Raw genomic sequence first — 57,671 nt, 5'->3', positions numbered from 1 at the left:
GCACCGCAAAGAAACCTTCGTCACCCCCGACTATCCCCGCTACGAAGAATTTGCCCAACTCACCCAGCAAGAAGAAAATTGGGGCTTACTCGAAAACACCTCAACCATCGGTAGGCACAAAGGCTGGCAAGAATGCCTTGCCGAAAACTACGCCGACATCCGGGGACACTGCGTTTACTGGCGCGAAGATGCTGAGCCTTCTAAAGTAGCAGCTTTGCGAAGCGCCCGCCCCACCCTGGAAGCCGGCAACTGTCTTCTGTTTATGAAAGAGACAGATGAAGTGGGTGCGTGCGGCAAAGCAATCAGCGAATCCACATTAAATTTGCCTTAATGAAAGCGGGGAAGAGGAAGAAGCGGCGAAACACAGACAGCTTTTTTTGGCGGCTAGATTGGAAATTTAGATGCTAATTCGCTTCACATCCGTCACAGCCATCTTAATTTAGCCTGAAACCTGCAAATTTTTCTGCCAAACTGGCCACACACTCACGGGCTGCTGAGCCAGAATAAGAATCGAATCACCCCCATTTGCCGGCAAACCCCTTTTCGTTAAAACAGTCTGCCCAATTGCCGGCACTTATTCTAGAGTACGTCTGGACAAATTTTAAAGCCGGCCTAAAGCTAAAATATGCAATTTAAAGTTTTTATAAATTCGGGCTTACTTTGCATTGAAAATCTTAGAGGCGATTGACAAATTACCTTTTTGCTTGATAAAACATGAATAGGTTAACGCAAAAATAGCTGAGAAATAAGTTTACAAACTTCTGTAGACATGAATACAAATTTTTGTGTAAAATAAAGAAGATTTTTAGTTGAAGCTAGTAAAAAAGCATAGCCCATCACTAAACCTGAATCGAAGTAAAAATCCTGTGATGCCACAAAATTTACAGATAGACTTTCCCAGAAACCCAAGGTAACACATCCAGGTAAACCGACTAGATTTCAGAGAAGTGATTGAGCTGAGCCATGTCCTTTTTCTGGCCGGCAAACCGCTAGCTTGACTGATAAATCTAGAAATGCCTAGATTGAGAAAATCTGTTAAATTCTGTCCAGTTAACCGTTTCATTTTGAATCATTGACAAAGTCTGGAATATTCTTTAAAAAAGAAAACAAGGGCTTGTAAAAGTCAATGAGGGCAATCCACCGGATTAGGAGCTGTCATTATGGTAGTCGGAATTAAAAACGAAGTTGCGCCGGCACAAGAAACCGATTTTTTACGAATTAAGGGCATCGACTATGTAGAGTATTACGTTAGTAACGCATTTCAAACAATGCACTTTTTCCGCACAGCATTTGGGTTTAAGCCCATTGCTTATGCCGGCTTTGAAACCGGCGTGCGTGATCACGTCTCCTATGTGTCCAGACAGCGCAACATTCGGTTTGTCTTCACCTCCTCATTCGAGCAAGAGAGCCAAGTTAGCAAACACGTCGCAAAACATGGTGATGGCGTCAAAGATATTGCCTTCAAAGTCGATGATGCCGTTTACGCCTTTGAAGAATCCGTAAAACGGGGTGCCAAACCCATCCTGGAACCAACCGTTTGTGAAGACGAAAACGGACAAGCCATTAAAGCAACCATCGGAGTTTGTGGCGACTTTGTTCACTCCTTTATCCAACGCGATAATTACGAAGGCGCATTTTTACCCAACTTTGAAACCATTAAAAATCCGCCCATCACCTTATCGACAGGACTTTCCTCAATCGACCACATGGTTTTGTGCGTTCCAGAAGGCGAACTCCAACAATGGGTTGATTACTATTGCCAAGCCCTCGGCTTCCAAAATTCCTACAATCTTGATGTTACGAGTTCCGTCAGCGGAATGCACTATGCAGTCGCTCAGAACGGGATTGGCTCAATCAAAATGTCGATTGTCGAGCCGGTTTTAGGAACACAAAAATCGCAAATTCAAGAATTCCTGATGTTCAATAACGGCCCAGGAATTCAGCACATCGCCATGCTATCAAACGACATCGTGCAAACAGTGCAATCCCTGCGCGGAAACGGCATGGAATTTTTACGCACGCCTGATACCTACTACGATATGCTCGAAGAACGCATTGGCGAAATCGACGAAGATATCTCAGTATTGCGCGAACTGGGAGTCTTAGCAGATCGTGACGAAGAAGGCTACTTGATGCAAGTCTTTACCAAGCCAATTCAAGGCCGGCCCACCCTCTTTTTAGAAATCATTCAGCGCCACGGCACTCGCCTATTCGGACACGGCAACATTGAAGCATTATTTAAAGCCGTCGAGCGCGAACAAGCCTTGCGCGGGAATTTGTAAAGCCTTACATTTAGGCTGATATCTGACTGACATCTGTAGGGGCGATTGGCTGTAGGCGTTAAGAGCGCCGGCGTAGCCAACGCCCCTATTTTTCGTTTTTATGGGCTAAAAGTATATTCGACGCGCCGGCACAGAAGGATTCTTGATTACTATTTACAATTCTTAAAAGATTATCCTCATAAAAATTTTCAATCGCCGGCACCCCACCCTAGCGCAAAAGTACGAGTTGGAGTTTAAACTACTCTCAGAGAGCGACAAGCGCTACTAAAAATCGTTACAGCCACACCGACTTTGTCTGAATAAATAGGCCATGAATTGATTGATGCTGAATTTGGGCATCTTGTGGCTATATTGACATTTAACCGTGAAGCTGAACAAATTGTTTAGCGGCTTTGGGTTGCAAAAGCCGGTGCAGAACCCGCTACAAACAGGCGGAAAAAGCCAATAGGGAAGCAGGAGAAAATAATGGGTTCACAAAATATTAATTTATCGAAAAAAGTAAATCATCAACTAGAAATTAAAAAACCTGTTAATTTCTCCACTTTTCCTGCTTCCTTAATTTTGGCTGCTTGTGTCGCCGGCTACTGCACAGCGCCGGCTCAGGCAGAAGGCAGCCGAGAGTTAGTCTCAAGTGGGGGCAATAGACCCTTTCTAGAGTGGACAAATCTTGCCCCCACAGCCGGCATCCCCCGACGGACAACCTTAAAAGTTTACGTCAATGCCGGCGAAACAATTAACCTCGGTTCTAGCGTTCCCAATAGCTACGACGCTGGGGCGGGTGCCGGCATCACAGATATTGTTTACCGCAGTCCGTTTGGTGGACAAAATGGCACTTGCGACGTTAATCAAGCAACGGGCTTTGGGTTTATTGATACCCTTGCCAAAGAAGCGGCTGGCCCACTTCCAGCAGCCGGTGGTTACACTCCTTGCACTGTCGTAGCCACGGAAACAGGAATTTATGAAGTAGAATTTCACGCCCCATTTTTTAGCGCCGGTGCCATTGGCAACCCAACCGCAAGAGGTGCAAATGTCGCCTTCCCCACAGATGGCACACAACTTCAAACAGTCGCCGCCTGGGATATCACAGTCACTAATGGAGGGGTACCTATTGCAGGGCGAGTTTATGCAGAATACCTAGCGCTCAATATGGGAAGTACCGACGCCAGCGGGACAACCAATACCAGTCCCATCAGTTCACGAACCTACATTCAAACAGAGGATGGTTATCGCTACTTTGTTGACCTGAACGGTTTGCAGCCGTTTGGATTTATCTATTTTGCCAATAAAAGAGGCTTTACAGACACAGCCGGCAATGCACTTTATCGCTCGATCCGGCTGGATGCTGGGGGAACACTCCCAGCAGGGATTCTCGTAAATCCCACCGAAAAGGTTTTTCTAAACGTCCCCGCAGCAGACTTACCGACATTTGCCACTTCTCCCAGCGGCAGTACATGGCTCCTTACCCCAGCAGCCCCACCCCCTATCCCAACTAATTTCACATTTACTGGGCGTGAAGGAACGCCGAATCAAATGGGAAGCACTCCAGTGGAGGGAGGCGACTTTAGCTTTAATGCACCGGCAAGCATTACAGGGGTTACTTACACCATTCAGATCGATGTCAACCAAGACGGAGATTATAACGACCCAATTGATCGGATCTTGAGAGGTATTGCCGTAGGTGGGTTAAATACCGTGCAATGGGATGGCCGAGATGGCTTTGGAAATCCCATTTCTGCTAGTCTTATTCCCTACGGTGCTTCAATGACACTCAATGGCGGTGAAGTACATTTTCCCTTTTTAGATCCTGAAAATAATGCAGGGGGTCTGATTATTCAGCGGCAAATTCCAATAGGGGGAAGTACCGATACCGTTTATTACGATGATACCGGCTTAACCGGCACCACACCTCCTAACCCAATCAGTGCGATAGCTGGAGTTCCCAGTAGCACTGGCGCTCACAGGTTTGGAAACTTTAGCGGCTTTCAGACGGAATTTGGTAATGACAAAGGCATTGACACGTGGACATATTTACCATCTACACCCATCGCGCTTGATGGAAGTATCACTGTTGCAGCCGCCAATCTCACAATTGCTAAAACGGATAATGTTACAACCATTGCAGCAGGCAGCCCGATTACTTATACCATTACAGTCACGAATAATGGACCCAGTACAGCCATCGGCGCAACGGTGATCGATAACATTCCAGCGAGTATTACCGACGTTAACTGGACTTGTGCAATTACTGCCGGCACTGGCGCTTGTGGAACGGCCAATGGTACAGGAAATGCCATCAACACCACCGTTAATCTCAATAGCGGAGCCACCGCTACCTACACAGTAACCGGAACCGTCTCTCCAACCGCCACCGGCACATTAACCAACACCGCTACCGTGCGCCGGCCCAATGATACTGCCGATCCGGTAGACAATGACGGTAGTGGCGGTAATAACACCAGCGAAAGCGCCACCGATACTACGACCATTGGCCCTCCATCCGCTGACTTAGGGATCGCAAAAACCGACAATCAAACGAGCACCACTGCCGGCAGCGCCATCGCTTATACCATTACCGTAACCAACAACGGCACGAGCACCGTTAATAGCGTCACCGTTACTGATCCGATTCCTGCCGGCATCACTAACCCCACCTACACTCCCAGCACCGGCACTTATGACCCAGCAACCGGCGCTTGGACTGGCTTAACTCTGGCAACCGGACAAAGCATTACCCTCACTATCAACGCCACCGTTGCCGCAAATGCCACCGGCACTTTAACCAATACGGCGACTGTTGCACCTCCTGCCGGTGTCACAGATCCGAATAATACGAACAACCAAAGCCAGGATACAACCGAGATCATTCCACCCGCCGATCTCGCCGTAACCAAAACGGTAGACAATCCCAATCCCACGGTTGGGCAAACGATTAATTACACCGTTACCTTAACCAACACCGGCCCTTCCACTGCCACCAATGTTGCCATTACTGACCAAATCCCTGCCGGTTTAACCTTTGTCTCCTCAACACCGAGTCAGGGAACCTACGATAATACAACCGGCCTTTGGACTGTAGGGACTGTTGCTAATGGGGCTGCTGTTACCTTAACCATTACCGCCACTGTTAACACGACTAACCCCATTACAAATACCGCAACCATTTCCGCTTCAGATCAGCCAGATCCAGATCCGACAGATAACACCGGCACGGTGACAGTACCACAACAGCAAGCCGATTTATCTGTAGCTAAAACTGTTGATAATCCCAGTCCCGGAGTAGGTCAGAATATCACCTACACCGTCACCTTAACCAACACCGGCCCTGCCAATGCGACGGGAGTACAAGTCACTGACCAAATCCCTGCCGGCTTAACGTTTGTCTCGGCAACACCCAGTCAGGGGACTTATGACAATACCACCGGCCTTTGGAATGTGGGCAATGTCACCAATGGTGCCGGTGCTACCCTCAGAATTACTGCCACAGTCAATACAACCAATCCAATTACCAACACCGCCCAAGTTAGCGCCTCAGATCAGCCAGACCCCGACTCGACTGCCGGCAACGGCAATGCCAGTGAAGATGACCAAGCCAGCGTGGGTATATCCCAGCAGGTGGCGGATCTGTCACTGGCTAAAACGGTGGATAATGCTAATCCATCGGTGGGTCAGACAATTGCTTATACCGTGACTCTGAGCAACACCGGCCCTGCCAATGCGACGGGAGTGCAAGTCACTGACCAAATCCCTGCCGGTTTAACCTTTGTCTCGGCAACACCCAGTCAGGGAACTTATGACAATGCAACCGGCCTTTGGAATGTGGGCAATGTCACCAATGGTGCCGGTGCTACCCTCAGAATTACTGCCACAGTCAATACAACCAATCCAATTACCAACACCGCCCAAGTTAGCGCCTCAGATCAGCCAGACCCCGACTCGACTGCCGGCAACGGCAATGCCAGTGAAGATGACCAAGCCAGCGTGGGTATATCCCAGCAGGTGGCGGATCTGTCACTGGCTAAAACGGTGGATAATGCTAATCCATCGGTGGGTCAGACAATTGCTTATACCGTGACTCTGAGCAACACCGGCCCTGCCAATGCGACGGGAGTGCAAGTCACTGAACAGTTGCCGGCAGGTTTAACGTTTGTCTCGGCAACACCGAGTCAGGGAACCTACGACAATACAACCGGCCTTTGGAATGTGGGCAATGTCACCAATGGTGCCGGTGCCACCTTAATTATTCGGGCGACGCTGAACACCGTGGGTGTGGTGACAAATACTGCTGCTATCACTGCCGCCGATCAAAGTGATCCAGACTCAACTCCAGGAAACAATGCCCCAGGTGAAGATGACCAAGCCAGTGTAGCGGTGCCGGCAAAACCAAACCTGCGCCTGGTGAAGAGAGTGACCCAAATTAACTCGACAAGCTTTAATGATTTGGTGGATGATCCAGCCGATGCCAATGACAATGCTGCTAACTGGCCCAGCAATTATTTGCTAGGAAGAACCGATGGCGGCAGGGTTCAGCCAGGTGATGAAATTGAATATACAATTTACTTTCTCTCGGATGGGTCTACACCTGCCGGCAATGTTGTTTTGTGTGACTTAGTTCCGCCTAATTTGGGCTTTATTCCCAATGCTTTTGGTGCGGTTCAAGGCATCTCTGTTTTGCTCAATGGAACCCAGCAGTCTTATACCAATAGTGCCGATGGAGATGGGGGTCAATTTTATCCTGCCGGCACCTTAATTCCTCCCCCTCCAGGCGGTGTCTCTCCCCAACCCTGCGGGGCTGCCAATACGAATGGGGCTGTGATTGTTAATTTAGGCAACATTCCCACGGCAACGGGTTCAAATCCTGCGAATTCCTATGGATTTATCCGCTTCCGTGCCCGATTTATTGAGTGATTTTATAGCCTCTAAAAAACCTAAGCTTTTACTCTTTCAAACTAGCCAATTATTGGCATTTTTAGGGGCGTGTTCACTCTTTACTTTTCCGATTTCACGTTTTCAGAAATCCATTTTAAATAGGACTGAGAGCCGGCAACTATTGGCAATGCAATAATTTCTGGCACTTCATAAGAGTGCAGTTCTCGCACTTTGCTTTCCAAATCTGAAAATTTGCTCAAATCTGTTTTAATCAGCAGTTGCCACTCATCCTCTGATTGCACTTCGCCCTGCCAAGTGTAAATTGAATGGACGGGAAGCAAGCTCACGCAAGCTGCCAGATGCGCTTCTATTAAAGCTTTGGCAATCATTTCTGCTTCCGTGCGCGAAGCGGCTGTCACCATCACCACAGCGTACTGAGGTGGCCTAGAATCTTTTTGCATCCCCCGTCCATTGCCTAAAATTAAACATTAAAGATCAAAACTTTTCTCTTTCATTTTAAGTTTTAAGTTGAAACTGCCAGGGTTGGAGAACCATCAGCGGTTAAGTAAAAATAGCGTCTCGTCAACTCCGGTAGCGTTGCGCCGGCAAATTCAGCTCCATCAATGGAAGCGCCCATCAGTGTGGCTTCGCTTAAGTCTGCTTCTGTTAAGTCCGCCCGGTTTAGTCTTGTCCAGTCCAAGTTAGATTTATAAAGCGAGGCTCGCGATAGGTTGGCACCTGTCAAGTCTGCCCCAATTAAGCTAGCCCACCGTAGCTGAGCTTCTGTAAGATTGGCAGAAACTAAGTTAGAGCCTTCAAGATTTGCGTTATTGAGTTTAGCATCACTTAGGTTAATGCCGTTGAGATCGCTTCCATTGAGATCAACCCCGTTTAAGTAAGCTTGGCTGAGGTTCACACCGCTTAAAATTGCACCATAAAGCATCGCTCCACTTAGCCTTGCACAGCACAGGTTCGCCCAACTCAAATTGGCTCCCGTGAGTTTTGCATTCCGAAAGTTAACTCCTTGCAAATTTGCTCCGCAAAGGTTGGCACTCCAAAGATTCGCACTTCGGAAGTTAACGCCGGTGAGGTTTGCGCCACTGAGTTTCGCTCTGGGTAATTTGGCTTTTACCATGTAGGCACCCGTTAAGGTGGCTTTGGTGAGGTCTGCATCTGCCAATTTTCCTTCGCTCATTTTGACAAAGCTCAGGTTAGCCCAGTTTAAACAAGCGCTACTGAGATCGGTTTTGGTAAGTACCGCTCTACTGAGATCCGCACCTCTAAGGTTAGCTTTGGTGAGGTTAACTCCAACGAGAGTGACTCCTTTGAGATCGGCTCCACTGAGATCGGAGTCGGCAAAGTTCCTTTCTCCTGATTCATACCGATTGAGTAAATCCCGAACTTCCATCTGTGTTGACTCCGGTACTCGCAATTTTATTTCTTTAAGCGGTGAACATTCGCTCGCCCACCGACTGTAGCTCAAGCATATAATTCCCGTTTTGTCACTCAACAAAACAGTTTGAATGAGATTTTAAATAAAAATTTAATCTCTTCTATATTAAAAATTTTACAGCACTCGGCTTTTCGCATGAGTGCTCACACTCGGTTCTGTAACAAATATTTTCTTAATGAGAAACGTCTGAGGGCAGTGTCAATCCAATTTCTGATAGAGGTGCGTGCAAAGCCCCGTGAAAAACATAGCTAAGAAAGGTATCGTTTGGGGGAAAACAGCAGAGTTAGCTATTTTTTAACTTCTATTATAGATGCAAATTTAATTGCAAGTGTAAATTAATATTATTATATTGCTGATGCCGGCTGTTCTACGCTATTGCAACAGTAAGCACTTAGTCTTCTAAGTGCTGAGTGGGTGAGTGCTCAGTCCTGAGTCCTGAGTTGGTGAGTGAGTGACGCGCCGGCCTAAAACTGGCGATCAGCGTGAAACCGGCGAGAAAGGACTTTACGACTTAGGATTAATCCCTCTCTAACGTCACTCAGGACTCAGAACTCAGTTAACGCGCAGTTTGAGACGAATGTTGCCGGCTACAGAACTCGGTGCAGACCAGCCGGCAAGCGCTTGCTTAATTTGATTGATCACGGTCATGTCTTGGATTGTCGAAGCTTTGTCATCTAAGATGATCCGCCCAACGCGGCCATTTTTAACCGGGAACTCTAGGACAATTTCGCCGGCAATCTCTTGAGACAAAGTTACGATTTTCAAATATTGGGTTAGCGATGCGATCGCACTTTGATCCAATCCATCTGCACTGATAATTGCAATACGATCGGCATTTTGTGAAAAATTCTCGGCTTCTAAGGGTGAAGTTCTTGACTCTAAAACGGGTGGTGCCGCCGAAATTGCAACATCGGCACCTGAAGAAGAACCGGGAAGGCGGTTCATTTGGCGGGGTGCGCTAGAAGGTGCCGGTGCAGCTACACCCGTCGTTATCAACCTCTCATCCCGGCCAAAAATTCCTTCATAGCTGACACCGTCTGGCAACTCCACCGGCACTTGCACTCGCTGGCGCGTTCCATCGGGATTGACGCGCACTTCCTCGCTGACGGCAACAAAAGCGGTGTACTGCGACAGCAGCCGGTAACTTAAGGCGGTATCCGTCACTGCTTCAACACCAGATTTTGTTTCGCCGGCAAACATTTGATTCATCAAATCTTTAATCCGCGATCGCCCCCACAGTTGCGCGATACCTGGGTTGCCGGTGCCGGCAAAATCAACATTCAAAGTCTGTTCATAGCGCTTGCCACCCGCTGCAGTGCCGGTGATTTTCAACTGTCCTTTTCTGCCATCTTGTTTGCGTCCAAATAACACTAATGGCTGCTGTGCAAATAAGTCTGGAACCGCGTTTGGATAAAGGTCTGGTTTTCCCTCACCTTCCCAGTTCACTTGAATATTGGTCAAGACGGGATTGTTAATTTGGCGGAAAAACTTCTCGGCAACTTCTTGGGTGGGTTCATCTTGACGAATAACTTGAGAGGTGCCTCTTCCCACTTCAGCAAGGCGATTGAGTAAAAATCGATTAACAGAACTACCCACACCAAAACTATACAGCCGGTTGCCAGATTTTAATTTGCTTTGCACTTCGGCCATCACCTCATTTTCATTGCCAATGTAGCCATCGGTGAGGAGAACAACGCTGCGAAGCCGGCCCTCTTTTGCAGCAGGAAAATTCAACACGGCACGGATGCCGTTGAGCAATTCTGTGCCGCCATTGGCATCTAGCTGCTCGATATAAGCCATTGCTTTCTGCCGGTTGGCGGGGGTATTGGGGAGGGGTGCCGGTGACAGTTGCGTGGCGGTATTGGCAAAGTCAATGATGGTAAATGTGTCGTTAGGATTGAGTCCGTTGATAAACCGGCGCATCAATTCCTTAGATTTTATAATCGGATCGCCTGACTGAGAGCCAGAGGTATCCATTAAAAAGACAACATCTTTAGGGACAATTTCGTTAGATTTATAATCAACTGCGGGGATGAGATAAACAGCGAAATGACCGCCGCGATCATCTGTTTGGGTTAAGACAGTGGCTTGCGTATTTTCTCCGGCAACTTGATAGCGCAGAATCAAATCTTTGTTGGGAATATTATCTTCTTGCGCTAATTGTACTTTTGTGGTGCTGCCGGTGCGTTCGGTGCGGATTTTATGAGAAGTTGATTGCACCTGTTGAATCGGGATGCCGGCGTCAATTTCTACGGTAACGTTAATATCATGTCCCGAACGAGTTCCGGGTTTGAGGACAGGTGGGGTGATGCGGGAGGCATCGGTAACACGATCAGTATCGCCATTTGGAGAAATTGGGTTGCCAGGAATGTATCGTGGCCCTACAACCATTGGGAAGACGAATTCGTAATTTCCTCCTTCAAATTTTAAGCTATCAGTGTAGCGAATCGTAACATCAATTTTTTCACCGGGTTTGATATTAGCGAGGGATTGGGTAAAGATGTTATCTCGTTCTTGCTCTAAAAGGCCGGCAGTGCGTCCTTCCCGAACAGCTTGTTCGTAAATTTTTTGCGCTTCCTCGCGTTTTTTTATATCACCTTTAATAATCCGATCACCGATTTTTATTTCCATGTCATCTACCGCTGCTTCATCGGGAAGCGGGAACACATAAATGGCTTCTAAGGGTTCTTTAAAAGGGTTTTCAAAGGTTTGCGTAACTTCAACGCGGGAAACATTGCCGGCAATTTTGGCTTTAACGTCGGTATGTTTGAGGGGAAAAACTTGTTGTTTGCCTTCTTTTGAGAGGACAAATAAGCCGCCGGGTGGGTTGTCGGGTTGGTAGGCGGGGGTATTGCTGGGGTTGGTTTGGCTGATTTGAACTGCCGGCTCATTAATTTGTGGCGGTTGTAGTGCAACGGTTCCGACTGTGCCGGTTAGTAGTGCGATGGCTGGTAATATATAAGCAAATTTCATAGCAATTCTTTGTCTGAGATATTAAGTTCGTTCGCTTTAAAGATGACACGGCTTAAGTGCAAACGTTCCTCAGTTGCATTTTTTGTAACAATAAAGGCTCGGCGTGGTTGAAAAAGACAGGAAAAATGCAATAGCCTTCCTTTATGTACGGCAGATGCCGGCATAATCAGCTCACTTATTGCGAAAATCCATCTTTGGGATTTCATAACTTCTGATCACCGCAGATAAATCATCTGTTTATGCCGGCTGGCCGGCTGCGTTATCCTCTTTTGAAAAGAGGGGACTGTTTTCAAAAAGCTTACAAGACTTAAGCTGAAATATTGAAGATTATAAACACCCACTTTGTGAGCAAATGACGTGCAGCATATTAAGCGTAATTTGACGTGGGAGCAGTGGGAATTAATCGCACAAGAGTTTCCATCAGCACGCGCCCGGTGATCACCTCAACATGGCGTCGAGCAATAAAAATTGAAACATTGGAAACATTATGGAAACATTGAAAAAATTCCTTGACACACTGGTGATAGGGGCGTGAGAATGGGGTCGAACCCTAGATTTAGGAGGGTGGGCCGTGAAAGTCACCAGACATCGAGACAAAATCATAGAGGGGCTGCGAGAGTGGTTTCGCGTTCACAAAGAGGGGCCAACGCTGGAAGAGTTATGCGTAGAACTGGGAATGCAAACCCGCCAGAAAGCAACGCTGCAACGCTGGTTGCAGACTATGCGAGGCATCGACGTGGAGTGGGAAGATAATGCCGCCCGCAGTCTCCGCCTGCTTGCAAGCGACCCTACAGTTGAACCCGAATTACAGATATCAGTACCGGAAACATTGCGCTATCTAGCAACGGGACTGGCACAGTGGGAAAGCCAAGAACGGATAAAGCAGCGCTCGGACATTATTCCACAAGCTCTCCGCATCGGGATGTCCCGAATGTACCTAACATCTTTACTGCAAGGAGATGAAACAGCTCCCTCAAACCTCCCAGAATTTTTTGATTGGGCAAAAAATCCAATAGTTGAGTGGAAGCCGGCAGCAGAAATTAAACACCTTTCGCCAGATGTCACCCTCATTGAAGACGAGTTACTTTCCGACTTTGCCCAACAGTGGCAAGTAACAGGTGGCGACGTAGAACTACAGGTGCAAGAGAAAATCTTACAAGATGTTGTCGAACATTGCCGAGTTCATCAACTAGAAGAAGCCTATCGCGCGTACCGTAAACTCATTATTGAACGTCCCGTCCTCTCCTACTCACAATACCGCCGGCTTTTGTCTTCGACCCAACTCAGACCTCTGCGCGAATTCTTGCTAAAAACATACATCAATTTAGTCGATTTAGCAGAAGAAAATAGCTATCATCTTTGCTCTCGCTGCAAATATGTAATGCGCCGCCATCAATATAAAACCTATAGCTGCCGAAACATAACTTGCGAAAAACTCAGCGCCCAACTACATCTTCCGCCACTGCCACCAATTCCCAAAGATGATGCAGAAAATTGGAAAGTTTTAACTCCAGGTGTGCATCGTTACGGGACAATTCCTGGAATTTGGGAAATTCAATTAGCAGAAACTCTCACAAAATTAGGCATCCGCGTTACCCTGTGGCCAGAAATTGATGAATTTGACTTGCTCGTGGAATTTAGCAAAAAAATCCGCTGGGCTATTGATGTCAAAGATTGGTCGTATCTGGATGAAGAGCGTTTGGAGAAAGTACAGTATCGAACCGATATGACAGAAACCTTTGTTGTCTTCCCTTCTGAGCGAGAAGAAGTGTTGCGGATTAAGGTAGAGCGCCGACAAATCGAACCAGAATTAGGTGGAGTGCGTTTGATGCTAATGAGTGAAATTATCTCCCAAGCAAAACAAATTTTAGAGAAGAAAAACAATGCGTAACATTGCGAAATGGGGGCAAAAATTACGCGAGGCTTTGCGGAAGTCAGATGATTTAAAAGCCTATGTTGCTTATAACATGACTGAAGCTGCTGATCACCTAGTCCAGAAGCGAGAAGTCGAGCGCCTATCTCAACTCATTACCGAAGTCGAATTAGGGCTAACCTTGCTGAAAGAAATAGCCCCTGAAGAAAATGCAACTTCAGTCTCAGCTTTACTTGCCGGCTATCGATTTCCGGTTGAAGTTCTGCAAAGTGATGCCAACTGGAGACTGGTACAAACGGCCCGTTTTTATCTGGTGCGTCGCAAAGGGAATCAATGGGAACGGGCGCTCAAGGATTACATCAAAGTTCCAGAAATTTTGAGAATCTATAGCTTGATAAACATCAACCAAGCCCCGCAATTAATTTCCTCAAGTACCTACCCCAAACGCTTGCAGATATATCGGCAAACCTTATCATCAAGCCCACCACACAAAAAACAAAAAATTCAACTAGCAACTTCTGGGTATTGGTATGCCAAAATTTCCCAAAAAGGAAATGCTCCTCTTGAGATTCCCATCAATATTCCTCAAGCTGTTTCTCATCTTTCATCCTCACCACAAGTATCTTTTCACCGGACGCGCACTCAAGAGAATCCTTCTCATACCGTCACTTTAAAGGAGTTACTGAGTTCTGCCCAGGAAATGGATAGTCAACTGGCTGAATCAGGGCACGAGCCAGAAAATTACTATAGCCGGCTTCAGGGCATTGCCTTACGGCTATATGACGAATCTAGGGATGATTTTTATCCAGGTTGTGAACTGAAATTAGAACAACTCGTTCACATTGTCGGTTTATTAAATGTTGGCAAATCAACGCTGCTCGAAATTCTTATTTACCATTTGGCAAAACAGGGATATCGTTGCGCTTTAATCGTCAATGATGTAGTAGCAGCCGTGCGCCTCGCTTCTCTATTTTGGCATGGAATGGGCATTCCTGCGGCTCCCGTACTAGGGAGTGATCGCTCACAACAATTAGAAAAAGTTTACGAACCCATTTTAGCAACAATGGGTGAAGAAATTGAACAAGGTGCGATTCATCCAGCATGGCGCTGGTTTAGCCCTGTCTGTCCCTTACTCGCTTTAGTGCAATCAGAGGATAAGTGGGAATTTGGCTCTGAACCTTGTCACAATCTTTACCAAAAAGGAACCAGCCTCAAAAAAGACAATGACGTAGACTCGGAGGATTTAGACGATTGGGAGGAAGACGAGACTAAAGATAAATCTACCTGTCCTTTTTATTACAAATGTCCGCGCCACCAGCTGGAACGAGACATCGGGCAATCTTTAGTGTGGGTATTAACAAGTGCTAGCTTAATTCACACCCGCGTACCCCGCCAAATTTTTGAGGAAAAACTTACGTTTGCTGAAGCCGTTTACCGCGAATGCAATTTTCTATTTATTGACGAAGCTGATCGGGTACAGGTGCAATTTGACGAAGCTTTTGCTCCTGATGAAGTGTTAGTTGATGGTTCAGAAAGGTCATTATTAAATCAACTCGGACTCAAGTTTCCGACGGCGATTTACCATTCCGACCGCCGCAGCATGGGAGCTGAATTATTAGCATCTGCTAAAAAAGCAAATGACTACGCTCAAATTGCGACTGACATTATTCTTCCTAAACTGCATAGTCAACCTAAACTCGTTGAATGGTTAGGCTCAAATCCTTTCACAGCTCGTTCTGTATTTTCCCATATTATCCGTGATCTCCTCGAACCTCCACCGCACATAGAGAATGAGAAACCCAAAACTAAACTATCCCGTAAAGAACGCAGCGAACAACGGCTAAAACGAATTGAGGCCGGCTTGCCACCTGATAAGGAACGCCAGCGGCGCAAACAGATATTGCAGACAATAGAGAATTTTTTGCAAGCTCCTCTCAATCACCGTAAAGGAGGAGAACTTTCGCAGATTGCCTCTATTCTATTGAGTGCAGAGAGCGAAGGAGCAGCATTAGATGAAGTGGCTGGGTGGCTCAATAAGTGGCTTAAATCTTTGGAAATTTCTATCACTGACAACAGTAAGTTTGAGGAAACGACACACCACTTATACTTCGCGATTCTCGTAGCGGTGCTGACGAATCGTTTAGCGTTTCTAGTTGATGATCATTTAAGCGCATTAACGCGGACAGGTCTTATTGATTTGCACGACACAAGCCTTTCCCTCGTGTATCGTCCGCCTCTGGACTATTTGCCGATCCTGCCATCTGCACCTGTGGGTAATATTTTGGGCTTTAAATATATGCCTGAATATGGAAATAACAGAGGTGGAAAATTAGAGTATTTCCGCTATGTTGGAGTGGGCCGCTACTTACTTCTAAATTTCCCCACTCTATGGGCTGCTGACGGTTGGGATGGTCCCCATACAGTGTTGATTTCAGGCACGAGCTATGCTCCTGGCGCTCCAGCTTATCACATTCAGAAAACACCCAAAATATTGCTAGAACCGGCAGCGAATAATGACAAAGCCGGCGATGCAGGAATTGGCGAAAGTGAGTTTTTCTTCAGGCCACAACAGAGTGCAGGCAAGTTCATCGCTCTATCGGGACAACCACCTGCTGTGCGGAAATACAAGGCTGAAGAGATGGTTAAGGCTATCTGTAATAAACCTGGACACGCTAAGAGCTTTATTGAACAATTATTTGAGGTGTTGAAGGATAAAGAACAGCTTGACCCGCAGCGGTGGGGTGATCGCCAGCGGTTGCTGGTTATTACTAATAGCTATGAAGAAGCAGAAAAGGTTGAGTCGGTTTTGAAATCGGTTTATCGCGTTGAAAATATTGACGAAATCAAAGTCCTTCGTCGCGATAATGCTCCAGCTAATTTGAGCGGAATACGTCGGGGCAAAATTCGGGATTTGAAACAGCTTCCTACCCAGATTGTAGTAGCGCCTTTAATGGCCCTAGAAAGAGGCCACAACATCCTCAACGATAGCCGAATAGCAGCCTTTGGAGCAGCAGTGTTCTTATGCCGGCCTATGCCAGTGCCAGATGATTGGCAAACCACTGTCCAGCAACTTAACAATTGGACGCTAGAAAATGCTTCTAATTCTGCTCTGTACGAGCCAATGCAACGGCGTGGTGACGCTTTGACACTGACAAATGTTGAGGACGAATTTTACAAGTATGCAGTGGCAAAGATGCTCGACTTGAGCTGTCGGGCGATGTCTTTTAAACAGTTGACGGATGATGAGCGCTCTGTACTTTGCTGGACTCAGCTAGTCAGTATCTGGCAAATCATTGGGCGTTTAGTGCGAGGAGGTGTTCCTTGTCTCGTTCATTTTTTGGATGTCAAGTTTGCCCCAAAATCAGCCGAAGGGGAATTCGACAGCAAAGCTACCTCTCTTTTGGTGGGAATTATCAAAGAACTTCAACTCTCGGTTGAGGGTGAAGAGAAACAACCTAGTGAAAGAACCTTAGCGCGAGCGCTTTACGGAGCGTTCTTCAATGCACTCAAACAAACAAAGGAATTACGCTATGAAGGGATTTGAAACAATTCTCCCCGGAGCCTGGAAATTGACCAAAGAACTGCAATACGAGCTCTTTTCCCTCCAGGTTCCTACTGCATGGCAGCAAGTTGCTCAATCTCTTGCAAAAAAGCGCGTCAAGGTGCTTGGGAAAGGCTATTCGTCTGTGCCGGTGGGTTCCCTTGATCCCATTATGGCTGCTAGTTTTCCGAAAATCATCCAGACTGCGCGTCAAGGGTGGAAGTATCCTGCTGTGCCTTGGGTGTTTGCAACAGAAGATGCTGACCTTTCAGACTTGCCTGAATTCATTAAAGATTGGCTACGGGAAGAGTTTAGCAACTGTTTGGGGGAGGATGAAGTCGAGTCGATTCTTGAGAAGCTAGATAATGATGTTTGGCATTGGGAAAAGCCTAAAAATTATTCTCTGCTGAATCCGCCAGAAAATCTATACAATGATATCCGCTTCCAAGCAATTCCAGATTACTTAGCTGTTGAATTTCTCAAAAATCCTAAAATTTGCTTTGGCGATAACAATCAGTATGAACTCACATTCTACCGAGTTGCTAGCCTCAATCAGGGTTCTGAATTGATGTCATGGCCTCCTCATACAGTTTCGCTGATTGAGAAAAACAAACAAGTGGGGATAGCCGATATCTCATTTGTTATTCGTTTTAAGCTGCACACGGTTCCTTGGCGTCAAGACCCGCTCATTTACCATCAACTTTCAATGCGACAATGGATTGTGGAGCCTTTCGATAAATTTCCCTTTGGAGGTGCTACCGCTTATATTGGTGATAATCATCGGTGGTTAGATGGAGTTCACCAGCCGTTCTGTTTTATGCCTTTACGCATCAAGAAAATAATGACGCAAGAAGGGAGAAAACCAAGATGGCCAAGAGCTATTACTGAGCTTCTTAAAATCAACGATTCTCCCCTTTTTGAACCTGACAGTTTAGCCTCAGCTCCTAAGCATCAATGGTCAATTGTTGGAGAAGAACCAGGCGGGATACAAGTAGCAATTGCCTACCATACTTCTTGGGGTAAACTCCCTTGCCTTCGCGGCGTCAGTCCACGAGATTTAGCTAGCCTGGATGTGGCAATTCAAAATAAGTTCGTTGGGGAAAATTTACCTCTTCAGCGAGTGGGTGAAGCCCAGAAGGTTGCTGGCACATCTGTGCTTTTCTGGGAGCGTGGAACTCCCAAGAAGAGAGGCGATAAATCACCTAAAAACCGAGACGATCTATCTACACCAATGCTGCGCTCTAAAATCGCTTCACCCGCTCTGTTTCGTTTGTCTGAAAATATTCCACCTACAATACTTATCCTCTGGGAAACCAAAGAATGTCGAGACGCGCTGATTGCTGAAATCTGTAATTTACTTGACTTGTCTCAAAAAGGTGAAGTCCAGCGTGATGAAAGTCCTATTGGAGTTCTGAAAGAAGAAGCTTTTTATGAAGGCCAGTTAGGTTCTCTGATCATCAAAACTCAGCACGTCGAAGATTTGACACAAAAACTTGATGTTGAGGATTCCTCTGTCAAAGGCAACAACCGTCAACAGAAACGCCTTAATTTACTTGATGAGCGCATTGACCAAATTAGTTCATCCCTACCAAAATCAGAGGGACTTAGCGGTGCTTTAATCGAGATTAAGCCAAAAGAATACTTTTTCCCACCAGAGTCAGATCCCAAACTGGCACTACGCATTGGGGCAATGCGAGCCGGCTATGTTAACCAACATATTCATGCGGTAACAGGCCAACTAAAAAAGGGTAGAAAATCTCTCAGTAGAAATGCCTCTAATCGAGTGCAAAAAGCTGTCTCGGATTTATTGCGACAATTTGGAATTCTGCCGGCTCCTCTAATTAGCTTACAAAAAGATGGCATTGATCCAAACTTATGGCTGACGTGTTTCCGCACCCTGCGTCGCACTCGCAAAACAACCGCTAGCAATACGCCTGCTACTGTTGCATTGATGGTGCGAGTTAATCCAGTAAAGGGAATTGTAGAAGTTACCACTCCTTCTTTATTTCTGAAGCAGAGATGGGTATCGTATCCTGCCGGACTTCGCGCTCTAATCACTGAGAAGTGGGACGTTGATTCTTATATTGATGAAACGATTAGTGACAGCAGTGAAGAACGACCATCAAGTGAGAAAATACGCGAACAACAACTTCTCAATCAGTTTGTGGCAGATTGTTTGCGCGATTGTCTAAACACTCCAGTTGAAAATCAAGAACTGCCTCGTGTACTATTCATGGCGGAAGCGCTAAATGCCCGCAAGATGTTGACGTGGTTACAAAACCCCAAACTACCCGCCAACGATTTACCCAACGAACTGAAACAACGTATTTTGACAGAATCAGAACGAAATCGCTTGTGGCTTGTGCGGTTGCGAGTTGCAGGCAACGGTGAAGTTCCTGTTGGTATTGTCAAGGGTTCTGCCGGCAGCCGAACTAGCGGTTTATTCGGTTGGCAAGATGTGTGTGATGGTGGAAAAAATATGCTTTATCTAAGCATGAGAAAGCCGTTAAATACTGAACAAGGTACAAATACATTACAAGTAAAACAGTCTCGACTTGAGAATGGTAGCAGGCAACATGGAAACCCAAAACTCCTAGAGATAGCGGTGGTTCATTCACCTGGAATAGAGGCCAAAAAATTGGCTTATTTCGTTCACAGTCTCAGAGACCGCTGGCCATATTTCGCTAAAGAAGTTTCTTTGCCGTTTCCGTTTCCGTTTGCCACTTTAGCTAAAGAGTATGCAGTTAGTGCTAAAGATCCGGTTGATTCATTAGAGGAATCCGAGGAATCAGAAGATTCAGAGGAATCTGTTGACTAACAGGAATCGGTAGATCATGTTGGAGGTAGCAGCTTCATGCAGAGCGAGGGATGTTGTGTCAACCTTCGCTTCCCAAAAGTTTAAATAGCGGGACTTAAACAAAAATCGAAAGTAAGTAAAGGTCTAATCTAGACATAGAAGAGATTTTACGTTCAAGATTGACTCATGAAAGAGACAGCCCCCGCTGCCATGCCACTTTGGTTTCAGAGATGGTGCTAACGGTTTGATGATGTCTGAACGCATCAAGCTCAAAAAATAGGGTTAGGAATTATATCGGCGAATTATGGGGGGAAAGTGAACGAAAAAACCTGTCTCAAATGGCGAATAACTCAGTTGGAGCGGCTTACCACCGATGACATCATTTTTTAACACAAGCGCCCTGGTCAACCGCTGCAGTTAATGAGCGCCGGCAGAAAAAAGCTCTTGCAAAATTCAGGAAAATGAGTTAAATAAAAAAAGAAATTACGAATGATTATAGACTCCTGAATGAAATATAAACAAGCTCTGCAAGCCTGCTCATCTAAGTTTAAACTGAAGTAGATTTTTACGATAGAAACATTATGTAAAATCGTGCCACTCTTAGGAAAAGCGCCTGCAGGGCAGTCGAGGGATTTATGCTAAACTATCAATAACCGACAAATTTTGTTGACATTACAGTATCAGCGAAAGTATAGAACACTGTTTCATATTGCCCAAGATTGGGGAATTCACGAATCGACAGCACAACGCACAGTCAAGAGAATTGAAGGGATGTTAATTAAATCCCAAGAATTTAGCCTACCGAGTCAACGAGAACTCGCGAAGCAAACAACAGAGATGGAAGCCGTCGTTTATTTAAAGAGATTAAGATTAAACTAATACAAGAGATTGAGATAATTGCAGAGCAAGGATATCACGGAATTAACCGATATCATACTAACAGTCTAAATCCTTATAAAAACTTCCAAAAATATAAGTTAACAAAAGAACAAAAACAAGACAATACAAGCACCGCTAGAGTCAGAATAAAAGTTGAGTATGTGATTTGATTCTTGAAAATATTTAAAATTTTATATAGTTGATATCGGAATCGCAGAAAACGGGTTGGACTGCGAGTAAACCTGAGCGCTAGAATTTACAACTACAAACTAAAAATTGCTAGAGAGTCTTAATTTTGCAAGAGGTCAAATTAGTTGGTTTGCCTTCCCTCAAGTTTCTGATTGAGCCAGGACAAAATCTAGTGTTCTATGAATAACTACTGATTCCTCTAAAAAGTTTTTATGTGGTTAAAATATTTTTTTGACCTTAATTAAAATATGAGCTGATGCGGTTTTCTGACCTTCCAATAAATAAGCATTTCTCGAATTTTATATTCTATTCTAAAGGTGTTTATTAGCGGCGGCATCCTTGTTGAGCGAATTAAGTAAAAAATGTAATTTTAGGCTATATAGCAATCCTAAATCGGTTGTACGTTCGTGCAAGCAAGATACCCACACGACAAGTTTTTCGGGCTGATGAGCCTTGAAAAATCACAGAGGATTGCTATAGATGTGCTAATTGGTGTACAGGCCCTTTAGCCTGATTCATAGCTAGCTTCTCTTAGAACAAATTTATTTGGCAAGAGTTGAATGAATTTTCCATAATTTAAAATTTATGTAAAAATTATAGCTTTGACTCACCCGCTCATCAGAATAATTTGGACATTTTAAAGGAGAAATCTCCATGACTGAGATTGTAACGAATGATCTGCCGGCACCTACAACCGCTTATGATGTCGAAAATGCTGTTCTAGAACGATACAAGGCGGGTGCTCGTGAAGCACAGCCGGCTCTCTGTTGCCCCACAGAATACGAAGGCGGATATCTGGAAGGCTTGCCCCAAGAAATCATTGAAAAGGATTACGGCTGTGGAGATCCAACACGCTATGTAAAAGCCGGCGAAACAGTGGTAGACCTCGGTTCCGGAGCTGGAAAAAATTGCTATATTATAGCTCAAAAAGTCGGATCTCAAGGTCAAGTGATTGGGGTTGATTTTAATGACGAGATGCTGAGGTTGGCGAAGAAATATCAAGATGAAATCGCCAGCAAACTGGGATACAACAATGTACATTTTGTCAAGGGAAAAATTCAAGACCTTGCGTTAAATTTAGACGAAGTTCAGCGGTGGTTAGAGAAACATCCGGTGACATCTATTGAGGGAATTGGCGCATTGGAAGCTGAATGCGCTCGCCTTCGGGTGGAATCGCCGTTAATCTCGGATAACAGTGTTGATGTTGTTATTTCTAATTGTGTGCTGAACTTGGTTCGCTCACAAGATAAGCAACAGTTGTTCCAAGAAATCTACCGAGTGCTAAAACGCGGCGGTAGAGCGGTAATTTCTGATATTGTTTGCGACGAAGATCCGACACCGGCAATCTTGAATGATCCCGAATTGTGGAGTGGCTGTATCGCCGGCGCTTTCCGGGAAGATGAATTTCTAGAAATGTTTGAGCAAGCCGGCTTCTATGGAATCGAGATTTTGAGCCGGCAGGAAGAACCTTGGCAAGTGATTGATGGCATCGAATTTCGTTCCCTCACGGTACGCGCTTTTAAAGGTAAAGACGGCCCTTGCCTAGAGCGCAACCAAGCCGTAATTTATAAAGGCCCGTGGAAACAAGTCCTCGATGATGATGGCCACACCTATGAGCGGGGGCAGCGCATGGCTGTGTGTGACAAGACTTACAAGATATTAACCGATGCCAATGGCCCTTATCACCGCGATCTGGTGCCGGTGGAATCCTATCAAAACATTCCTCTGGAAGAGGCTCAAGCCTTTGATTGCCAGCGCACCGGCATCCGCCACCCACAAGAAACCAAAGGGTTAGACTATCGCGTAACTGTGACGAATGAAGGTGCGGCTTGCTGCGCCCCAGAAAGCTGTTGCTAAGCGATCTGGCGCATCGCTTTCAGCGGTTCGTCAATAACACTCCTTAGTAAGATGACCTACAACACTTAATTAAGGAGAATGTTACATCAGTCGTCCGAGTCGTCCTCAATTTTAGGGATTATCGCGTTGGTGTTTTGTTATGGGCTTTGGCAATTGAAGGCTTGGGTTAAAACAAGTACGCTATTTTTGTCGGTTTTTGGCCTGATTTCAGGCGGAGGCTCGAATGCGATCAGCATTCTTTTTGCCGGCGTGATGATTGATTACCTGTTGCAACCAGAGGTTAAATTGGCTTTTGGTAAGTAGTCTCAAGTAGGCTATGGCCGATGGCGGGTGAGTTATGGCTCTTGCCCGCCCTAAACCCATAACACGTTAAAAATTAACACGAGAGAAGTTGAAACAATGTCCCAAACCAACCCGATGCCAAACTCGAATGAAACACCGACACCAATGGCGATGATGCAAATGATTTCTAGTCGTTGGGTGTCACAACCGCTTTACGTTGCCGCAGAACTCGGCATGAATGAAGCCTTTATGGGCAAGCTGGTTGACTTGGAAATGCCAGTAATAGCTGGAGGTCGGGAGCGCACTGAAACTGAGTATCGCCCACTGTTGGGAGCAGCCGGTTTCGAGTTAACCAACATTGTCCCCACTCAAACGCCGCTCAGTGTGATAGAGTCCGTGCCGGTCTAGTTTTAGACAACAGTTAGGAGTGTAGATAATGTTGCTGGGTGCTCTATTTTTAGCGACGCTTTTTTTAGCTTATTCCAATGGCGCGAATGATAATTTTAAAGGTGTGGCGACTTTGTTTGGGAGCCAGACAGCCAATTATAAAAGAGCGATCGGGTGGGCAACGATCACGACGTTTGCTGGCTCAGTTTTCTCGATTTTTCTAGCGCAAACGCTGATTAAAAGCTTTTCTGGTAAAGGACTGGTGCCAGATGTACTCGCCGATACCTCAGATTTTCATATAGCCGTTGCGTTGGCGGCGGGTTTGACGGTCATTCTTGCGACTGTGACGGGATTTCCGATTTCCACCACCCACGGACTTACGGGTGCGCTTGTCGGTGCCGGCTTGATGGCGATTGGCACTCAAGTTAATTTTACTGCACTCCAGAAAAATTTTTTATGGCCGCTGTTATTGAGTCCGATTGTTGCGATTGCTTTAGGAACTTTTATTTATGGTTGGTTTCGCTATTTGAGAATTTATTTAGGCATTGAGAAAGAATGGTGCCTGTGCGTGGGTGAAACTCAACAGGTGATTCCCATTCCCCAGCCTGATGCGGCGAATGTGCTTCAGTGCGTGACGACGACTGATATTGCTGTTGATTCTCAAGAAAAATGCAGCCAAAGATATACCGGAAATTTTCTCAGCATTAACAGTCAAAAATTGGTTGATACTTGCCATTATTTGAGTGCGGGGGTGGTCAGTTTTGCCAGAGGTTTGAACGATACTCCGAAGATTGTTTCCTTGATGCTGATAGGGGAAGCGCTTTCGATTCAGTGGGGAAGTCTAGCGGTTGCTTTGGGAATGGCTGTGGGCGGTTTGCTGAACGCTCAAAAAGTGGCCGAAACGATGAGCAAAAAGATTACAAAAATGAACGCCGGCCAGGGATTTTCTGCTAATTTGGTGACGGGATTTCTGGTGATTGCTGCCAGCCGATATGGACTGCCGGTTTCTACAACTCATGTGTCTGTTGGCTCTATCTTTGGGGTGGGATTGATTTCCCGGAAAGCAAACGCTCGTGTTTTCTATCAAATTCTACTATCATGGATTTTGACGTTACCCATTGCTGCTTTATTAAGCGCTAGTATTTACTGGGCATTGCAGCGTTAAAAAGATTAGCTGCTAGAGTGGAAATTCAAGCAGCTTTAAGATAAAAAATTTTTGATAGAGTAGGAAAACTGAAATGGTTGAGACAAAAAATATTCAAAAAAATCCAGTAGTAACTCCTTTTGAAAAGAAACTAGGATTACCTTTAACGAAGCAGGAAATCACGGTTTTACAAGTTAATTTAGGTAAACGTTGTAACCTTGCTTGCACTCATTGTCATGTGGAAGCCGGCCCAAAACGGACAGAAGAACTTTCTCCGGAAGTTTGTGAGCAGTTGATTGAGATTATTCGGCGGTTTCCCCAAATTAAAACCGTCGATCTGACAGGCGGTGCGCCGGAGATGAATTACGGGTTTAAGCCGCTGGTGGAAGCTGCACGATTGGAAGGTAAGGAAGTAATTATTCGCTCAAATTTAACGATTTATTTTGAGCCTGGGTTTGAGGAAATTCCAGAGTATTGCGCTGAACACCGGCTGAGAATTGTTGCGTCTCTTCCCTGTTATTTACAAGATAATGTTGATAAGATGCGGGGTGCCGGTGTTTATGATGCTTCTATTCGGGCGATTCAATGGCTAAACCGGCTCGGTTATGGTGCCGATCCGAATTTGATTTTGGATTTGGTTTACAATCCAACGATTCCGAGTTCTCCAGAAAAGTTTTCTCTGCCGCCGGCTCAGGGTAAGCTTGAGCAGGATTACAAACTGTTCCTACAAGAACATTTTGGTATATCCTTTAATGGGCTTTTTACGATTACGAATTTGCCGATTGGAAGAACGAAGTTTCATTTAGAACACAAGCAAATTCTTAAGCCTTATCTGAGTTTTCTAGAGGAAAGTTTTAATTCTGATACGGTTGAGCGTTTGATGTGCCGCAATGAACTTTCGATTGATTATTTGGGAAATGTTTACGATTGCGATTTTAATCAAATGGAAAGGCTGCCGGCAAGAACTGCTGCCGGAGAGGTTGTAACGGTGGCGAAGCTTCTGGAGGCGGGGACGTTGGATTTGATTGAGGAAATCGGGACGGCATCTTACTGTTATGGGTGTACGGCGGGTTCGGGTTCTAGTTGCGGGGGTGCGTTGGTTTAAAAGTGCCCTCAAGTGTATTGATGTGAGGGATGATGAAAAACCCAAATGAACCCCAAGGAAATTTAAGAAGAAGCCAACTTATTTTTAAAATTATTTTGGCGAGTGTGTTTGTGGCTGGGTTAATTTTTGCGACTCAATATTTGGGGGTGCGAGAACGGTTGCTCGATGCTCTGGAGTGGATTCGCGGTTTTGGCATTTGGGGTGCTGGGATATTTATTATTATTTATATCCTGGCTACGGTGCTTTTTTTACCGGGTTCTATTTTGACATTGGGTGCCGGCGCAATATTTGGGGTGTTTTGGGGTTCTGTGTGGGTGTCGATTGCCGCGACATTGGGGGCAACTGCTGCTTTTTTGGTGGGGCGATATTTGGCGAGGGGTTGGGTTGAGCAACAGATTGCCGGCAATGAAAAGTTTAAAGCCATTGATGAAGCGGTTGCCGGCGAGGGATGGAAAATTGTGTGGTTAACTCGATTGTCTCCCATTTTTCCTTTTAATCTATTAAATTATGCCTTTGGGGTGACGCAAGTTTCTTTAAAAGATTACTTTTTAGCCTCTTGGATTGGAATGATGCCGGGAACGGTTATGTATGTTTATTTGGGTTCTGTTGCTAAGGATTTGGCTGCAATTGGAACCCAGGAACAACCGGCAACACCGGCACAGTGGATTCTGCGGATCGTTGGGTTACTGGCGACGGTGGCAGTCACCGTTTATGTAACACGCATTGCTAAAAAAGCTTTGGAGAGTAAAAGTAGTGAGGTATAATCTCAAATTTGAGAGTAACTGAAGCGAAGGGGGCTTTGCATGGTTGCTAATATTGAGGCCGAAAAGGAATCTAATCTTAGTAGTATTGCCCTCATTCTCAGACGCTCGATCTCGAATGAAAACATCTCAAATATAAAATCGAGATCATGCTAGGTAAGGCGATAAAAAATCCGCGTATTTGGTTGGGAATTGCCTTGGCAATCTGCCTACTGCTTTGCGCTTTAGGGCCACTACAAGCGCTGTTTAATTACTCTTTTTTAGTGAAGCAGTTGGAAAGCAGAGGGAACTTGGCAGTTTGCCTGTTTGTGGGAGTGTTTGCGCTGGCGACTGTGGTGGGGATTCCTGGAGTTATTTTCCCTGTTGTTGCCGGCGCAGTTTTCGGTTTATTCTGGGGCACTTTCTGGTCGGTTGTTGGGGCAACTTTGGGGGCTGTGGGTGCTTTCTGGATGTCGCGTTATCTGCTGCGAGGTTGGGCTGAACGTCGGTTTGCTGATGGGGGGGTGCTACACCAGCTTAATGTGGCGATCACCGGCAATCCTTTTGCGTTTGTAGTTGCTGTCCGCTTTGCGCCAATTTCTCCGTTTACGGTGGTGAATTTTTTATTTGGCTTAACCCCAATTAACTGGATTCCCTATTCTGCAGGCACGTTTATTGGGATTATCCCTGGTACAGTTGCTTACACTTGGGTGGGTGTCACCGGCAATCAAGTTTTACAAACAGGTGATCGTCTGCCTTTTATCCTGGCACTGAGTTTGTTAACGCTGCTGTCATTGCTGCCGGTTTTAGCCCGCAAAAAAGGCTTTTCTTCTGCAAAATAAGCAATTAAAGAATGAACCTTGTCAAAATGCGCCTCGCGTTGCGCCCCAGTCGAGCGCAGGGTCTTGTTCGTGTCCCGCTGCTTTCATTGCTCGCTGGTAGCCGGCACGCTCACTGATCCTTGCCAGCCACGCTTTAATGTTGGGCCGGCTGTCGAGACCGACATTGTAGAATGCCTTCATCGTGCCGAACGGGAAGTGCATCATGATGTCGGCGGCTGTGAATTCGGAACCCGCGAAGTAGGTTGCTTGCCCCAGGTGATCTTCAACCAATTGCAGGTGGCGATCCAGCCGTTCGCGGAGGGCAGATAGCAAGGGCGAACTGCTTTCGGGTGCTGCCGCCATAGCTGCAATCCAGTTCATGACGATCTGCGTCATCAGACTGCTGTTCGCGTAGTGAAACCAGTACAGGTAGTTAGGATACTGCGGTGACTCGACAGGGGCGGCGAGCTGTCCGTTTCCGTAGCGAGCCAGGATATACTCAATGATCGCGCCGGACTCGGCCATCACAATCTCGCCATCACACAGCACCGGCGCACTGCCGATTGGATGAATGGATCGCAGTTCAGTCGGAGCGAGTTGCGTGGCCTGATCGCGTTGATACACACGCAGTTCATAAGGTAACTGGAGTTCCTCAAGTAGCCAGATGATTCGCTCAGACTGGGAGACGTTGAGATGGTGGACAGTGAGCATAATTCCCTAAAGGTGGCTGCGTGGACTTTGGTTTGAGTATAGCAGCGCCGGCGTGCGAAGTTTCGATGCCGATTGGCGTGCTTCCTTGAGTGCCGCGCAAAGCACATTTAGCAGATATCCAGTTGAGCGCTAACTCGGTTTCATTATTGATGTGCCGGCCAGTTCAGTCGTTTAAATTTTCTTCAAAACCCGCCGCGCTTTATAAAATTTCTTAATGAATCGGTTTGGTTATTTTTTCCTGCCTATGATTCAAATTTAGCAAAATATGATTTCCTCTTTCTTTTTGATCTGTTCAATCAAAGAAAAAATCATGAATTTTGGGCTATTTTAACCCAGAATTTTGCTTGACATACAAAAACGGTACACCCACGAATAGGCAAGCTAAAAATATGCCAATCGCACCTGTAACCGTCAAGTCTATCTTGAACAAGAGCACCACTAAAAGCGTTGCGACTAATTCCTGAAATAATTTCTCGTTTTTAATTTCTTTGGATTGATTTAGGGCATTTTTGACTACCATAAAACAGCCGGCTAAAACGATGGAGTTTTGGGAGCTGAAAATGATGACATGATTAAAAATTGCTGCGATTGTGAAAAAGATTAAAACGTCTTGCCAAAACGCAGAGGTTTTAATTTTACCCAACCACTGTTTTGTCTTAGCTTTTTTAGAAAGACCTTGTTCTGGAGTTACTGGAAGGGGTTCAGGTAACGGCGTGACTTTTAAAACTTTTTGCCATTCTGGAATGCTTTCTTTACTAACTCTTCCAAAAACTTTTACTTTTTCTAAGGCTTTCAGTTGTAATTCATTTAATTGTGATTGAATGACGCGAGAAATCTCGAAATAATTTACTTTATGGTCTTCTTCCCGATTGACGACAATTGTTAACTGAGCTTTTGCCAAGCTCACTTGAACTTTTAGCTCATAAGGATTGAGCGCATCTTGCAAAGCTTTCTGAATTTCTACGCGCCGGTTTTGAATGGGGGGTTTGGGAACAATGGCAGAAGCAACCGGCACAGATGCCGGCAAAGATTTTGTTGCCGGTTTTAGCATCGCTGGGGCAGCCGATCCAACGGCTACAGGGCGCAAGCCGATTGGGACTGCCGGCGGATTTAATGCTTTAATGACTTGTGCTGCGGACAAATAGCGGCGGTTGATTGCCGGTTGCAACAATTTGTCTAAAATTTGACCCAGCGGATCGCTAACAATTTGGCCTAAATAATCTCGCCAAGCCCAAGTTCCTTCCCGACTATCAAATAAGTCAAAGGGAGGCATTTGAGTCAGTAAATGAACGCAAGTCACGCCTAAGCTGTAGAGATCGCTGGCAAAAACCGCTTTACCCATTAACTGTTCGGGTGCGGTATAAGCTGCTGAACCGATGACGGTGCCGGTTTTTTGTAAGGCAGTTCGGTTGACAAACTTTGCCGCGCCAAAATCAACCAAAACAAGTTGCCGGTCGGCGCTACGGCGGATAATATTTTCTGGCTTAATATCGCGGTGAATTAGTTGGTTTGTATGAACAAACTGCAACACCGGCAGCAGATCATTGAGCAATTGCCGGATTTGCTTTTCATTAAAAGCACCCGACACTGCCAATTCCTCAGCTAAATTGTGTCCATCAACAAATTCTTGCACCAAATACTGCTGCTGTCCTTGTTCAAAATGCGCCAGCAGTTCTGGTATTTGCGGATGTTTGCCTAAAACGTCTAATCTTATGGCTTCTTGGCGAAATAACTCCGCCGCTTTCACAGAATGAATAAATCCCTGATCTTGCGGGAAAAATTGCTTAATCACGCAGCGCGGTTGCGAGGGTTTCATCTCATCCACCGCTACGAAAGTTCTGCCAAAACCGCCGGCACCAATGGGTTTGATCGCCCGATAGCGTTCGCCTAGGAGTATTTTTGACCCGCAACTCTGGCAAAACTTGGCATCGTTGCTATTTTGGGGCTTTTGGCAATCAGGATGGAGGCAATAGCTCATACTGGCAAGCAATCAGCTGATTAAGTCTATAGTAAGTCTTCCCCACAAGTCGGCGCTTAGCCGCTCATAAAAGTTATGAATTACGACTTTTGAGCGTGAAATCAGCATCTTTACTCAAAAATCTTGCTTGAGGGGACGATCTCTGGTGTGTAGCTATGATGTGTCGGCGGATTGCGCTGAAGGCAAATCTATAACATCGTTCGATTACGCTAACACACTCTCCACTGAACAGGGCTGGCTGAGTAAAGCTTTCCAGAGTGTGGGCAATTGTTCAGGCAGCTTTGATAGCGGTGTCAGCTGTAGCAGACTTACAACAACATAAACCACCAAACCCACCCTGCTGATAGTTTGGCAAAAATTCCCCTAAAATTTCCCCCAAGCCGGCAAGATTGAAATTCCCTAATTTCCTAATCCCGTATCCTCTTCAACGGTATTGACAGGGGCTATTTTTTTTCCAACTAAATAATTCACACTCGCTAACTCTTCCTGCGCGGCTGGACTAAGCTGGACGACAAAATCTTTAGCCAGATAGAGAGTCGGGTGTTCAATTAGTTCCGACACTTTCATATTTTTAAACTTTTGGGCGATGGATGCCGGCAGTCCCCGAATGTAAGAGTTGAGAAACCAACTCAGACACCAAATCGGCGCACCCGCGTCTTGAACCCCACATTCTATAATGTTTAAATCTTCTGCAAAAAGATTCTTTAGACCGCTACTGGTCATATTGTAATAATGATCCGGATAGCCGTGAAAAGGTTGCAGAAAGGGAACTTGAATGTAAAGGGTTCCCCCAGGCTTTAACACTCGAATAATCTCTTGAGCGCATTCAAATGGATTTTTGACGTGTTCTAAAACCGCAAAGGAAAACACGGCATCAAAAACATTAGATTGAAATGGCAGTTTTTCCCCTATTCCCACCACATCGGTTGTTGCATACTCAACAATTTCAAAATTAATCACATTTGCATGGGGGGAATATTTTCTCAATCCGCAGCCGTTATCTAAAATTAATCCCTCTGGAAATTCTCGGATAAGCTGCCGGCACAGTTCGTCATACCCACTGCTAGAAATATTTGTTGTTGGCTTAACTTTTCCGTATTCGATTAATTCTTTTGTGAGAAAATTATAACTCGTTCTATTTTTGCTAAACTCCTCACCGCAATCACAGCAACGCAAAGCACTTTCTAAATCTTCTAATTTTTCACTCTCACAAATCGGACAGCGCAGAATGTTCCGAAGAGTTTGAAGTTTCTGATGTTTAACTTTCCAAAAATTTTCATAGGCTTGAGGGGAAATTTTAAACGGTAAGGCAAAACTGCACGCTTGATTCTCAACGAAAAAGTGGATCGACCAAACATCGCCTGGAGAAAAATCCGCAATTGACAGGAAATGCTGGAACCCCAGCATATAATTATAAGGAGAGTGTGCTTTTAAATCTGGACGCGTTTCAATGGCTAGCGGTTGAATAAATGTGCCGTCGGCATTTTGCAGGGTAGGCTGTTCGATGGGATGTGTTGCTGTTACCCACCCACGAATTATAAGAAAGGTGGCTGTCACTTCTTCATTTAAAGCAGGTGAATCCAGCCAGTAGGTAAACGGTTTAATTTCTTGGTTTTGGATATTTAAATCTGCCAAAACTGTATTTGAAATTGAAAATGTTAAAGGAAATGTGTGTTTTTCCCCATTAATTAAAAATCGTAAAAACCAAGATTCATCTGACAAAAGGTTGCGAGTTGAAAGATAATGTTGGAATCCCACAACATAAGAATGGGGATAATCCGCTTCCACATCTTGCCGGTTGAGAATTTCCAACGGTTCAACCCAGGTGCCGGTATTGCAAAGTGTTAACTCTTTGATGGGAAAATCTGCAGTCATCCACCCCCGCAAGAACACTCCACCCGAATTGATTTTTTCGTCTTGATTTGGAGATTCAATCTTGCAAGTAAAGGGTGCTTCGGATAAATTGTTATTTTTTAATTCTTCAAGAACTTGTCTGGAAATTGAAAAAGGCACGAGAAAATTATATTTTTTTCCTCTAATTGAAAAATGGATATACCAAGAATCAGACTCATCGGGTAAAAGTTCAATTGCTGATAAATAATGTTTAAATCCCAGCACATAATGATGGGGAGACTCAGCCGCAACATCCGGACGCTTGGTTATTTGTAACGGTTGAATACAGGTGCCGGCCTGATTTTGCAAAGTAGGATTTTCTATGAGATGTTCAGACTTAATCCACCCCCGAAATCCAATCACTCGTGAATTGACTTCTTCGTTAAAGGTTGGGGAATCTATACAATAGGTAAAGGGCTGCGTGAAACGAGTTGGATTTTTTAACTCCTCTAATAAAATTTTTGAAACTGTAAAATTAACGGAGAATTTATGAATTTTAGAATTAATGAGAAATTCAATATTCCATGAATCTCCTAATAATAAATTAAAAATAGAAAAGTAAGATTGAAACCCTACCACATATTGGCCGGCATAATCGGCTTCTACATCTGGACGACTGACAATTGCTAAGGGCTGCGTGTAAGTGCCGGCAGCATTTTGAAGCACAGGATGTTCTATCGGATACTCAGACGTAATCCAGCCGCGAATCGCAATTAAATTAGACGCAATTTCTTCATTAACTTTTGGGGAATCCAAGTAGTAGTTAAACGGGAAAGAAGATAAATTAGGGTCGCTTAAGTCTAAATTTTGATTGTTTTCAACGCCCTCCGCTACTTTTTTAGCCGGCAGTGTCTTTGAAACTAACTTAAATAGATTTTTGATGGGCTTCATAAATTTTCTGAGTAATCATTCAGGGTTTCAAGCTGCCTGAGTTCTTAAAAAAGTATCACAGATTTACCACTTTACTGTACCGCTCTCCTAAACCATCGCCTCAGCCTGGACGAATTGAGCCGGCTGGAGCCACATCTGCACCGGCTGGCTTAAGCTAAGAGTAGTGCGAAATCGTCTTCCTTCCTCAGAAGTGCCGGCTAGCCGCCCAACCGCCTGTCTACTCAAAATCGTTATGAGTATGATATATTTGTTACAGTTCGTAAATAAGCAGTCGGTGCGCGTGTGGCTGTAAAGACGCGCCAAAGGCGTCTCTACCTTGCCTAAACTCCCGCACAAGTAGAGTGTATACATTCAAGGAGATAACGGTTCATGACTCATCACGCAGAAGGATGTCTCCGGGTTGGCCAAACTGCCCCAGACTTCACCGCAACAGCTGTGGTCGATCAAGAATTCAAGACGATTAAATTGTCTGATTATCGTGGCAAGTATGTAGTCCTGTTCTTCTACCCCCTTGACTTCACCTTTGTGTGTCCCACAGAGATCACAGCCTTTAGTGATCGTCACGGAGATTTCTCTAAAATCAACACCGAAATTCTTGGCGTTTCAGTTGACAGTGAATTTTCTCACTTGGCATGGATTCAAAGCGACCGCAAATCTGGCGGCGTCGGCGATCTAAACTATCCACTTGTCTCTGATATTAAGAAAGAAATTAGCACCGCTTACAACGTGCTTGATCCAGAAGCTGGAATTGCCCTGCGAGGTCTCTTTATTATTGACAAAGAAGGTGTTATCCAGCACGCAACCATTAACAACCTCGCCTTCGGTCGCAATGTGGATGAAACCCTACGGACACTGCAAGCGATCCAGCACGTCCAGTCTCACCCCGATGAAGTCTGTCCCGCCGGCTGGCAGCCTGGTGATCAGACGATGACTCCCGATCCGGTCAAATCCAAAGTCTACTTTTCAGCTGTCTAATTTTCAGCAATTAGCTGGAAATCAAGGCTATCAAGTAGCGGGTAGCAGGGGCAGTTTTATGCAGTTAGATTATTGCTGATATTTTGAATATTTGCGATATAAACGCCCCTGCTGGAATACCGAATTTGTCAGAAATAAAATAGCCCAAGATCGATTGCCGATAATGAGCAAAGGGTTAATAAGTATGACTCATTATCGATTATTCATTGCCAAACTTTAGCAGGAGATATCGACTTTATGCTGACTTCTACTGACTTTAGCGGCTTAATCAATCAGCGCTTCTTCAACAACTTTTTGCCGAAGCCGGCAGCCAATAAACTATACATGGAAGTCTGCCCGCCAGACTTTGAACTGCCTGACATCAAAGGCAACCGCCGGCTTAAATTATCAGAATATCGAGGAAAGCAACCCGTCATACTCGCTTTCACGCGTATCTTCACAGAAAAGCAGTATTGTCCGCTGTGCTTTCCCCATATTAAAGCCATGAATCAGGCTTACGAACAATTTACCGAAGCCGGCGCAGAAGTTTTAATGATTAGCAGTACCGACGAGCGACAAAGTAAAATTGTCATCGAAGATTTGCATATCAAAATGCCGTTGCTAAGCGATCCTAAATGCGGCGTGTTTCGCGCCTATGGAACAGGTCAAGCCCTCGGTGCTCCCCTGCCGGCACAATTTGTCCTCGACAAACAAGGAAAACTCCGTTACAAGCACTTGTTCTCCTTCCTAGATCCCAATGCCGGTGTCGAAAAACTGCTAGAAGCACTCAAGAATTTGTAGATGTTTCCCGGCTAAAAATCCCTGATTAACTCGCCTCAAAACGAAGGAATAACGAATGATAGAACTCTACACCTTCACCACACCCAACGGACGCAAAGCGTCAATCATGCTGGAAGAAACCGGCCTTCCCTACAACACCCATAAAATTGACATTACCAAAAACGATCAATTCACCCCAGAATTCATCGCCATCAACCCCAATAGTAAAATTCCGGCGATTGTTGACACAGATGCCGGTATCACCGTATTTGAATCCGGCGCAATTCTCATTTATCTCGCCGAAAAAACCGGCAAATTCCTCCCCACAGATACCAAAAATCGCTTTCAAGTCATCGAATGGTTGATGTTCCAAATGGCTAGCGTTGGGCCAATGTTTGGTCAACTAAACCACTTCAAACGCTATGCACCCGAAAAAATTCCCTACGCCATCGAACGCTACGAAAAAGAAACCCTGCGACTTTATAGCGTCCTCGACAAACAACTAGAAAACCACGAATACATCTGCGGCGACTACTCAATTGCCGATATCGCCATATACCCTTGGGTTGCCATTTATGAATTCCAAGGACTCACCCTCGACGCACACCCCAACCTCAAACGCTGGGTAGAAACCGTCCAACAACGCCCCGCAGTTCAACGCGGGATGGCAGTTCCAGCATAGTAGGGGCATGGGGGATGGGGCATGGGAGAGAGGGAGATAGAAAAACTTGCCATCAGATCCTGGTATTCAACCTTGGCAAATAGACTATTAACTCAACCCCAGACAAAAACTTCCCATCAATAATCTATCTCTGCCACCAACAGATAACCCATCTGCGTTTATCTGCGTGCATCTGCGGTTAAAAAAAATCCCCCCATATCTCTGCCACCAACAGATAACCCATCTGCGTTTATCTGCGTGCATCTGCGGTTAAAAAAAATCCCCCCATATCTCTGACAACAACAGACAACACATCTCTGTATGCCTAACGGCACGCTGCGCTATCATCTGTGGTTAAAAAAATCTTTTAGCCTACAAAAAAAGTCATCCCAATCGGGCGAACTAAATCATCATTAGGCGCAACAAAAATCGCTCCTTGATTACCCGATGAAGGCAAAGAATTACCATTCGTTCCCTCATAGCGCAAAATTGCACCCCGATTATTTGCCCCCTCACTATAATCAAAACCAACCGTAAAAAGATTACCATTCGGAGAAAATGCTAAACTGCCGGTGAAATTCTGACTGGGTGAAGTACCCGTGTAATTAGTCGGCAAAACCTTAACCAATTCCCGCGTTTCTAAGTCATAACGCCGAATATCATTGGCAAAATCACTGACATAAAGATCGCCATCTTTAGGCCCAATTGCCATTCCTAAAAGGCTCACAAACCCCGCGCCATCCGGTGGAGTTGCCGGCGACGCAAACACTTCCGACTGCCTGGTTTGCGGGTTGAAGCGCAACACCTGACTCGGCAAGCCGGCGCTAAAATCAGGTTCACCGTCCCGTGCAACACTTCCTTGAGTCGTCACGTAAAGATTCCCATCCGGGGCAAAAAGCAGACCATTTGGCCCATTCAGCCCACCGGCTTGCGCGTTTCCAGTTGCAAAAACATCAATAAACTGGCCGGTTGTGCTGTTGTAGCGCAGGATGCTATCAGTCAAGAAACTGCTGACATAAAGATTCCCATCCTCGCCAAAAGCAAAACCATAAGGCCGGTGCAATCCGCCGGTTTCATCCACATTTGGTGTGTTAGGATTATCCCCGACAAACGCATCAATAAATTCTCCCGTTACCCCGTCATAGCGCAAGACAGCGGAAGCACCTTGTTCTTGAGAAGTTGCCGGCTTATCTCCACTACTGATATAAAGGTCTTGGATGCCATCACCGTTGCCATCCGGGCCGTAAATCAAGGTATCTGGAGCCAACAAACCGCCACTGTTCGCTGGGATAAATTCCCCTAAAATTTCGCCGGTTTTGGCATCAACGCGTTGCACATTATTCCCTCGGCTATTGCCAACCAGAAGCGTGTTTAACACTTGCAACGCTTGAGCTGGATCGCGGCCTTCATTAATACCAAATTTAACAAAATGTTCAATGCCGGTGAGTTTATCTTTTTCGACAACAGCGGCAACATCTGGGTTTCGTTCTAGATAAATCCGGGTGTTAAACAGAGAATTCGGATCGCGTTCCTCAAATTGACCAAATTTAATAAAATGATCGAAGGCTGTAATTTTATTACCTTCAACGGCGGCAGCAATATCTGGATTGTTTTCTAAATAAAAGCCGGTGTTAAACAGTTCGTTTGGATCGCGGCCTTCAAACCGGCCATACTCTTTAAAGTGAGCAAATCCACTGCTAAAGGCTCCACTCTTCACAGCCTCAGCCACATCCAGGTTGCTCTCTAGATAAAAGCTTTCGTCAAAAAGTCCGGTGCTGTCCAACATTAAATATATTTTTCCTGATTAACTAAAAAATGTCGATGAGGGCAATTTCAACTGAGTTAAGTGATGAAGTTTTAAACGAGGATTTTCCTTAGCTAGGAAAATTTTTTAGCGAACTCAAATCTGATTCAAGAAAAAAGATGATTCGATGTCTTAATCTTGAATTTGAAAGCAAGTTCCTTAAGAGTAGAATCGATGATCTCACTGCTGCGTTCGGTTGTCAAGCCCTCATTACAAACTTTTACCAACAGGAAACTCTCCCGGAAACAGCGGGTGAATATTCACTAAAACAGACTGAAAATTATCTTTGCTCTAGTGATTGATGCTAGTTTTTATCTCAGGTAAATTTAAGCTTGGCAAGCAGTGCCGGCAACAGTTGCTTCCTCAAGCCGAAACCCCTGCCACAGATTTGAGTTCTGCCGGCACCTCACACTGTTTCAAAGCCGGCCCGACGGGGATATCAATTCTAAACTCAGTTCCCTGTCCCGGTTCTGACAGGCAAACAATCGCACCGCCGTGCTTATCCACCACAATTTGATAACTAATAGACAAACCCAATCCCGTACCTTTGCCCACCGGCTTTGTCGTGAAAAACGGGTCAAACAATCGCGATCTTACGCTTTCACTCATCCCCGGCCCATTATCCGCAATCCGCACCGTCACATAATTGGGGTGCGATATCTCTGTGTGAATCCAAATCGTCGGACTGGCTGATTCTGTGAGTTTGCCGGTTTTCCAATAACCACTCAGCACTGATTCTTCAAGCGCATCAATGGCATTGCTGAGGATATTCATAAATACCTGATTCATTTGGCCGGCATAACACTCGACTTGCGGCAACTGACCGTATTCCTTCACCACTTCAACACCCGGATATGCCCCATGAGCCTTGAGCCGGTTTTGCAAAATTAACAGCGTATTATCCAGCCCTTCATGCAAATCTACCCGCTTCATTTCCGCTTGGTCAAGTCGTGAAAAATTCCGCAGGGACAACACAATCTGGCGAATTCGATCAGCCCCCATTTTCATCGACGCCAGCAGTTTTGGTAAATCTTCATTCAAGAAATCAAGGTCAATCTCTTCTGTCATCTCCTCAATTTCAGACACTGGATGGGGATAATGCTTTTGGTAAAGCATCACCAGTTGTAACAACTCTTTGATGTAATTGTTCGCATAGTTAAGATTGCCGTAGATAAAATTTACGGGGTTGTTGATTTCGTGCGCCACTCCCGCCACCAACTGACCGAGACTTGACATTTTTTCTGTTTGAATTAATTGCGCCTGACTTTGCTGCAAATCATGAAGCAGTTGCCCTAATTGTTGGGCTTGAGCCGTTGCTGTGGCAGCCGCAGCGTGTGCTTGAGCGTAGAGATAAGCTTGATGAATAGAAATCGCCAATTGATCCGCCACTGCTTGCGCTAAGTCCCGATCATTTTTAGACCAATAGCGCGTGTGCGAACATTGATTGAGATACAAAATTGCGTGCAGTTGACCGTTTGCCTGCACCGGCACGACGAGAGAAGATTGAATTTTCGCCCGTTTATACTCAGCATTATTACTGCCGATGCGAGGATCTTGCGCCACATCCGAGATTGCTACCAGTTGCCGGTGTTCAATCACCCACTGACTAATTGGCCCATGCGTGTCAAATTCATGCACAGAGGGAGAAAACGGATCTCGGCAAACTTCAAACAGATGCCGGCGTCTAAAGGCGACTCCCTCCGCTGCTGCATCCACATCCTCTTCCGAAAGTGGGTAACTCAACTTCCCGTCTTCAAGATCCTCAACTAAATGCACCAAGCAGCGATCTGCCTTCAGCGCTTCCATTAGCTGGGCGATTGCCTCAGTTAAAATCGTTTCCAGATTTAAACTCTGACGGGTTTGGGTGGTAATTTGGTTAACCAACCGCTCACGCGCGGCTTGTTTTTGCGTTTGCTCATACAGTTGAGCTTGGCGAATCGCAATTTCTAGTTGTTGCGCCATTGACTGAAGAAACTCAATTTCCTCTGCACTCCACTGCCGGGGTTGTTCACATAAACAGGCAATAAAGCCGATCCAGCCGGATTGACTTTTCACCGGCACCAACAAATTAGCAACAGCGCCCAGCAATTGACACGACGTTTGCGGCTGGGAATTCTGCGATCCGCTTGCTGCCGGTGGTGTTTTGCGAAGCGGCAACCAAGACATTAATCGCGCCACTGCACTCACACCAGCCGGGTTGCTTTCTGGCCCATAATTAATAATTAAAGCCCCCTCAGCAATCGCCGTTGCCGCTGCCCCAAAGCTTTCTAGGGGATAGTATCCTAATTGAGACGGTTTTTGATTGCTGCCAAGCCGTTCGCACACCACTTGCACCCGCTGTGTATCGTTGTAATACCAAAGAAAACTACAGCGTTCCACTTGCAGTAAACTGCCCACTTCATTCACTGCGGTTTGCAATACCACTTTCAACTCCAGCGAGTTGCGGATGCGGTCTATAATTTTGCGTAACAGAGCGCTTTGCTGTTGCGGATCTCCAATTTGACTTGCCTGTGCTTGATTGGGGAAAGGAAAGACGGAGGATAACCGATTGAACCAAGAGTTAGTAATTGTCATGAGATAACTTCACTGAATAGCCTAAAATCCCTATTCTGCGTTGACGTGCCAGCCCAATCACTTGTGGGTTTTATCGTTGAAAATCCTACAGCTGGGCTTCAAATGGAACGGACACGTTTGATTTATTAACGATTGTTCTAAATAACTCTAGAAAAATTTAACTTTTTAAACGTGAAGGTTGTGGTATCAAAGAGATTTCTAAGCAAATTATCCGGGAATTCAACACACCCCGATTCTTGAATTTAGACAATATTTAAATTCATACAATATTTAGCAGTGCTAAAAATGTTCACTGCGAACTCAACTGCTAGGCTTAGGATACTGTAAAGGAGCCACCAGTAGTCTTTTCTTGCGCCGGCACCCTGTCAGAGCATCAATGTTTAAGCAGCCTGAGAATCTTTTAAGATTTCTTACTTAAGCGTGATTACCGAATGAGATTTCGTAATAAAACTTTATTTTTAGACATTTGTATCGTATACTACGCGTGAGTAAGTCACAAGGAGTTACAAAAAAAATGTCGCAGCACCGGCAGCCGCTGACAGTTCCGAAAGAATTCCTCGGCCCTCCGGGCGACTTGAATCCCACGCTACTGATGTTTGTGGCGTCAGTCGTAATGTTCTTCAGTTCCCACACCGGCTATTGGTTTTGGAACTGGCCGGGGTGGTGTTGCTTTTGTATTAATGTGCTTGCGGCACACATGGCCGGCACAGTGATTCACGATGCCTGTCATAACGTTGCCCACCGCAACCGCATCACCAACGCAGTTTTAGGGCATGGTAGCGCCTTGATTTTGGGTTTTTCCTTTCCGGTATTCACCCGCGTCCACCTACAGCATCACGCCCATGTGAATGACCCGAAAAACGACCCGGATCACTTTGTTTCCACCGGCGGCCCACTTTGGTTGATTGCTGCTCGTTTTTTCTATCACGAAATCTTCTTTTTCACAAGGCGTCTGTGGCAGAAAAATGAGCTGTTGGAATGGTTTTTGAGCCGGCTGGTGTTCTTCTCTGTGGTTTATTTCGCCTGCCAGCACGATTTATTTAGCTATTTTCTCACTTACTGGGGATTACCCACATTAGTTGTGGGAATCACACTCGGTTTATTTTTTGATTATCTGCCTCATCGGCCTTTTGAAGAACGCAGCCGGTGGAAAAATGCCAGAGTTTACCCCAACAAGGTTCTAAATGTCCTGATTATGGGGCAAAATTATCATTTAGTTCATCATTTATGGCCTTCGGTTCCTTGGTATTACTACGAGTCAGCTTACTGGGCGATGAAGCCTTTGTTAGATGAAAAAGGTTGCGCTCAAAGTTTGGGATTGCTGAAAGGAAAAGACTTTTTGGGTTTCCTTTATGATCTTTTCTTCGGAATTCGATTTCATCACTTTTTGCCGGCTCGAAAGGAAATGGAAAAGGTGCAATAACAAAAAATTGTCACTGGCTGGATCAGTCGTGAAAAGTACAGTTGTATCGCCCCCCTAGCCCCCCAATACTGGGGGAAGAGTGTAAATCGCTGTTTCGCCGCACTGCAATACTGGAGAGAACCGGCATTTAAAGTCCCCCAGTATTGGGGGATTTAGGGGGCAGATAAACCTCAGTCGAGAAAAGTACAGCTATTTCGCCCCCCTAGCCCCCCAATTCTGGGGGGAACAAGAGTCTAAATCGCTGTTTCGCCGCACTCCATTACTGGAGGGAACCGGCATTTAAAGTCCCCCAGCATTGGGGGATTTAGGGGGCAGATCAACCTCAAACGTAAGTAGAGAAGACTTGTGTGTACACCGTAGAATTCTGAGGGAAACCGGCATTTAAAGTCCCCCAGTATTGGGGGATTTAGGGGGCTTATTAGCCTCAAACGTAAGTAGAGAAGACTTGTGTGTACACCGTAGGATGCCGGCGCTAACTTTCTAAGAAGATTGCCCCTATCCATCTGAGGCGGGGTTATCGGGATCGAGAAATAGGCTGCCTAGGAATTTGAACTGGGTTACTGTCTTTGCTTTTTAATCAGCAACTTTTTTGTAAATGTAATCAACAGCCTGTTGAACTGTTGTTATGTTTTCCGAATCTTCAGCGGGAATTTCAATGTCGAATTCCTCCTCGATTGCGATCATTAGCTCTACTGCATCGAGAAAATCGGCTCCTAAATCATTGGCAAAATTAGCATTGATGGTGACTTCACTTGCATCAACTTCTAGCTGCTTGGCAACAATCGCTTTGACTTTTTCATAAATTTGCTGCTTAACCTTACCACTTGGGGAAGATTCAGCAAAAACGTTAGGAGTAGTGGTATCAGTTGTAGTTGCATCAGAATCTAATTCTGATTCGTCTTCCGATTCATCTCGGACTTTGAAATAGTAAAAAAGATTAGCAACAGCCAAATTAGACGCTTTTTCCAAGTTCGACGATACTAAACTTTTATGACCCGCTATTGGCCCTTGCTCAAGGATATAATCTTCATACTCTTGACGCTGCTGCGGATCGAGCATTAATTCCAGTTGAGTCCGAAGAGAATAAAAATGAGACTTAGGCCGCAAATTTTCATAAAATAACTGTTCATCCGGTATCGCTAAAGTTGTTGTGGCTGAATTTTTATCCCCAATAACAGCTAAGTCTGATTTACTAAAATCAGCACTCTGTAACTGCTTTAACTCACTTTGCGACAAAGATTTTATCCAGTCAATCTGATTTTGCCAAGTGTCTAATGTAGCTAAATCGTGATTGTGAATTCGCGTGATTTCAGGAAACAGAAAATCTAGTTCGTCGTCAGAGTCACAGCCAGCAATTACTGTTAAGCCATCTTGACGGATTTGTTGTTGAAGTTGAGAAAGCCGATCGCCCGCAGCACCAAATTCATTTTGTACCTGATACGTGCCGATAATACTTTGCTCGATCGCCCAACTGCACTCTAACCGCCGCAACTGTCCCGCTGCACAAGTTTCTTCTAATAAATGCGGATTTTTGTAATCAGCTAAAGCTTCAAACAGCATCCCCCGCGCAGCATCAATTTCAGCATTGCGGCGATTAATATCTTGCAGTTGCAAAGCTGAGCGCATTCGTTGAATTGCTTGATTAAATAACCCGTAAGCCCGCACTAAGACTAGGCGATGGTTCTGAAATTTTATATCTGCAACCACTTCAGAAATTAATTGTTTAATTTCCGCGCCTTGACCTTTCAAAAGTTGTTCTAAATTGATGAAACCATTTTCTACTTTAACTTCCAGCCTCTCTACTGCTTTTTTTAGTTTCAAAGTCTGGTGCAAATTCACCGCCGACAAAGCTACCCCAGCCGCAACTCCCACACCAATGACGGCTGTTGTCGCTTGCAGCACGCCCAAACTGGCTTGGACGGCTTGAAAGCCCATGTGGTTTTGGTACATCTGCAAGCCGCCCATTGCAAGCTGCACGGGAGACACTAACGGCGATAGCGGGCTGTTATTGACAACCGCGCCAACGGCATGGGCAGCAAACTGTCCCGTTGCTGCATCCCTCGCCATGCCGATCGGCACTCCAGCGGATGTAAACACTTGTGCGTACTTACCCGCCTCGATCGCAGCCTGTACCGCTGAGGGAAATACAAAGTTCATCATAAATTTTTACCCTGGTAGAAACCAACGCAATAACTGATCTATTATGATCCATTTAATAAAAGAAATATTATTAGGCGCTGCAAATGAATACTTCGTTAATTAGTCCCCAAACAATTGAGCTTGTTTCGCTGCTGACAGGGCAAAAACTACGAAAAGAGGATATTACTCCGCCTGTGCTTTTTCTGGGAGGGCTGGTGACGGTGTTGTTGGGAGTCATCTATGCCGACGGTACGGTTGACGCTGAGGAAATGCAGCGACTGCGGGCAACTTTGACGGAACTCATCCCCGCTAACAACAGTTTGCGCCAATTGGTAATGGCGATGGTTAAGGGCGTGCGAGATCAGCAAGTTTACAAGAAATTGACGGAGTTGCTGGCGCTGACATCGTGCTTTTCCGAGGAGGAAAAACTGCTGCTAATTAGTTTTGGGTATAAGATGTCAGCAGCAGATGGGACACTAGATAAACGCGAAAAAGAGTATTTGAAAATCATCGCCAACAGACTCGGCATCGATGCGCGATTTTTGGGTGTTTTGGAAGCGAGTTTTAGCAATCAAGCAATAAACGATACAGATGCTTTAGCAGAAGTCCACTCGTTACTCGATCCTGCCCAATTTCAATCTCTAGATTCTTTGCTTGTCCGTGCTGCAAGTCACATCATCGGACATTTACCAGCAAAACCGAAACAGCAAAAAAATCAAAAGCATTCAGTCTCGTCATATCAGGAGTTGAAAAAGTTTCAGGAGTATAGACAACAATTGGATGCAGTTTGTGGCAAACTTTATTTGACTCTTCTAGATGGAAGCGAGCGCAACGTGCTATCTCCTAATTTAACAGAAGAAGTAACAAAGATATCTCGTAAATTACAATCTCAGCGGTTTCGCGTTGCTGTTGTCGGCGAGTTTAGCAAAGGAAAATCTACTTTACTCAATGCTTTGCTGGGCGAAGAAATTCAACCAGTGCGGGATATTCCCTGTAGCGGTACGGTAACGGTTTTGAAATACGGGCCGCAGCAGCGAGTGATTTGCAAATACAAAGACGGAAGCGAAGAGGAGATTTCACCTGAGCAATATAAAGATAAAGCCTCGATTTCTGAGGAAGCAGCTTTAGGTTCTTTTGGAGATGAAATTGTCAATTCAGAAATCAAAGAAATCATTTTCGAGCATCCGAATCTCGAATTGTGCCGCAATGGTGTAGAAATTATTGATTCTCCCGGATTGAACGAACAAGCGGAACGCACGTTAGTTACGGAACAGGTTCTCAAAACAACTGATGCGGTGATTTTTTTGACTCATGCTCAAAATGCTTTGACAGAAAAAGAGCGAGAACTGCTGTTGTATTTGAAAAAAGAGTTGAATCCTGGGAAAAATGATGAAGGTGTGAAGAGTATTTTTGTTTTAGTTAATTTTGCCGATTTGCTGCGTCGGGAAGAAAGCCGCAAACAGGTAAAACAAAGGGTAGAAACGATTGTTAAGAGTCAAAATTTGATGGCTGGTGAAAACCGAATTCATTTTATTTCGGCTCAATCTGCACTTGAGGCGATTTTGGACGGAACGGAAAATGAGTATGTGAAATCTTTTCAGTATTTTACCAAATCTCTCGAACAGTTTTTGACAGTTGAACGGGGGGCGGTCGCGCTTGAGCAATCCGCAGCCGGAATTAAGCAAATTATTAATACTGGCTGCGATGAATTGAGTCAATATAGGGAAATGCTACAAGGAAAATTGACACTTTCTCAAGGAGATCAACAGAAAATATTTGAACTGATGGCGGAAGCAAGCGGACGCGATGTAAAAATTAGATTGTTAGCTGAGGAACTGATGGAGCAATCGGCAGACAAAGTTATTGAATCTTGGAATGAATGGTTGGAAGGGTTGGGAGAACGCCTGATGGCAAAAAGTCATCGCTGGACTTCTCAACACGGACACATCATGAGTCGAGACAAGTTGACTAAAGATTATGCAGATAAATTTGTACGAGACATCACCAAAGAAATTGATGACTGGGGCAATCAAAAAGTAGAGTCTATTTTAAAACAAAATATGGGAGTGCTAGACAGCCAAATCGGTGAAGATATTTATGCAATACGACAACAATTTCAACAGTTTGACCAGCAACTCAGCACTAGCCTTGTCGCTCAATTCAATAACTTAGCAACAGCAGGTAGCTTAGGCGGAATTGGCAGCAGTGGAAGCGGAATAGCTTCATCAATTGGCGAGATTGAGGATGGTGGATTTTTTGGGGGTTTAGGAATTGGTGCAGCAGTTGGTGCTGCGTTGCTATTTTTTACAGGACTTGGTTTTATAGGAGTTATTTTGGGTGGCTTAGCGGCTGGTGCTGGTGGCGGTTTGGGCTTGAGTTTTTTAGATGGCGATGCTGTTAAAGCTCAGATTAAGGAAAAAGTTTGTGAGTTAGGCTTTGAGAAATTTGGCGAATCGGCAGAGTCTATTTTTGAGAAGGTACAACAAAGAATTATTGCAGTATTTGCCGATCGCGCTGATGCGAATAGTGATGTGATGTCAAAAGCGATCTCGCTGTGGGAGAATTTATTAGAACAGCAGGAAAATCGCGATCGCCAAAATCAAGCAGAATGCGAGGCCGAAAAGGTTCGGCTGGCTGACAAACGTCGAGAACTTGAACAAGTACAGAATCAAATTGAAACAATCTTAAATCAAAGTGCCCGCTAATTCAATGGGTAATACGAAATCCGGTTATGTTCTACTACTAACAAATCAAGCCCAGTTCAACCAGAGTTAAACCAGTAAGAATTGGTAATATTTTTGATTTCCTGACTCATTGCTTGAAGAACAAAACATCTGGTCGCCAAAACATCTTCTAACTCATCTTGACTTTCAAAATGCTCGTTGCGTGCATCTCATTTTTGTCAATTTGGAGTGCCGGCATCTTGCCCGCGTGTTGTCAGATCAGGGAGCAAGATGCTCCCACTCCCATATTTTTGCAAAAATGAGATGCACCCCTGACGAAAAAAAAGGAAGAATTAAAAACTAAGAACAATCTCAATTTTTAATTCTTCTTAGCTGCCGGCTGCTAACACTAACTGGGTGCTAAACTCCAATCAGGTCTGAGATTTTTCGCCTGTCTTAAATAGGGATGGTGAATCTCGACTTGGGAGGCTGAGATATTGACATGGATGAGAAACCGGATGCAAAGTTCTAAGCCCCCCACCACGTGCATTTGCTGTACATCCAACAGAGGAACACAGTCCCATCCGGGGCGAGCACGGGCAATCGCTGCTGGAAAAATTACATCCAAATCACGGGTGGCTGAAAACGTGGCACTAATGATCTGTTCCGGATCTAACTGATTTCGCGCTTCCAGTTCATCTAACAGTTCTGTCACCGCTTCTCGAATCGCTTCAACCGTATTTTCCGAAACAGTTGTTGCCCCACGAATCGCTCGAACTCTCCACTCCACGCCAAAACTCTCCTATGTATATTTGTATTGATCAGCACCCCCACCGGCAATGAGAATTGAAAAGTGAAAGTTCAGAATTGAGAATCGCAAATTGGGGATTGCCGGCTAGAAAATTTTTCTTTTTTTCTACAGTGTCAATTCCCTATCGCAGAAAATCTCCAATCTAAGCGAAATCTTTAAACATTAAAAAATCGCTTTGACTCCATTCTTCACTTTTCACGTTTTTCGCTTCTCACTGACCGCTCAATCCTAAATTAAGGTCGATACATCCACAAGGGTAGACCGCTCGCAGACATCTCAAAATCCATCCACTCGATGCCGGCAGACAGACTGGATGTTACCTGACTTTCTCCCAAGATCCGGCTTAATAAGGGTTTACGTTCTTCCAGGGTGTAACACTGGGTTTTTTCAGGATCGAGTCCCACGAGTTCTGCTGCCCAGCGGCGAGCGTCCTCTTCTGTTCCTAGCCGGTCAACAACGCCCAGTTCTAAAGCTTGTTGTCCCGTAAAAATTCGACCATCGGCAAAGCTTTTGACCGTATCGACTGCCAAATTTCGCGCTTCAGCAACGGTTTGCACAAACTGTTGGTAACTGGTATCGATCAACTGTTGCAGAATATCTTTTTCTGGCTCAGTTAATTCTCGATCAAACGCCAAAATGTCTTTGTAAGGGCCAGACTTAATAACTTTGAAAGAAACCCCGACTTTTTCCAGCAGGCGTTCTAAATTATTGCCTCGCAGAATCACGCCGATGCTGCCGGTGATCGTCCCCGGATTCGCCACGATATGCTCAGCACCCATCCCGATATAGACACCTCCAGAGGCCGAAATATTGCCAAAACTGGCAACAATTTTGACTTTCTCTCGCAGCCGCTTTAAAGCGCTGTAGATTTCCTGGGAATCTCCCACCGTACCTCCCGGACTGTCAATTCGCAGCAGCAAGGCGGGGAATTTTTTTTCTTCAACAGTTTTGAGGGCTTCTAGCACTCGTTTGCGAGTGGCACCGGCAATCGCGCCGTTCACTTCAATTCGGGCAATTTGTTTGCGAAACTTGTTAAATGGCCAAATCATGGGCGGTCAAACAGCGGTTGTGAGTCAGTTAATATCAAGTGTTTTAAGTTTTGAGTTTTGAATGTATCACTCATCACTTTTGCGAACGGTGGCCAGATGGGAGCGGCTGAGTATAAATACTTCCAGGTTGCCCAATCGGTCGAAGAACTCTCAGGACTTGCCACAAGAGCGCACGCGATTAATTGCGTGCTTATTCTAGTTTGCCTGAATATTATCGAGTTGTCGGCATTCTGCTGAGCGGGCACGCGGTTAAATCGTCGATATCACAGCGTTAACACGATACTCTAAAGTCTAGACATCTTTAGTAGCATTTCTTAACATAATTATACGATTGGGTACAATGAGAGAAATCAACGTTCGACTTCGCAGTTCAGGCTTAGGGCGCTATTTGCCCTTGCAGGAAGCGAAAGATCGTATTGAAGACTTCCACAGCCGGCAGCTTTTGCAATCCTTTCCAAACGCCCTATTTTATCGCTAAACCCCATGTATCTAAGACTGAGTGAATCGAAACTGCCTCTGGCAACACTGCTGCTAATCGCACCGTTTTTCCTGTGGGGAACCGCAATGGTGGCGATGAAAGGCGTCATCCCGAACACAACGCCGCTATTCATGGCAGGAGTGCGTTTGCTACCGGCAGGCGTCTTAGTTCTGATCGCAGCCGCAATGATGGGTAGGCCGGCTTTAAAAGGCTGGGGGGCATGGTTGTGGGTGGCCTTTTTTGCCCTGGTAGATGGGGCAATGTTTCAAGGTTTTTTAGCCGAGGGATTGCTGAGAACCGGCGCAGGGTTGGGATCGGTGATGATTGACTCGCAACCCCTAGCCGTGGCTATTTTATCGTGGTGGCTATTTGGTGAGCGTATTGGCTTCTGGGGCTGGCTGGGGCTGGGGGTTGGCGTCGTGGGGATCGCGCTGATAGGCTTGCCCGATGAATGGATTTTGGGCCTGTTCCAACAGGGGATCGCATCGGTGCCGGTGGAAATTGAGAACTTATTTGAGAACGGGGAATGGCTGATGCTGCTGGCGGCGCTGTCAATGGCGGTGGGGACGGTAACGATTCGCTACGTGTGCCGGTATGCCGATGCCGTTGTCGCCACCGGCTGGCACATGATTTTAGGTGGAATCGCCTTGCTTACCCTTTCAGCCGGCACAGAATCCCAGCAGTGGGTGAATATTGATCTCTCAGGTTGGGCAGCTTTAGCCTATGCAACGATTTTTGGCAGTGCCCTGGCTTACGGCTTATTCTTTTACTTTGCCTCCACCGGCAGCCTCACCAGTTTGAGTGCCCTGACCTTTCTGACGCCGGTGTTTGCCCTATTATTTGGAAACTTATTCTTAGCGGAAGTTCTCAGTCCCCTGCAATCGATTGGGGTTTGCCTAACAATTGTGAGTATTTACTTAATCAATCAACGTGATACGATAGCCCAAAAGCTGAGACTAGGGCGTACAGTGGGTCAAACCATTGCCTCTGCGGAGGAAACTGCTGCTGAAAATCGACTCCTGCTACAATCGTCTGAGAGCAAATCGGTTGAGCTGCCGGTGACGATCCGCATCGCGGAATCCGAAACGGAGATTTAACCTCAGCCGATCTAATCTGACCGGCAACAGGTCGATGAACCGGCGCGGCTAGCTGGTTAATGATTTTAGATTTTTGATAGGTAACTCCAAAAACAAACCGAAATCATCGAAAATCAAAGTTCCACCAGCAGCAGCCACAGATGATCTGTGATTCGTGCAGGATGCATAACGGGTAGGATTGAGCTAGCTTAATTACACCTGAATCGCTCACGCTGGTTGACTCCCCCACCCCCGCGTTAGAATATGGTGCTTTACCGCTCCACCGTGTTGCTCGTTACCTGCGCTAGTTGCCTGGGTTTTGCGCCCAGTCCAGCCAAAGGATTCATTCACCCAAACCGAACCGGGGAAATTTCGATAACGCCCCTAGAGGGCGCAGTGGTTCTGAACTCCCTGCAAGTGGCTCAAGCAAACGCCCCCGCCGGCATAGAACGCCCTCCCCTCGGACCAGGCGATCGGCACCCGGCAGTGCGAGAACTGCAAAAGACGCTGAAAACTTTGGGATACTACAGCGGTGCCGAGAATGGCGTCTATGAAGCCACGACAGCCGAAGCCGTCGCGCAATTTCAAGCCGGTGCCGGTTTAGAAGCGGATGGGGTTGTCGGTTCCACAACTTGGGATCGCTTGCAAATCGCCCAAAACCAAGCAAAACCCGCCCCTTCCCCAGACGCTCAAAAAGCATCGAATTCAAAATCTAACCTTTCAAAGTTGCTGCAAGGCAAAACAAAATGGTTATTGCTTGGTTTCGGTGTAATTGTGGTTGCTGGAATTGTCGCAGGGATATTTAATTTGCTCATGCGTTCTGGCGAAGACGAAGAGGATTTAGATCCCGATAGCCGGCCATCGCGAACTCCCCAACATCCAGGGCCGGCTGAGTCTGAAAACTCGCATAATCTACATCATAAAGCAACCAATTCAGGCATTCGCCAGCATAATTATGACAGTAACGGCTATCCTGAATTAGGTGCAACCGGCTCAGAAAAAAGGGATGAAAAAGAGCCGGTAGACTCAACTCCACCAGAATTTTTAGCCGTTGAAGAAATCACTCGCCTTCAGAAAATCGATATAATTGACGAATTGATCAAAGATTTACAAAAGCCCGATCCGGCGAAGCGACGTAAAGCAATTTGGGAACTGGGGCAACGGGGAGACTCCCGCGCCGTACAGCCTTTGGTGAATTTGATGGTAGATTCAGATTCCAAGCAGCGCAGCTTGATCCTGGCAGCTTTATCTGAAATTGGCACCCGCACCCTTAAACCGATGAACCGAGCTTTAGCAGTTTCTCTGCAAGATGATAATGCTGAAGTGCGAAAAAATGCAATTCGGGACTTAACCCGTATTTATGAATTAGTTTCTCAAATGAGTCAGATATTGCGTCACGCGATTGACGATCCAGACGATGAAGTGCGCGAAACCGCTAACTGGGCATTAGCGCAGTTGAGCAATATACGTGGGTTGCCGGTTGGAGAAAATCGAACCAGCCGGTCAAATTCTGCAAATCCGCCGGAAGACTCTACTGGGGAGTTTTGAGTTTTTACTTTTGAATGCCCAATGCCCCTACCGTTCTTGTTGGCGAAGCCTTGCCCCATGCCCAATTTTGAGTTTTGAGAGGGTGAAAGAGTATCAGGGCAGGATAAATTTAAGGATTGAGCAACTAATCGTACTGAACAAAAAACGCAAATCGTGACTGGTAAATCTATAAACTCACTCAAACTTCTATTTCTTTCCACACCTGTTGGGCAATTGGGTTCAGGACTCGGCGGCGGAGTGGAACTGACTTTGTATAATATTGCCCTGGAAATGCACCGGCGAGGGCATCATTTGGATATTGTCGCGCCGGCAGGCTCTCGTTTAGATTCATTTCCAATTAAAGAAATAGCCGGCGAATTGCAAATCACAGCCCAAACTCAGGAACGCGACGCTTTGATTTGTATGCCGGGAAATTCTTTACTGGCAAATATGTGGGAGTGTGCTCGCCAAATTCAAGGAAATTACGATTTAATTGTTAATTTTGCTTACGATTGGTTGCCTTTTTATCTAACGCCTTTTTTTAATTGTCCCATCGCGCATTTTGTCAGTATGGGATCGCTCTCTGATGCGATGGATCAAATCGTTGAACAGGTGGCAATTCAGTTTCCCGGTACAATTGGTCTTTACACAAAGTCTCAGGCAGAAACCTTTGCTTTAAAATCTTCTGAACTCAACTCGTCATGGTGCGAGGTTTTAGGCAGTGGCGTTGATTTATCCCTTTACGATTTTTGTGCTTCTCCCGCTCCTCAGTTGGCTTGGTTAGGTCGAATTGCCCCAGAAAAAGCCCTAGAAGATGCCGTCGCGGCGGCTCAAATTGCCGGCATTCCCCTGAAAATATTTGGCAAAATGCAGGATGATGCATATTGGAAGCAGATTTGTCAAGAGTATCCGGATGCGCCGGTGGAATATATGGGATTTTTCTCAACTCAAAAGCTGCAAGAACAGTTAGGAAAATGTCAGGCAATGCTAATGACGCCGCGCTGGGTGGAAGCATTTGGAAATGTGGCAATCGAGGCGCTAGCGTGTGGAGTGCCGGTGATTGCTTATCGGCGCGGAGGGCCGGCTGAAATAGTCCAAGATGGCAAAACCGGCTTTTTAGTAGAACCAGATAGTGTCGAAGGCTTAGTCAATGCAATTAAGCGCTTAGATGAAATTGACCGTTTAGAGTGCCGGCGGCAAGCAGAAACAGAATATTCTTTAGAAGCATTGGGTGATCGTATGGAACAATGGTTCCAAACTATTAAACAGCTTGCCAACCCAAGTTCTTAAATGAAACCGCAGATAAACATCGGCCATAACAGACAATCTATCTGTGCTATCTGTGTTTATCTGTGGACGCAAGTGAAACTTGAATGACGAGCAAAGCACATTCAAGTTTCACCTGCGGAATCTGTGGTTATAAAATCTTTATCCCGATAAAATGCAATCCCAAATCCCCAATCTCAATTCTAAAATTCAACTGCCACCGGCACTCAAACCAGGCGATCTACTGCGGGTAATTGCGCCGAGTGGGTGTCTACGAGAATTTGAAGCCTTTGAGAAAGCAGTGGAAATTTGGCGAAATCGGGGATATGGAGTGGAACTGAGTCCCGGTTACGATAGCCGGTGGGGTTATTTAGCCGGCAACGATGAAGATCGCCGGCAGCAATTAGCAGACGCCTGGAAAGATCCGGAGTGTCGTGCGATTCTCTGTGCCAGAGGCGGTTACGGGGGTGCGAGAATTCTAGAAGATTGGAGTTGGGATGAATTACTCAGCAATCCCAAATGGTTGATTGGTTTTTCCGATATCACCGCTATCCTCTGGAGTCTCTTTCAAACCGGCATCTCAGGCGTTCATGGCCCTTTGCTAACAACGCTGCCGGCTGAACCTGAATGGACAATGCAGCGGCTATTTGACTGGGTAGAAAATCATTCTATAGAACCGTTGCAAGGCACCGGCTGGGGTGGAGGACAAGCGAGTGGGTATTTGCTGCCGGCAAATCTAACAGTCGCAACCCATCTGCTAGGGACGGCAGCGCAACCCTCCTTAGAGGGCGCAATTTTAGCGTTTGAGGATGTTGCGGAAGTCCCGTATCGAATTGACCGGATGCTGACTCAGTGGCGGCTGATGGGAAAATTTAAAGGCGTGCGGGGAATTGCATTGGGGCGCTTCAGCCGGTGTATAAATGATCCGAACATCCCCAGCTTTACGGTTGAAGAAGTCTTACGAGATCGCTTAGGGGATTTGGGGTTGCCGGTTGTTTCTGACTTGCCTTTCGGTCATGAAGGAGAAAATGCAACCCTGCCAGTTGGAGTGCCGGTTGTCCTAGATGGAGATAAAGGCACATTAGACTTTGCCCCAGTGCCGGCACAATAGGCCGGTAAAAAACCTAAAAACCTACACAAGCGCCATCTGCGTATGCCTGCGGCACGCTGCGCTATCATCTGTTTATCCCCAACTACAGACTATCGCCTACATCTGCGTTTATCTGCGTTTATCTGCGGTTAAAAATAACAAAAACTCTGCATTCACCCATTAATCCCGCCCAACCTAAATCACAGCCCGGTTTTGCAATTGAATTTCAAACGCTTCCCCAGGCTTAGCGTCAATCACTTGCGTGGATAAATTATTCTGAGCCAACAACGAACGAAATTCATCAAGACTGCCGACAGCCCGAAGGATAGACATCAGCAATCCTTCAAAGATGACATCGCCACCGGCAGCCGTGGGTAACATTACTTGAGGTTGCAGAAGTTTAGCCACTTCTAAAGCACTTTGGCTGCCTTTAATAATGGAACCCACTAGCGGCAGCGCCAAGTCAACAATCGGCACAATGACGACATCCACCGGGGCAGATGCTTTGAGGGCTGGGGAATGATACCCATGAGGCTCATAGTAGAGAGTCGTGCCGGCATCCAAATCTTTAAGAAGATACCCATTTTCCACAAGTTGGGGGCCAATGGGAGAGCCGGGAGTCGCTTTGATTTCTACTTTATTGGCAACAGTAAAGCCGCCGCCGTGGGCAAGTGCAGTGACTTGAGTGAAACCCAATTCTTTCACAACTTTAACGGCACTGGGTGAACCCACAACCGGAATGTTGCGATTCAGTTGTTTGAGGGTAGGTGGGTGTGTGTGATCTTCTAATCCCTGTGAGAGCAGAATCAAGTCAATGTTTTCTGGGATTTCTCTGGCTTTAGGACGATCGCCTTTGAACAGCCAAGGCAGGTTGCCAAAGACCAAAGGGCCAACTAACCAGGGATCGAGGAGTATCCGCAGGCCGGCCATGTTAATCAGCCAAGAGTTACTGTCTAGCCAAGTTAGCTGCATCGCATCTACAAAATGATATCTGACTGTATTTTAGGCAGTTGTGACATTTCTACAACAGAACATTAACCGTTACACCCGCCTGAACTAGAAGCGTCGCACTGCTGCTGGTGTATTGATTGAAACCGTTGGCTGTGCCGGCGAATGTAAAGCCTGACGCACTCACGATATCGCCGGCATTGCCCTCTACAGTCAACGTGCTAGTCGAACCAGACAAGCTGATCACATCTCTTGCGCCCAAATTCAGGGTGTTATTACCGGCACCTGTCATATTGATTCGCTCAATACCCTGGATCAGAGGGTCACGAATCGCTGTGAGATCGAGGGCCATGCCGGCACCGCCAAGCAACAAGGTGTCAGTCCCCAAACCCCCATCAATGCGCCGGAAGCCGGTATCGCTAATCGCCACAACGTCATCACCGGCACCCCCATATAGCACATCAGGGCCGCCATTGCCGATGAGTTGATCGCTGCCCAAGCCGCCGACCAGAATATCTGCTGCGGCAGTGCCGGTGAGAATATCCCCTGCGGCAGTTCCCATCTGTGTCACCGACGCCGTGAAATCGCCGCCATAAACCACGTAGGAAGCGCCGGAATAATTATTTCCATTCGGATCAGCGGCAAAAGCCCCTACAATCACGTCAGCGAAGCCATCACCATTAAGATCCCCTGCCGCACTGACGGAACGACCGGATAAATCAGTGGCCGATGCACCGTTGAGAGCAAAACCCCCATCGCCGGCTGCGACTGCGCTTAAGTTCACTACGGTGTTATTCGCCTTCCCGAACACGACATAAGATTTGCCAGAGTAAGCCCCATTCGGATCAGCCAAGCGAGCACCGACGATCAGGTCATCCAGACCATCGCCGTTGACATCGCCGGCTGAACTTACTGAAATGCCGGCATGATCGCCTGCTGTTTCCCCATTGATGGTAAAGCCGCCGTTATTGCCTGATGGGCCGCCAAACACCACATAAGCTCTGCCAGGGGAAGTTTGATTGGGGTCACCATTATACGCGCCCACAATCACGTCTGCGTAGCCATCACCATTGACATCTCCGGCTTCGCTCACAGAACGGCCCAATCGGTCGTTTGTCGCTTCACCGTTAATGGCAAAGCCGCCGGTATTTCCTGCTACAGTGCCCAAAGCCACCGCCGTGGTAGTTGTTTTGCCATACACCACATAAGCTTTGCCGGCGCTAAGAATTCCGTTCGGGTCGGCCCAGTCAGCGCCTACAATCAGGTCAGCCAAACCATCTCCGTTGACATCCCCAGCTGAACTAACCGAGTTGCCGGTTTGGTCATTGACCCCCTCGAATGTAATCGCAAAACCGCCCGTTCCGTTGGAGATCGTGTTCAAGTTTATCGGCACTGTGTTGTTCGCCTTGCCAAACACAACGTAAGCCCTGCCGCTTCTCAGATACTCCTGCTCAACAAGCACGCCATTGTTGTTGGCATCGCGGCCAAAAGCGGGAGCACCGACGATCAAGTCATCCAAACCGTCGCCGTTGACATCGCCGGCCCCGCTGACTGACAAACCGGATTCAATGCCAATCCATTCGCCGTTAATCACAAAGCCGCCGGTTCCGGGATTGGCTGCCACAGCAGTCAAATTCACCGCCGTGTTGTTGGCCTTACCGAATACCACATAGGATTTGCCGGAGGATAGCCCATTGGGATCGGCCCGATCGGCACCGATAATCAAGTCAGCCAGTCCATCGCCGTTGACATCGCCGGCCCCGCTGACTGAGATGCCGGCCCTATCAAATCCGGCCTCTCCATTGATCTCAAAGCCGCCATTGGTGCCAGATGGCCCTCCAAACACGACATAAGATTTCCCAGCAGATCCAGCGGTCGGTGCGTCGGCATAGGGCGCACCGATAATCACGTCAGCAAAGCCGTCCCCATTCACATCTCCTGCCCCACTTGCCGAGAAACCGGCCCATTCAAATGGAGCTTGACCATTGACGCTAAAACCTCCGCTTCCTACTGGCACATTGGTGGCGGTGGCAATGGCGCTTAACTGGACTTGTGAGGCGACAGTTAGCGTTACGGTTCCGATATCGGTGAGGCCGGTGCTATCGCTGACAGTGTATTCCAAGGTTGTCGGGCCGGCAAACCCTGGAGTTGCCCGGTAGGTAATAATGCCGTTATTGATCGAGGCAGTCCCATTCGCTGCGGTTACTGCGGTAATGGTAAGCGTGTCTGCCGGCAGGTCAGCATCTGTATCATTAGCCAGCAAAGTAGCGAATGGAATTTCCAAGCGGCTACTTAATAGCACCGGCGTGGTAATGATGTCGTCCACCGCTACTGGCGCGTTGCCATTCCCAACTGTCAAAGTAAATGTATCGATGACACTGCCGCCGTTGCCATCTGATGCTAGAACATTGATTGAAAGGGGGCTGGCAGTTCCATTGGGTGGAGTGCCACTGAAGGTGCGGGTTGTTGGGTTAAATGTCAACCACGCTGGCAATGGTGCGTTGTTATCTAGCGTGGCACTGTAAGTTAACACATCGCCATCAATATCAGTGAAAGTATTAACGTCAAATGTGTAGTTAAATGCTGTGCCGACGTTCGCGTTTTGATCGGCAATGGCAGTGACCACCGTTGGGGCATCATTGGTATTTGTCACCCCCAAAATAAATGTATCTGTGATACTGCCGCCGTTGCCATCTGATGCTAGAACATCGATTGATAGGTTGCCCACATCTCCATTGGCTGGAGTCCCGCTAAAGGTGCGAGTTGCTGCGTTAAATGTTAACCAGGCCGGCAATGCTGCGCCGCCGGCTACGGTGGCACTGTAGGTTAACGCATCTCCATCTGGATCTGTAAATGTATTGGCCGCAAACGTGAAGTTAAAGACACTATCTTCAGGGGTATTTTGGTCAACGATGGGGGTAGCAACGATTGGCGGGTCATTGGTATTTATCACACCCAAATTGAATGTATCGATAGCAATGCCGCCGTTGCCATCTGATGCTTGAACATCAATTGATAGGTTGCCTACATCGCCATTGGCTGGAGTCCCGCTAAAGGTGCGGGTTACTGGGTTAAATGTTAACCAGGCCGGTAATGCTGCGCCGCCGGTTTGGGTGGCACTGTAGGTTAACGCATCGCCATCAGGGTCGTTAAAGGTTGTCTCGACCAACGTGAAGTTAAAGACACTATCTTCTAGTGTATTTAGATCAGCGATGGGGTTAACAACTACTGGATCGTTATTAACATTAACCACCAAATTAAATGTATCGACGACACTGCCGCCGTTGCCATCTGATGCTAGAACATTGATTGAAAGGGGGCTGGCAGTTCCATTGGGTGGAGTGCCACTAAAGGTGCGGGTTGTTGGGTTAAATGTCAACCACGCTGGCAATGGTGCGTTGTTATCTAGGGTGGCACTGTAAGTTAACACATCGCCATCAATATCAGTGAAAGTATTAATGTCAAATGTGTAGTTGAACGCTGTGCCGGCGTTCGTGTTTTGGTCAGCAATAGCAGTGACAACCGTTGGCGCGTCGTTAACATTGTCAATCACTAAATTAAATGTCTCTGTTGCAATGCCGCCGTTGCCATCTGATGCTTGAACATCGATTGAAAGATTGCCCACATCTCCATTGGCTGGAGTGCCGCTAAAGGTGCGGGTTGCTGCGTTAAATGTTAACCACGCCGGCAATGCTGCGCCGCCGGTTTGGGTGGCACTGTAGGTTAACGCGTCGCCATCAATATCGTTAAAGGTTGTCTCGACAAA

The 57,671-nt window shown here is 46.1% G+C and carries 37 protein-coding genes and 1 pseudogene (2 of these 38 cut by a window edge); 24 read left to right on the top strand and 14 right to left on the bottom strand.

Going from position 1 to position 57,671, the window contains the following annotated elements:
• From H6F73_RS03145 to H6F73_RS03135, 3 genes are all read left to right on the top strand, one after another.
• On the top strand, positions 1-331 hold the 3' portion of the coding sequence (locus H6F73_RS03145; RefSeq protein ID WP_190757365.1) for a DNA phosphorothioation-associated putative methyltransferase. Its footprint begins 1,274 nt before the window's first position; only the last 331 of its 1,605 coding nucleotides appear in the window; its start codon lies off the left edge, out of view; its stop codon occupies positions 329-331.
• 829 nt (positions 332-1,160) lie between these two features.
• Positions 1,161-2,282 carry a 4-hydroxyphenylpyruvate dioxygenase gene (hppD, locus tag H6F73_RS03140; RefSeq protein WP_190757364.1) on the top strand — a complete coding sequence of 374 codons (1,122 nt, stop codon included), beginning with the start codon at positions 1,161-1,163 and terminating at the stop codon, positions 2,280-2,282.
• 465 nt (positions 2,283-2,747) lie between these two features.
• Entirely contained in the window at positions 2,748-7,187 is a 4,440-nt protein-coding gene (locus H6F73_RS03135; protein WP_190757363.1) for a DUF11 domain-containing protein, read from the top strand.
• 80 nt (positions 7,188-7,267) lie between these two features.
• Here H6F73_RS03135 and cutA read toward each other — a convergent pair whose 3' ends face one another.
• The 3 genes from cutA to H6F73_RS03120 form a co-directional block, all read right to left on the bottom strand.
• Positions 7,268-7,609: a divalent-cation tolerance protein CutA gene (cutA, locus tag H6F73_RS03130; protein ID WP_190757362.1), complete on the bottom strand. Its 342-nt coding sequence runs from the start codon at positions 7,607-7,609 to the stop codon at positions 7,268-7,270.
• A gap of 62 nt (positions 7,610-7,671) precedes the next feature.
• Positions 7,672-8,556 (bottom strand): pentapeptide repeat-containing protein, encoded by an 885-nt coding sequence (locus H6F73_RS03125; RefSeq protein WP_190757361.1) that lies wholly within the window; start codon positions 8,554-8,556, stop codon positions 7,672-7,674.
• Positions 8,557-9,153: 597 nt separating this feature from the next.
• Positions 9,154-11,574, bottom strand: coding sequence for a VIT domain-containing protein (locus tag H6F73_RS03120; protein ID WP_190757360.1), 2,421 nt, complete (start codon positions 11,572-11,574; stop codon positions 9,154-9,156).
• Between the two features lie 571 nt (positions 11,575-12,145).
• Here H6F73_RS03120 and H6F73_RS03115 point away from each other — a divergent pair.
• The 11 genes and pseudogenes from H6F73_RS03115 (at position 12,146) to H6F73_RS03065 (ending at position 27,210) form a co-directional block, all read left to right on the top strand.
• On the top strand, positions 12,146-13,465 hold the full coding sequence (locus H6F73_RS03115) for a Fis family transcriptional regulator (protein WP_190757359.1): 1,320 nt from the start codon (positions 12,146-12,148) through the stop codon (positions 13,463-13,465).
• On the top strand, positions 13,458-16,991 hold the full coding sequence (locus H6F73_RS03110; RefSeq protein ID WP_190757358.1) for a hypothetical protein: 3,534 nt from the start codon (positions 13,458-13,460) through the stop codon (positions 16,989-16,991). Before H6F73_RS03115 ends, H6F73_RS03110 begins: the two co-directional genes overlap by 8 nt.
• Complete coding sequence (locus H6F73_RS03105) at positions 16,978-19,806, top strand: DUF3962 domain-containing protein (protein ID WP_190757357.1); 2,829 nt, start codon at positions 16,978-16,980, stop codon at positions 19,804-19,806. Before H6F73_RS03110 ends, H6F73_RS03105 begins: the two co-directional genes overlap by 14 nt.
• A gap of 165 nt (positions 19,807-19,971) precedes the next feature.
• Positions 19,972-20,159 (top strand): annotated as a pseudogene (locus tag H6F73_RS26330) (IS701 family transposase); the annotation flags it as partial.
• A 1,348-nt stretch (positions 20,160-21,507) separates the two neighbouring features.
• The gene (locus H6F73_RS03095; RefSeq protein ID WP_190757355.1) at positions 21,508-22,710 is read left to right on the top strand and encodes a methyltransferase domain-containing protein; all 1,203 of its coding nucleotides are present in this window, start codon (positions 21,508-21,510) and stop codon (positions 22,708-22,710) included.
• Between the two features lie 78 nt (positions 22,711-22,788).
• Positions 22,789-23,013 (top strand): hypothetical protein, encoded by a 225-nt coding sequence (locus H6F73_RS03090; RefSeq protein WP_190757354.1) that lies wholly within the window; start codon positions 22,789-22,791, stop codon positions 23,011-23,013.
• Positions 23,014-23,109: 96 nt separating this feature from the next.
• Complete coding sequence (locus H6F73_RS03085; RefSeq protein WP_190757353.1) at positions 23,110-23,400, top strand: methyltransferase; 291 nt, start codon at positions 23,110-23,112, stop codon at positions 23,398-23,400.
• Between the two features lie 28 nt (positions 23,401-23,428).
• On the top strand, positions 23,429-24,544 hold the full coding sequence (locus H6F73_RS03080; protein WP_190757352.1) for an inorganic phosphate transporter: 1,116 nt from the start codon (positions 23,429-23,431) through the stop codon (positions 24,542-24,544).
• A 73-nt stretch (positions 24,545-24,617) separates the two neighbouring features.
• On the top strand, positions 24,618-25,628 hold the full coding sequence (gene arsS / locus H6F73_RS03075) for an arsenosugar biosynthesis radical SAM (seleno)protein ArsS (protein WP_190757351.1): 1,011 nt from the start codon (positions 24,618-24,620) through the stop codon (positions 25,626-25,628).
• A 29-nt stretch (positions 25,629-25,657) separates the two neighbouring features.
• Positions 25,658-26,392 carry a TVP38/TMEM64 family protein gene (locus H6F73_RS03070; RefSeq protein WP_242072313.1) on the top strand — a complete coding sequence of 245 codons (735 nt, stop codon included), beginning with the start codon at positions 25,658-25,660 and terminating at the stop codon, positions 26,390-26,392.
• Between the two features lie 146 nt (positions 26,393-26,538).
• Entirely contained in the window at positions 26,539-27,210 is a 672-nt protein-coding gene (locus H6F73_RS03065) for a TVP38/TMEM64 family protein (protein WP_190757350.1), read from the top strand.
• 21 nt (positions 27,211-27,231) lie between these two features.
• On the opposite strand, the gene H6F73_RS03060 is transcribed toward H6F73_RS03065, so the two are convergent.
• The 4 genes from H6F73_RS03060 to H6F73_RS03045 all read right to left on the bottom strand — a co-directional run bounded on the left by H6F73_RS03060 (position 27,232) and on the right by H6F73_RS03045 (position 33,013).
• Positions 27,232-27,900: a glutathione S-transferase family protein gene (locus tag H6F73_RS03060; protein ID WP_190757349.1), complete on the bottom strand. Its 669-nt coding sequence runs from the start codon at positions 27,898-27,900 to the stop codon at positions 27,232-27,234.
• A 322-nt stretch (positions 27,901-28,222) separates the two neighbouring features.
• A complete protein-coding gene (locus tag H6F73_RS03055; protein ID WP_190757348.1) occupies positions 28,223-29,878 on the bottom strand; it encodes a serine/threonine-protein kinase in 1,656 nt (551 codons plus the stop codon).
• A 399-nt stretch (positions 29,879-30,277) separates the two neighbouring features.
• Positions 30,278-32,662, bottom strand: coding sequence for a class I SAM-dependent methyltransferase (locus H6F73_RS26325; RefSeq protein ID WP_190757347.1), 2,385 nt, complete (start codon positions 32,660-32,662; stop codon positions 30,278-30,280).
• A gap of 87 nt (positions 32,663-32,749) precedes the next feature.
• Positions 32,750-33,013, bottom strand: a complete 264-nt coding sequence (locus H6F73_RS03045; RefSeq protein ID WP_190757346.1) for a hypothetical protein — start codon at positions 33,011-33,013, stop codon at positions 32,750-32,752.
• An 18-nt stretch (positions 33,014-33,031) separates the two neighbouring features.
• On the opposite strand from H6F73_RS03045, the gene H6F73_RS03040 reads away from it, so the two are divergent.
• The 3 genes from H6F73_RS03040 to H6F73_RS03030 all read left to right on the top strand — a co-directional run bounded on the left by H6F73_RS03040 (position 33,032) and on the right by H6F73_RS03030 (position 35,078).
• Positions 33,032-33,637 carry a peroxiredoxin gene (locus tag H6F73_RS03040; protein WP_190757345.1) on the top strand — a complete coding sequence of 202 codons (606 nt, stop codon included), beginning with the start codon at positions 33,032-33,034 and terminating at the stop codon, positions 33,635-33,637.
• Between the two features lie 237 nt (positions 33,638-33,874).
• The gene (locus tag H6F73_RS03035) at positions 33,875-34,417 is read left to right on the top strand and encodes a redoxin domain-containing protein (protein ID WP_190757344.1); all 543 of its coding nucleotides are present in this window, start codon (positions 33,875-33,877) and stop codon (positions 34,415-34,417) included.
• Positions 34,418-34,472: 55 nt separating this feature from the next.
• On the top strand, positions 34,473-35,078 hold the full coding sequence (locus H6F73_RS03030) for a glutathione binding-like protein (RefSeq protein WP_190757343.1): 606 nt from the start codon (positions 34,473-34,475) through the stop codon (positions 35,076-35,078).
• Between the two features lie 346 nt (positions 35,079-35,424).
• Here H6F73_RS03030 and H6F73_RS03025 read toward each other — a convergent pair whose 3' ends face one another.
• Entirely contained in the window at positions 35,425-36,843 is a 1,419-nt protein-coding gene (locus H6F73_RS03025) for a hypothetical protein (RefSeq protein WP_190757342.1), read from the bottom strand.
• Positions 36,844-37,224: 381 nt separating this feature from the next.
• The gene (locus H6F73_RS03020; protein ID WP_190757341.1) at positions 37,225-39,435 is read right to left on the bottom strand and encodes a GAF domain-containing protein; all 2,211 of its coding nucleotides are present in this window, start codon (positions 39,433-39,435) and stop codon (positions 37,225-37,227) included.
• A 514-nt stretch (positions 39,436-39,949) separates the two neighbouring features.
• Here H6F73_RS03020 and crtR point away from each other — a divergent pair.
• Positions 39,950-40,858, top strand: a complete 909-nt coding sequence (gene crtR, locus H6F73_RS03015) for a beta-carotene hydroxylase (RefSeq protein WP_190757340.1) — start codon at positions 39,950-39,952, stop codon at positions 40,856-40,858.
• A 573-nt stretch (positions 40,859-41,431) separates the two neighbouring features.
• Here crtR and acpP read toward each other — a convergent pair.
• A complete protein-coding gene (acpP, locus tag H6F73_RS26320; protein WP_190757489.1) occupies positions 41,432-41,662 on the bottom strand; it encodes an acyl carrier protein in 231 nt (76 codons plus the stop codon).
• A gap of 1,439 nt (positions 41,663-43,101) precedes the next feature.
• Between acpP and H6F73_RS03000 the strand changes: the two genes are divergently transcribed.
• Positions 43,102-45,702, top strand: a complete 2,601-nt coding sequence (locus tag H6F73_RS03000; RefSeq protein ID WP_190757339.1) for a dynamin family protein — start codon at positions 43,102-43,104, stop codon at positions 45,700-45,702.
• Positions 45,703-46,069: 367 nt separating this feature from the next.
• Here H6F73_RS03000 and aroH read toward each other — a convergent pair whose 3' ends face one another.
• Both aroH and sppA read right to left on the bottom strand, forming a co-directional pair.
• Positions 46,070-46,450, bottom strand: a complete 381-nt coding sequence (aroH, locus tag H6F73_RS02995; protein ID WP_190757338.1) for a chorismate mutase — start codon at positions 46,448-46,450, stop codon at positions 46,070-46,072.
• 254 nt (positions 46,451-46,704) lie between these two features.
• Positions 46,705-47,520 (bottom strand): signal peptide peptidase SppA, encoded by an 816-nt coding sequence (gene sppA, locus H6F73_RS02990; protein WP_190757337.1) that lies wholly within the window; start codon positions 47,518-47,520, stop codon positions 46,705-46,707.
• 340 nt (positions 47,521-47,860) lie between these two features.
• On the opposite strand from sppA, the gene H6F73_RS02985 reads away from it, so the two are divergent.
• The 5 genes from H6F73_RS02985 (at position 47,861) to H6F73_RS02965 (ending at position 52,978) form a co-directional block, all read left to right on the top strand.
• A complete protein-coding gene (locus H6F73_RS02985; protein WP_190757336.1) occupies positions 47,861-47,998 on the top strand; it encodes a hypothetical protein in 138 nt (45 codons plus the stop codon).
• Between the two features lie 5 nt (positions 47,999-48,003).
• Complete coding sequence (locus H6F73_RS02980) at positions 48,004-49,095, top strand: DMT family transporter (protein ID WP_190757335.1); 1,092 nt, start codon at positions 48,004-48,006, stop codon at positions 49,093-49,095.
• A gap of 243 nt (positions 49,096-49,338) precedes the next feature.
• Positions 49,339-50,622: a HEAT repeat domain-containing protein gene (locus tag H6F73_RS26315; protein ID WP_190757334.1), complete on the top strand. Its 1,284-nt coding sequence runs from the start codon at positions 49,339-49,341 to the stop codon at positions 50,620-50,622.
• A 153-nt stretch (positions 50,623-50,775) separates the two neighbouring features.
• Positions 50,776-51,891, top strand: a complete 1,116-nt coding sequence (locus H6F73_RS02970) for a glycosyltransferase family 4 protein (protein WP_347239462.1) — start codon at positions 50,776-50,778, stop codon at positions 51,889-51,891.
• Between the two features lie 151 nt (positions 51,892-52,042).
• Complete coding sequence (locus H6F73_RS02965) at positions 52,043-52,978, top strand: LD-carboxypeptidase (protein WP_190757333.1); 936 nt, start codon at positions 52,043-52,045, stop codon at positions 52,976-52,978.
• A 174-nt stretch (positions 52,979-53,152) separates the two neighbouring features.
• Here H6F73_RS02965 and H6F73_RS02960 read toward each other — a convergent pair whose 3' ends face one another.
• Together H6F73_RS02960 and H6F73_RS02955 are read right to left on the bottom strand one after the other, a co-directional pair.
• The gene (locus H6F73_RS02960; protein ID WP_190757332.1) at positions 53,153-53,929 is read right to left on the bottom strand and encodes an MBL fold metallo-hydrolase; all 777 of its coding nucleotides are present in this window, start codon (positions 53,927-53,929) and stop codon (positions 53,153-53,155) included.
• Between the two features lie 49 nt (positions 53,930-53,978).
• On the bottom strand, positions 53,979-57,671 hold the final stretch of the coding sequence (locus tag H6F73_RS02955) for a putative Ig domain-containing protein (protein WP_190757331.1). Its footprint extends 4,545 nt past the window's final position; the window shows 3,693 of its 8,238 coding nt (coding positions 4,546-8,238); its start codon lies beyond the right edge, outside the window — the gene reads right to left on this strand; it ends in the stop codon at positions 53,979-53,981.

This window comes from Microcoleus sp. FACHB-68 (assembly GCF_014695715.1).
In the GTDB taxonomy this organism is placed as follows: domain Bacteria; phylum Cyanobacteriota; class Cyanobacteriia; order Cyanobacteriales; family Oscillatoriaceae; genus FACHB-68.
The sequence above is the reverse complement of the archived record's forward strand: the minus strand, read 5'-3'. Positions and strand labels throughout refer to the sequence as shown.

Coding starts and splice junctions, on each gene's coding strand:
- cutA (WP_190757362.1), bottom strand. CDS start 7,609: ATGCAAAAAGATTCTAGGCCACCTCAGTACGCTGTGGTGATGGTGACA.
- H6F73_RS03125 (WP_190757361.1), bottom strand. CDS start 8,556: ATGGAAGTTCGGGATTTACTCAATCGGTATGAATCAGGAGAAAGGAAC.
- H6F73_RS03085 (WP_190757353.1), top strand. CDS start 23,110: ATGTCCCAAACCAACCCGATGCCAAACTCGAATGAAACACCGACACCA.
- H6F73_RS03030 (WP_190757343.1), top strand. CDS start 34,473: ATGATAGAACTCTACACCTTCACCACACCCAACGGACGCAAAGCGTCA.
- H6F73_RS03120 (WP_190757360.1), bottom strand. CDS start 11,574: ATGAAATTTGCTTATATATTACCAGCCATCGCACTACTAACCGGCACA.
- H6F73_RS03045 (WP_190757346.1), bottom strand. CDS start 33,013: ATGTATACACTCTACTTGTGCGGGAGTTTAGGCAAGGTAGAGACGCCT.
- H6F73_RS03090 (WP_190757354.1), top strand. CDS start 22,789: ATGTTACATCAGTCGTCCGAGTCGTCCTCAATTTTAGGGATTATCGCG.
- H6F73_RS03020 (WP_190757341.1), bottom strand. CDS start 39,435: ATGACAATTACTAACTCTTGGTTCAATCGGTTATCCTCCGTCTTTCCT.
- H6F73_RS02960 (WP_190757332.1), bottom strand. CDS start 53,929: ATGCAGCTAACTTGGCTAGACAGTAACTCTTGGCTGATTAACATGGCC.
- hppD (WP_190757364.1), top strand. CDS start 1,161: ATGGTAGTCGGAATTAAAAACGAAGTTGCGCCGGCACAAGAAACCGAT.
- H6F73_RS03135 (WP_190757363.1), top strand. CDS start 2,748: ATGGGTTCACAAAATATTAATTTATCGAAAAAAGTAAATCATCAACTA.
- crtR (WP_190757340.1), top strand. CDS start 39,950: ATGTCGCAGCACCGGCAGCCGCTGACAGTTCCGAAAGAATTCCTCGGC.
- H6F73_RS03080 (WP_190757352.1), top strand. CDS start 23,429: ATGTTGCTGGGTGCTCTATTTTTAGCGACGCTTTTTTTAGCTTATTCC.
- H6F73_RS03070 (WP_242072313.1), top strand. CDS start 25,658: ATGATGAAAAACCCAAATGAACCCCAAGGAAATTTAAGAAGAAGCCAA.
- H6F73_RS03060 (WP_190757349.1), bottom strand. CDS start 27,900: ATGCTCACTGTCCACCATCTCAACGTCTCCCAGTCTGAGCGAATCATC.
- H6F73_RS02985 (WP_190757336.1), top strand. CDS start 47,861: ATGAGAGAAATCAACGTTCGACTTCGCAGTTCAGGCTTAGGGCGCTAT.
- H6F73_RS03040 (WP_190757345.1), top strand. CDS start 33,032: ATGACTCATCACGCAGAAGGATGTCTCCGGGTTGGCCAAACTGCCCCA.
- H6F73_RS03095 (WP_190757355.1), top strand. CDS start 21,508: ATGACTGAGATTGTAACGAATGATCTGCCGGCACCTACAACCGCTTAT.
- H6F73_RS03000 (WP_190757339.1), top strand. CDS start 43,102: ATGAATACTTCGTTAATTAGTCCCCAAACAATTGAGCTTGTTTCGCTG.
- H6F73_RS02965 (WP_190757333.1), top strand. CDS start 52,043: ATGCAATCCCAAATCCCCAATCTCAATTCTAAAATTCAACTGCCACCG.
- H6F73_RS02980 (WP_190757335.1), top strand. CDS start 48,004: ATGTATCTAAGACTGAGTGAATCGAAACTGCCTCTGGCAACACTGCTG.
- H6F73_RS03035 (WP_190757344.1), top strand. CDS start 33,875: ATGCTGACTTCTACTGACTTTAGCGGCTTAATCAATCAGCGCTTCTTC.
- H6F73_RS03065 (WP_190757350.1), top strand. CDS start 26,539: ATGCTAGGTAAGGCGATAAAAAATCCGCGTATTTGGTTGGGAATTGCC.
- sppA (WP_190757337.1), bottom strand. CDS start 47,520: ATGATTTGGCCATTTAACAAGTTTCGCAAACAAATTGCCCGAATTGAA.
- arsS (WP_190757351.1), top strand. CDS start 24,618: ATGGTTGAGACAAAAAATATTCAAAAAAATCCAGTAGTAACTCCTTTT.
- H6F73_RS03110 (WP_190757358.1), top strand. CDS start 13,458: ATGCGTAACATTGCGAAATGGGGGCAAAAATTACGCGAGGCTTTGCGG.
- H6F73_RS03105 (WP_190757357.1), top strand. CDS start 16,978: ATGAAGGGATTTGAAACAATTCTCCCCGGAGCCTGGAAATTGACCAAA.
- H6F73_RS03055 (WP_190757348.1), bottom strand. CDS start 29,878: ATGAGCTATTGCCTCCATCCTGATTGCCAAAAGCCCCAAAATAGCAAC.
- H6F73_RS26325 (WP_190757347.1), bottom strand. CDS start 32,662: ATGAAGCCCATCAAAAATCTATTTAAGTTAGTTTCAAAGACACTGCCG.
- H6F73_RS03025 (WP_190757342.1), bottom strand. CDS start 36,843: ATGTTGGACAGCACCGGACTTTTTGACGAAAGCTTTTATCTAGAGAGC.
- H6F73_RS26315 (WP_190757334.1), top strand. CDS start 49,339: ATGGTGCTTTACCGCTCCACCGTGTTGCTCGTTACCTGCGCTAGTTGC.